The sequence below is a fragment of the Geobacillus sp. WSUCF-018B genome, assembly GCF_002809985.1.
Classification (GTDB): Bacteria; Bacillota; Bacilli; order Bacillales; family Anoxybacillaceae; genus Geobacillus; species Geobacillus thermophilus.
Window position 1 is genome coordinate 1 of record NZ_PIJF01000004.1, and the last position, 54,982, is coordinate 54,982.

Annotated in this window: 61 protein-coding genes and 1 riboswitch (1 of these 62 cut by a window edge); of the genes, 15 read left to right on the forward strand and 46 right to left on the reverse strand. The window is 54.1% G+C overall.

Annotated features, from left to right (window positions below):
- Window positions 1–125: 125 nt before the first annotated feature.
- The 4 genes from CV944_RS02110 to gcvT form a co-directional block, all read right to left on the reverse strand.
- On the reverse strand, window positions 126–1,316 hold the full coding sequence (locus CV944_RS02110; RefSeq protein WP_033010239.1) for an ROK family transcriptional regulator: 1,191 nt from the start codon (window positions 1,314–1,316) through the stop codon (window positions 126–128).
- Between the two features lie 182 nt (window positions 1,317–1,498).
- Window positions 1,499–2,965: an aminomethyl-transferring glycine dehydrogenase subunit GcvPB gene (gcvPB, locus tag CV944_RS02115; protein WP_033010187.1), complete on the reverse strand. Its 1,467-nt coding sequence runs from the start codon at window positions 2,963–2,965 to the stop codon at window positions 1,499–1,501.
- Window positions 2,958–4,304, reverse strand: coding sequence for an aminomethyl-transferring glycine dehydrogenase subunit GcvPA (gene gcvPA, locus CV944_RS02120; RefSeq protein WP_033010188.1), 1,347 nt, complete (start codon window positions 4,302–4,304; stop codon window positions 2,958–2,960). The genes gcvPB and gcvPA overlap by 8 nt, the downstream gene beginning before the upstream one ends.
- 17 nt (window positions 4,305–4,321) lie before the next feature.
- On the reverse strand, window positions 4,322–5,419 hold the full coding sequence (gene gcvT, locus CV944_RS02125) for a glycine cleavage system aminomethyltransferase GcvT (protein WP_033010240.1): 1,098 nt from the start codon (window positions 5,417–5,419) through the stop codon (window positions 4,322–4,324).
- Between the two features lie 189 nt (window positions 5,420–5,608).
- Window positions 5,609–5,697, reverse strand: a riboswitch (glycine riboswitch).
- Window positions 5,698–5,915: 218 nt separating this feature from the next.
- Between gcvT and CV944_RS02130 the strand changes: the two genes are divergently transcribed.
- Window positions 5,916–7,580: a DEAD/DEAH box helicase gene (locus CV944_RS02130; RefSeq protein WP_033010189.1), complete on the forward strand. Its 1,665-nt coding sequence runs from the start codon at window positions 5,916–5,918 to the stop codon at window positions 7,578–7,580.
- Window positions 7,567–8,361: a YqhG family protein gene (locus CV944_RS02135; RefSeq protein ID WP_063329790.1), complete on the forward strand. Its 795-nt coding sequence runs from the start codon at window positions 7,567–7,569 to the stop codon at window positions 8,359–8,361. Before CV944_RS02130 ends, CV944_RS02135 begins: the two co-directional genes overlap by 14 nt.
- A 96-nt stretch (window positions 8,362–8,457) precedes the next feature.
- On the opposite strand, the gene CV944_RS02140 is transcribed toward CV944_RS02135, so the two are convergent.
- From CV944_RS02140 to comGA, 8 genes are all read right to left on the reverse strand, one after another.
- A complete protein-coding gene (locus CV944_RS02140; RefSeq protein ID WP_044743170.1) occupies window positions 8,458–8,637 on the reverse strand; it encodes a YqzE family protein in 180 nt (59 codons plus the stop codon).
- 139 nt (window positions 8,638–8,776) lie between these two features.
- Window positions 8,777–9,166, reverse strand: a complete 390-nt coding sequence (gene comGG / locus CV944_RS02145; RefSeq protein WP_044743169.1) for a competence type IV pilus minor pilin ComGG — start codon at window positions 9,164–9,166, stop codon at window positions 8,777–8,779.
- Window positions 9,167–9,274: 108 nt separating this feature from the next.
- A complete protein-coding gene (gene comGF / locus CV944_RS02150) occupies window positions 9,275–9,676 on the reverse strand; it encodes a competence type IV pilus minor pilin ComGF (protein WP_230581369.1) in 402 nt (133 codons plus the stop codon).
- A gap of 23 nt (window positions 9,677–9,699) precedes the next feature.
- Window positions 9,700–10,026: a hypothetical protein gene (locus tag CV944_RS02155; RefSeq protein WP_047818694.1), complete on the reverse strand. Its 327-nt coding sequence runs from the start codon at window positions 10,024–10,026 to the stop codon at window positions 9,700–9,702.
- The gene (comGD, locus tag CV944_RS02160; protein WP_232721966.1) at window positions 10,010–10,453 is read right to left on the reverse strand and encodes a competence type IV pilus minor pilin ComGD; all 444 of its coding nucleotides are present in this window, start codon (window positions 10,451–10,453) and stop codon (window positions 10,010–10,012) included. The genes CV944_RS02155 and comGD overlap by 17 nt, the downstream gene beginning before the upstream one ends.
- The gene (gene comGC / locus CV944_RS02165) at window positions 10,437–10,733 is read right to left on the reverse strand and encodes a competence type IV pilus major pilin ComGC (protein ID WP_100659103.1); all 297 of its coding nucleotides are present in this window, start codon (window positions 10,731–10,733) and stop codon (window positions 10,437–10,439) included. Before comGC ends, comGD begins: the two co-directional genes overlap by 17 nt.
- Before the next feature lie 41 nt (window positions 10,734–10,774).
- On the reverse strand, window positions 10,775–11,803 hold the full coding sequence (comGB, locus tag CV944_RS02170; RefSeq protein WP_033016395.1) for a competence type IV pilus assembly protein ComGB: 1,029 nt from the start codon (window positions 11,801–11,803) through the stop codon (window positions 10,775–10,777).
- Window positions 11,800–12,873 carry a competence type IV pilus ATPase ComGA gene (comGA, locus tag CV944_RS02175; RefSeq protein WP_011231917.1) on the reverse strand — a complete coding sequence of 358 codons (1,074 nt, stop codon included), beginning with the start codon at window positions 12,871–12,873 and terminating at the stop codon, window positions 11,800–11,802. Before comGA ends, comGB begins: the two co-directional genes overlap by 4 nt.
- Before the next feature lie 192 nt (window positions 12,874–13,065).
- On the opposite strand from comGA, the gene CV944_RS02180 reads away from it, so the two are divergent.
- On the forward strand, window positions 13,066–13,764 hold the full coding sequence (locus tag CV944_RS02180; protein ID WP_063329883.1) for a helix-turn-helix transcriptional regulator: 699 nt from the start codon (window positions 13,066–13,068) through the stop codon (window positions 13,762–13,764).
- Window positions 13,765–13,911: 147 nt separating this feature from the next.
- Window positions 13,912–14,154 carry a DUF2626 domain-containing protein gene (locus CV944_RS02185; protein WP_033010198.1) on the forward strand — a complete coding sequence of 81 codons (243 nt, stop codon included), beginning with the start codon at window positions 13,912–13,914 and terminating at the stop codon, window positions 14,152–14,154.
- Between the two features lie 34 nt (window positions 14,155–14,188).
- Here the strand turns inward: CV944_RS02185 and CV944_RS02190 are convergent, their stop codons facing one another.
- Both CV944_RS02190 and CV944_RS02195 read right to left on the reverse strand, forming a co-directional pair.
- On the reverse strand, window positions 14,189–15,316 hold the full coding sequence (locus CV944_RS02190) for a class I SAM-dependent methyltransferase (RefSeq protein WP_100659074.1): 1,128 nt from the start codon (window positions 15,314–15,316) through the stop codon (window positions 14,189–14,191).
- Between the two features lie 240 nt (window positions 15,317–15,556).
- Window positions 15,557–16,189, reverse strand: coding sequence for an MBL fold metallo-hydrolase (locus CV944_RS02195; RefSeq protein WP_049625174.1), 633 nt, complete (start codon window positions 16,187–16,189; stop codon window positions 15,557–15,559).
- Window positions 16,190–16,367: 178 nt separating this feature from the next.
- Here CV944_RS02195 and CV944_RS02200 point away from each other — a divergent pair, with 178 nt between their 5' ends.
- Window positions 16,368–16,544, forward strand: a complete 177-nt coding sequence (locus CV944_RS02200) for a DUF2759 domain-containing protein (protein ID WP_033010201.1) — start codon at window positions 16,368–16,370, stop codon at window positions 16,542–16,544.
- Between the two features lie 101 nt (window positions 16,545–16,645).
- On the opposite strand, the gene CV944_RS02205 is transcribed toward CV944_RS02200, so the two are convergent.
- From CV944_RS02205 to CV944_RS02220, 4 genes are all read right to left on the reverse strand, one after another.
- Window positions 16,646–17,809 (reverse strand): M14 family metallopeptidase, encoded by a 1,164-nt coding sequence (locus tag CV944_RS02205; RefSeq protein WP_100659075.1) that lies wholly within the window; start codon window positions 17,807–17,809, stop codon window positions 16,646–16,648.
- A gap of 101 nt (window positions 17,810–17,910) precedes the next feature.
- Window positions 17,911–18,864 carry an ROK family glucokinase gene (locus tag CV944_RS02210; RefSeq protein WP_033010241.1) on the reverse strand — a complete coding sequence of 318 codons (954 nt, stop codon included), beginning with the start codon at window positions 18,862–18,864 and terminating at the stop codon, window positions 17,911–17,913.
- A 10-nt stretch (window positions 18,865–18,874) separates the two neighbouring features.
- Window positions 18,875–19,087, reverse strand: coding sequence for a YqgQ family protein (locus tag CV944_RS02215; RefSeq protein ID WP_033010242.1), 213 nt, complete (start codon window positions 19,085–19,087; stop codon window positions 18,875–18,877).
- 96 nt (window positions 19,088–19,183) lie between these two features.
- Entirely contained in the window at window positions 19,184–20,647 is a 1,464-nt protein-coding gene (locus tag CV944_RS02220; RefSeq protein ID WP_033010203.1) for a spore germination protein, read from the reverse strand.
- Between the two features lie 125 nt (window positions 20,648–20,772).
- Between CV944_RS02220 and CV944_RS02225 the strand changes: the two genes are divergently transcribed.
- Entirely contained in the window at window positions 20,773–21,642 is an 870-nt protein-coding gene (locus CV944_RS02225) for a hypothetical protein (protein ID WP_063330778.1), read from the forward strand.
- Here the strand turns inward: CV944_RS02225 and CV944_RS02230 are convergent.
- The 5 genes from CV944_RS02230 to rpmG all read right to left on the reverse strand — a co-directional run bounded on the left by CV944_RS02230 (window position 21,639) and on the right by rpmG (window position 24,812).
- The gene (locus CV944_RS02230) at window positions 21,639–22,811 is read right to left on the reverse strand and encodes a rhomboid family intramembrane serine protease (RefSeq protein ID WP_198518477.1); all 1,173 of its coding nucleotides are present in this window, start codon (window positions 22,809–22,811) and stop codon (window positions 21,639–21,641) included. The two genes, CV944_RS02225 and CV944_RS02230, sit on opposite strands and share 4 nt — an antisense overlap.
- Window positions 22,812–23,015: 204 nt before the next feature.
- Entirely contained in the window at window positions 23,016–23,192 is a 177-nt protein-coding gene (locus CV944_RS17405; RefSeq protein WP_167438915.1) for a hypothetical protein, read from the reverse strand.
- Window positions 23,193–23,268: 76 nt separating this feature from the next.
- Complete coding sequence (locus tag CV944_RS02235; RefSeq protein WP_044743159.1) at window positions 23,269–24,045, reverse strand: DUF92 domain-containing protein; 777 nt, start codon at window positions 24,043–24,045, stop codon at window positions 23,269–23,271.
- Complete coding sequence (locus tag CV944_RS02240; protein ID WP_033010210.1) at window positions 24,035–24,604, reverse strand: 5-formyltetrahydrofolate cyclo-ligase; 570 nt, start codon at window positions 24,602–24,604, stop codon at window positions 24,035–24,037. The genes CV944_RS02235 and CV944_RS02240 overlap by 11 nt, the downstream gene beginning before the upstream one ends.
- A 58-nt stretch (window positions 24,605–24,662) precedes the next feature.
- The gene (gene rpmG, locus CV944_RS02245) at window positions 24,663–24,812 is read right to left on the reverse strand and encodes a 50S ribosomal protein L33 (protein WP_011231931.1); all 150 of its coding nucleotides are present in this window, start codon (window positions 24,810–24,812) and stop codon (window positions 24,663–24,665) included.
- Between the two features lie 166 nt (window positions 24,813–24,978).
- Between rpmG and CV944_RS02250 the strand changes: the two genes are divergently transcribed.
- Window positions 24,979–25,320 (forward strand): hypothetical protein, encoded by a 342-nt coding sequence (locus CV944_RS02250; RefSeq protein ID WP_063330781.1) that lies wholly within the window; start codon window positions 24,979–24,981, stop codon window positions 25,318–25,320.
- Window positions 25,317–25,751: an MltG/YceG/YrrL family protein gene (locus CV944_RS02255; protein ID WP_100663797.1), complete on the forward strand. Its 435-nt coding sequence runs from the start codon at window positions 25,317–25,319 to the stop codon at window positions 25,749–25,751. Before CV944_RS02250 ends, CV944_RS02255 begins: the two co-directional genes overlap by 4 nt.
- 52 nt (window positions 25,752–25,803) lie before the next feature.
- On the opposite strand, the gene phoU is transcribed toward CV944_RS02255, so the two are convergent.
- From phoU to CV944_RS02295, 8 genes are all read right to left on the reverse strand, one after another.
- Window positions 25,804–26,457, reverse strand: coding sequence for a phosphate signaling complex protein PhoU (phoU, locus tag CV944_RS02260; protein WP_063330783.1), 654 nt, complete (start codon window positions 26,455–26,457; stop codon window positions 25,804–25,806).
- 23 nt (window positions 26,458–26,480) lie between these two features.
- The gene (pstB, locus tag CV944_RS02265; RefSeq protein WP_044743156.1) at window positions 26,481–27,323 is read right to left on the reverse strand and encodes a phosphate ABC transporter ATP-binding protein PstB; all 843 of its coding nucleotides are present in this window, start codon (window positions 27,321–27,323) and stop codon (window positions 26,481–26,483) included.
- Between the two features lie 39 nt (window positions 27,324–27,362).
- Window positions 27,363–28,244: a phosphate ABC transporter permease PstA gene (gene pstA / locus CV944_RS02270; protein WP_198518478.1), complete on the reverse strand. Its 882-nt coding sequence runs from the start codon at window positions 28,242–28,244 to the stop codon at window positions 27,363–27,365.
- 5 nt (window positions 28,245–28,249) lie between these two features.
- Complete coding sequence (gene pstC, locus CV944_RS02275) at window positions 28,250–29,203, reverse strand: phosphate ABC transporter permease subunit PstC (RefSeq protein WP_063165266.1); 954 nt, start codon at window positions 29,201–29,203, stop codon at window positions 28,250–28,252.
- Between the two features lie 85 nt (window positions 29,204–29,288).
- Window positions 29,289–30,254, reverse strand: a complete 966-nt coding sequence (locus CV944_RS02280) for a PstS family phosphate ABC transporter substrate-binding protein (RefSeq protein ID WP_063165265.1) — start codon at window positions 30,252–30,254, stop codon at window positions 29,289–29,291.
- 298 nt (window positions 30,255–30,552) lie between these two features.
- The gene (locus CV944_RS02285; protein ID WP_100659077.1) at window positions 30,553–32,649 is read right to left on the reverse strand and encodes a peptidoglycan D,D-transpeptidase FtsI family protein; all 2,097 of its coding nucleotides are present in this window, start codon (window positions 32,647–32,649) and stop codon (window positions 30,553–30,555) included.
- A 72-nt stretch (window positions 32,650–32,721) separates the two neighbouring features.
- Window positions 32,722–34,014: an MFS transporter gene (locus tag CV944_RS02290; RefSeq protein ID WP_100659078.1), complete on the reverse strand. Its 1,293-nt coding sequence runs from the start codon at window positions 34,012–34,014 to the stop codon at window positions 32,722–32,724.
- 140 nt (window positions 34,015–34,154) lie between these two features.
- A complete protein-coding gene (locus CV944_RS02295) occupies window positions 34,155–34,769 on the reverse strand; it encodes a superoxide dismutase (protein WP_047818706.1) in 615 nt (204 codons plus the stop codon).
- A gap of 187 nt (window positions 34,770–34,956) precedes the next feature.
- On the opposite strand from CV944_RS02295, the gene CV944_RS02305 reads away from it, so the two are divergent.
- A complete protein-coding gene (locus CV944_RS02305; protein WP_100659080.1) occupies window positions 34,957–35,733 on the forward strand; it encodes a DUF1189 domain-containing protein in 777 nt (258 codons plus the stop codon).
- Between the two features lie 26 nt (window positions 35,734–35,759).
- On the opposite strand, the gene CV944_RS02310 is transcribed toward CV944_RS02305, so the two are convergent.
- The gene (locus CV944_RS02310; RefSeq protein ID WP_050497521.1) at window positions 35,760–37,433 is read right to left on the reverse strand and encodes a methyl-accepting chemotaxis protein; all 1,674 of its coding nucleotides are present in this window, start codon (window positions 37,431–37,433) and stop codon (window positions 35,760–35,762) included.
- Between the two features lie 132 nt (window positions 37,434–37,565).
- On the opposite strand from CV944_RS02310, the gene CV944_RS02315 reads away from it, so the two are divergent.
- Both CV944_RS02315 and ispG read left to right on the forward strand, forming a co-directional pair.
- Window positions 37,566–37,877 carry a LysM peptidoglycan-binding domain-containing protein gene (locus CV944_RS02315; protein WP_033010227.1) on the forward strand — a complete coding sequence of 104 codons (312 nt, stop codon included), beginning with the start codon at window positions 37,566–37,568 and terminating at the stop codon, window positions 37,875–37,877.
- A gap of 83 nt (window positions 37,878–37,960) precedes the next feature.
- Window positions 37,961–39,085, forward strand: coding sequence for a flavodoxin-dependent (E)-4-hydroxy-3-methylbut-2-enyl-diphosphate synthase (gene ispG / locus CV944_RS02320; protein WP_100659081.1), 1,125 nt, complete (start codon window positions 37,961–37,963; stop codon window positions 39,083–39,085).
- 67 nt (window positions 39,086–39,152) lie between these two features.
- Here ispG and CV944_RS02325 read toward each other — a convergent pair whose 3' ends face one another.
- Window positions 39,153–39,500 (reverse strand): hypothetical protein, encoded by a 348-nt coding sequence (locus CV944_RS02325; RefSeq protein ID WP_033010230.1) that lies wholly within the window; start codon window positions 39,498–39,500, stop codon window positions 39,153–39,155.
- Between the two features lie 97 nt (window positions 39,501–39,597).
- Between CV944_RS02325 and CV944_RS02330 the strand changes: the two genes are divergently transcribed.
- Entirely contained in the window at window positions 39,598–40,164 is a 567-nt protein-coding gene (locus CV944_RS02330; protein WP_033010231.1) for a nucleotidase, read from the forward strand.
- A 17-nt stretch (window positions 40,165–40,181) separates the two neighbouring features.
- On the opposite strand, the gene CV944_RS02335 is transcribed toward CV944_RS02330, so the two are convergent.
- The 4 genes from CV944_RS02335 to CV944_RS02350 all read right to left on the reverse strand — a co-directional run bounded on the left by CV944_RS02335 (window position 40,182) and on the right by CV944_RS02350 (window position 43,204).
- Window positions 40,182–40,607: a Fur family transcriptional regulator gene (locus tag CV944_RS02335; protein WP_033010232.1), complete on the reverse strand. Its 426-nt coding sequence runs from the start codon at window positions 40,605–40,607 to the stop codon at window positions 40,182–40,184.
- Entirely contained in the window at window positions 40,604–41,446 is an 843-nt protein-coding gene (locus CV944_RS02340) for a metal ABC transporter permease (RefSeq protein ID WP_063330789.1), read from the reverse strand. The genes CV944_RS02335 and CV944_RS02340 overlap by 4 nt, the downstream gene beginning before the upstream one ends.
- A gap of 38 nt (window positions 41,447–41,484) precedes the next feature.
- Window positions 41,485–42,240, reverse strand: coding sequence for a metal ABC transporter ATP-binding protein (locus CV944_RS02345; protein WP_033010234.1), 756 nt, complete (start codon window positions 42,238–42,240; stop codon window positions 41,485–41,487).
- Window positions 42,241–42,322: 82 nt separating this feature from the next.
- Window positions 42,323–43,204 carry a YitT family protein gene (locus CV944_RS02350; RefSeq protein ID WP_094238977.1) on the reverse strand — a complete coding sequence of 294 codons (882 nt, stop codon included), beginning with the start codon at window positions 43,202–43,204 and terminating at the stop codon, window positions 42,323–42,325.
- A gap of 98 nt (window positions 43,205–43,302) precedes the next feature.
- Between CV944_RS02350 and CV944_RS02355 the strand changes: the two genes are divergently transcribed.
- Entirely contained in the window at window positions 43,303–43,563 is a 261-nt protein-coding gene (locus CV944_RS02355) for a DUF2624 domain-containing protein (RefSeq protein ID WP_047818712.1), read from the forward strand.
- Window positions 43,564–43,584: 21 nt separating this feature from the next.
- Here the strand turns inward: CV944_RS02355 and CV944_RS02360 are convergent, their stop codons facing one another.
- Window positions 43,585–44,484: a deoxyribonuclease IV gene (locus CV944_RS02360; RefSeq protein ID WP_063330790.1), complete on the reverse strand. Its 900-nt coding sequence runs from the start codon at window positions 44,482–44,484 to the stop codon at window positions 43,585–43,587.
- 37 nt (window positions 44,485–44,521) lie between these two features.
- Window positions 44,522–45,832 (reverse strand): DEAD/DEAH box helicase, encoded by a 1,311-nt coding sequence (locus CV944_RS02365; protein WP_050367557.1) that lies wholly within the window; start codon window positions 45,830–45,832, stop codon window positions 44,522–44,524.
- 184 nt (window positions 45,833–46,016) lie between these two features.
- Here CV944_RS02365 and vrrA point away from each other — a divergent pair, with 184 nt between their 5' ends.
- Window positions 46,017–46,556: a VrrA/YqfQ family protein gene (gene vrrA, locus CV944_RS02370; RefSeq protein WP_100659101.1), complete on the forward strand. Its 540-nt coding sequence runs from the start codon at window positions 46,017–46,019 to the stop codon at window positions 46,554–46,556.
- Between the two features lie 123 nt (window positions 46,557–46,679).
- Window positions 46,680–47,630 carry a 4-hydroxy-3-methylbut-2-enyl diphosphate reductase gene (locus tag CV944_RS02375; protein ID WP_044743145.1) on the forward strand — a complete coding sequence of 317 codons (951 nt, stop codon included), beginning with the start codon at window positions 46,680–46,682 and terminating at the stop codon, window positions 47,628–47,630.
- A 79-nt stretch (window positions 47,631–47,709) separates the two neighbouring features.
- On the opposite strand, the gene CV944_RS02380 is transcribed toward CV944_RS02375, so the two are convergent.
- From CV944_RS02380 to CV944_RS02410, 7 genes are all read right to left on the reverse strand, one after another.
- Complete coding sequence (locus tag CV944_RS02380; protein WP_033007938.1) at window positions 47,710–48,831, reverse strand: Nif3-like dinuclear metal center hexameric protein; 1,122 nt, start codon at window positions 48,829–48,831, stop codon at window positions 47,710–47,712.
- The gene (locus CV944_RS02385) at window positions 48,828–49,532 is read right to left on the reverse strand and encodes a tRNA (adenine(22)-N(1))-methyltransferase (RefSeq protein ID WP_100659082.1); all 705 of its coding nucleotides are present in this window, start codon (window positions 49,530–49,532) and stop codon (window positions 48,828–48,830) included. Before CV944_RS02385 ends, CV944_RS02380 begins: the two co-directional genes overlap by 4 nt.
- Window positions 49,533–49,676: 144 nt before the next feature.
- The gene (cccA, locus tag CV944_RS02390) at window positions 49,677–50,039 is read right to left on the reverse strand and encodes a cytochrome c550 (RefSeq protein WP_100659083.1); all 363 of its coding nucleotides are present in this window, start codon (window positions 50,037–50,039) and stop codon (window positions 49,677–49,679) included.
- Between the two features lie 108 nt (window positions 50,040–50,147).
- A complete protein-coding gene (locus CV944_RS02395) occupies window positions 50,148–50,663 on the reverse strand; it encodes a hypothetical protein (RefSeq protein WP_100659084.1) in 516 nt (171 codons plus the stop codon).
- Window positions 50,664–50,736: 73 nt separating this feature from the next.
- Complete coding sequence (gene rpoD, locus CV944_RS02400) at window positions 50,737–51,867, reverse strand: RNA polymerase sigma factor RpoD (protein ID WP_033007929.1); 1,131 nt, start codon at window positions 51,865–51,867, stop codon at window positions 50,737–50,739.
- Window positions 51,868–51,901: 34 nt separating this feature from the next.
- Entirely contained in the window at window positions 51,902–53,698 is a 1,797-nt protein-coding gene (gene dnaG / locus CV944_RS02405; RefSeq protein WP_033007926.1) for a DNA primase, read from the reverse strand.
- 533 nt (window positions 53,699–54,231) lie between these two features.
- Window positions 54,232–54,982, reverse strand: partial view of a pyruvate, water dikinase regulatory protein gene (locus CV944_RS02410; protein WP_033009661.1) — the 3' portion only. 50 nt of this gene lie beyond the right edge of the window; the window shows 751 of its 801 coding nt (coding positions 51–801); its start codon lies off the right edge, out of view — the gene reads right to left on this strand; it ends in the stop codon at window positions 54,232–54,234.

A 54,982-nucleotide genomic window follows, 5' to 3' on the forward strand; every position in this document is an offset into this window, starting at 1 on the left:
CTTCACAGACCCATATATGGGTCTGTGAAGCGGCGTTGTTCGGTCGCCTGACAGTCGATAAAAGCTGCAAATGGTAAATCTTCAAATTGCATCTATATAGGCAGGCGCCTTTGCTGTTGCGGCCGTCAAGGAGCCGTCTCAAATTCCGGCGGCAGGACGACCGCCTCAAGCACCGAAGCAGCCGCACCGATGGCGCAGCTTTTCTCTTTCAGCTTCGAGGCGATGATGGACGGCTCGCTTTCTTTTTTGACGAGAATGCGCTCCCTCACCTCTTTGCGCGCTGCATCAAGCACGAAATCACCGGCCTGAGCAAGCGGGCCGCCGATAATGACCGCCTCCGGGTTGTACGCATAAATCACCTGCAGCAGCCCGATGCCGAGATAGCGGCCCGTTTCTTCCAAAATGCGCGCCAGCTGGGCATCGTTTTCGGCCGCCAGCGCCATCGCGGCGATGGAAAAGCGGTCGTCCAGCCACTCCAAACGGCCTTCTTCGGCCAAACGGCGTTCAATATATTTTTGTGAAGCGTACATTTCCCAGCAGCCGGTATTGCCGCAAGTACAGCGGACGCCGTTGACATCGATCGTATGATGGCCGATCTCGCCCGCCAGCCCGTTCACCCCGCGATACAGCTGATGATGAAGGACGACGCCGGCGCCGATGCCGATGCCGGCGCTAATATACACAAAATGGGCAAACTCCTTGCCGGCGCCGAACCATTTTTCGCCAAGCGCCGCCAGTTTCGCCTCGTTTTCCACAATAACCGGATATTGCGGCCATCGCTTTTGCAAGGCCGATGCCAACGCCACATCGCCCCAACGCAAGTTCGGCGCAAAAATCACCGTCCCGCTTTCCGTATGGACAACGCCCGGCACCCCGATGCCGATTCCCATTACGCCGTACGGTGTCGCCGGCGCCCGGCGGACCGCGGCTTCAACCAATTCGGCCATCTCGCCGACAATCGCCTCCTGCCCTTCGGACGGGCGGAACGAACGCCGCTGCTCCCATATGATTTCAGCATTTAAGTTCGTCACCACGGCGTACAAATAGTTAACGCCGAGCTCGACGCCGACAAGCGAACCGGCGTCGGCATTAAAGCGGAGCATGAGCGGCCGGCGTCCGCCTGTGGAGACGCCGATGCCGCTTTCATGGACAAAATGCTCGGCGATCAGCTCATCGACGAGCGCTGAAACCGTCGCTTTATTCAGTCCGGTCGTTTTCGCAATATCGGCGCGTGAAATCGGGTGTTGGTCGCGGATCAATTTCAGGACGAGCTGTTTATTCATTTTTTTGACAAGAGTGATGTTCCCTGTCCTCACGTTTTCGGTCATCCTTTTCGTCATGACTTTTAGTATGCACCGCGAATGATGGATCAGCCATTGCTATTAGTTTATATAATAAACTAACTCGACTTTTCTGTCAATGCCGCCATAGCAATGCAGCTGTCCCCAAACGAAACGGCCCGCCCACTGTCGGGCGAGCCGTTTGTCGGTATCACGGATCAGTTTGTCGGCTTTTGATAGCGCAAAATCGGCTTGCGCGCTGCGGTCGTTTCATCAAGCCGCTTGACGACCGTCGTATGCGGCGCTTCTTGAACGATTTCCGGAGTTTCTTCCGCTTCCTTGGCAATTTGAATCATCGCATCGATGAACGCATCGAGCGTCTCTTTCGACTCCGTCTCGGTCGGCTCAATCATCATGCACTCTTCGACGATGAGCGGGAAGTAAATGGTCGGCGGATGGAAGCCGAAATCAAGCAGCCGTTTCGCGATGTCAAGCGTTCTGACGCCAAGTTTCTTTTGCCGCTTGCCGGATAAGACAAACTCATGCTTGCAATGGCGGTCATACGGCAAATCGTAATACTCGGCAAGACGGCGCATCATATAGTTGGCGTTTAAAACGGCGTATTCGCTCACCGCTTTCAAACCGTCCGGCCCCATCGAGCGGATGTACGTGTACGCCCGGACGTTGATGCCGAAATTGCCGTAAAACGGCTTGACGCGGCCGATTGACTGTGGACGGTCGTAGTCAAGGTAGCAACGGCCGTTTTCCCCTTTGGCGATGACCGGTTTCGGCAAAAACGGCACAAGGTCAGCTTTCACCCCGACCGGGCCCGATCCTGGCCCTCCGCCGCCGTGCGGGCCGGTGAACGTTTTATGCAAGTTCAAATGGACGACGTCAAAGCCCATATCGCCGGGGCGCGCCTTGCCGAGGATGGCGTTTAAGTTCGCGCCGTCATAGTACAGCTTGCCGCCCGCTGCATGGACGATTTCCGCCATTTCGACGATTTGCTCTTCAAACAGCCCGAGCGTGTTCGGGTTCGTGAGCATGAGCGCCGCTGTGTCAGGGCCGACGACGCGCCGCAAATCCTCCAAATCAACAAGGCCGGCGGCAGTCGATTTGACCGTCACTGTCTCAAACCCCGCAACGGTTGCCGACGCCGGATTCGTACCGTGCGCCGAATCCGGGACGATTACCTTCGTCCGGTTGAAATCGCCGTTGGCCTCATGGTAAGCGCGGATCATCATGAGCCCGGTCCACTCGCCATGGGCGCCGGCGGCCGGCTGCAAGGTGACCGCATCCATGCCCGTGATTTCTTTTAAATGCTCCTGCAAGTCGTACATCAACTCAAGCGCCCCTTGCACCGTTTCTTCCGGCTGCAGCGGGTGGATGTGGGCAAACCCGGCGAGACGGGCGACGTTTTCATTGATTTTCGGATTGTATTTCATCGTGCACGATCCAAGCGGGTAAAACCCGGAATCAACGCCGTGGTTTCGCTTGGAAAGCGCCGTGTAATGGCGCATCAAATCGAGCTCCGATACTTCCGGCAGCTCCGGTTCTTCAGAACGCAAATAATCGGGCGGCACAAGCTCGCTGACATCGACAGCCGGAACATCGAGCGCCGGCAGGCTGTAGGCGATCCGTCCCGGCTTGCTTCGTTCGAAAATAAGCGGTTGATCGTTATGCATGGCAATCCCCCAATTCATTGACGAACCGATCGATTTCTTCTTTCGTGCGCAGTTCGGTGACAGCAACAAGCATATGATTGGAAAGTTCCGGATAATCACCGCCAAGGTCGTAGCCGCCGATGATCCCCTTTTCGAGCAGGCGGGCGTTCACCTCAGAAACCGGACGGTTGAGCCGGATGACGAATTCATTGAAAAATGGACCGGCAAACGGCGACACAACCCCGTGCTGTTCGAATGCCTGTTTCGCATAATGCGCCTTTTGCATGTTCATCGTCGCCATCTCTTTTACGCCCCGTTTTCCGAGCGCCGAGAGCGCCACCGAGGCGGCGAGGGCATTCAGCGCCTGGTTCGAGCAAATATTGGATGTCGCTTTATCGCGGCGGATATGCTGCTCGCGCGCCTGCAGCGTCAACACAAACCCGCGGCGCCCGTCTTCATCTTTCGTTTGCCCGACGAGCCGGCCTGGAATTTTCCGCATCAGCGGCGCTTTGACAGCGAAATACCCGCAATGTGGGCCGCCGAACTGCATCGGGATGCCAAACGGCTGCATATCGCCGACGACGATGTCCGCCCCCAATGCGCCGGGCGGGGTCAAAATGCCAAGGGCAAGCGGATTGCTCGCGACAATGAACAGGCTTTTCTTTTCATGGACGAGCGGCTCCATCGCCTTGAGCGGCTCGATTTGCCCGAAGAAGTTCGGGTATTGGACGACCACACACGCCACGTCATCCCCCATTTCCGCTTCAAGCGCTTGAAGATCGGTAACACCGCCGTCGTACGCAATTTCTTTTACCTCTAATCTCTGCCCTTTCGCATACGTGCGCACGACATCGCGGTATTGCGGGTGAACGGCCGCGGAAATAAGCACTTTCGTCCGCTTCGTATGAGCGGCAGCAAGCAGCACCGCTTCCGCGAGCGCCGTGCCGCCGTCGTACATCGACGAATTGGCGACATCCATGCCTGTCAGCTCGCATACCATCGTTTGGAACTCAAAAATGGCTTGCAGTTCGCCTTGGGAAATCTCCGGCTGGTACGGCGTATACGCCGTATAAAATTCGGAGCGCGACAGGACGTGGTCGACCACGGCCGGAATATAGTGGTCATACACGCCCGCTCCTAAAAAGGAAACATATTGCTTGGCGTTGGCGTTTTTGTCCGCTAACGCGCTTAACTCTTTCCATAGCTCCGGCTCCGACTTCGCCGGTTTCACGTTCAACTCGCCTCGAAAACGCACTTGTTCTGGAATGTCGGCGAACAGCTCATCAATGGATGCAACGCCGATCGTTCGCAACATTTCCTGCTTGTCTTCTTCCGTCATCGGCAAATAACGATGGAGCACCGTATTTTCCTCCTTGCTTATGACTTCGTCCGCTTGTAAAACGGGATCGGTACAATCTTCGCCTTCAAGCGCTTGCCGCGAATGTCCACCTCCACGACCTGACCGGCTGCGGCAACATCCGCTGTCACGAGCGCCAACCCGATGTTTTTCTTCAGCGTCGGCGACTGCGTGCCGGTCGTAATGAATCCGACTTCAGCGCTCCCGGCAAATACCCGGTAGCCATGGCGCGGAATGCCGCGGTCCATCATCTCGATGCCGACAAGCCGCCGCGGCGGTCCGGCTTCTTTTTGCCGCTTTAACGCGGCCTGGCCGATAAACGGCGATTCTTTTTCCGTTTTGACGGCAAACCCGAGCCCGGCTTCAAGCGGGGAGATCGTTTCGGACAATTCTTGGCCGTAAAGCGGCAGACACGCCTCAAACCGGAGCGTATCGCGCGCTCCCAGTCCGCATGGGAGGACGCCGTCTTCGGCCCCGGCTGTTAAAATGGCCTCCCATAACGTGATGGCATCCTCTGCCTGGCAATAGATCTCGAACCCGTCTTCGCCCGTATAGCCGGTGCGCGAGACGAGCGCCTTTACGCCGGCCACTTCCACATTGTCTTGGAACGAAAACGGACGCATCGCCGGCAAATCCAGATTGGTTAATTTTTGCAGCACGCGTTCGGCCGCTGGTCCTTGCAGAGCAAGCTGCGCCGTTTGCGCTGAAACGTTGTCAAGCTCGACATCCGCATCGATGTGCTCATTCAGCCAGGCAAAATCTTTTTCCGTATTGGCGGCGTTGACGACAAGCAAATAGTCGCTCTCTCCTTTTTGATAAATAAGCAAATCATCGACCGTGCCGCCATCTTCGTTGCACATGAGCGTGTATTGCGCCCGCCCTGGACGAAGCTTGGCGACATCGTTCGTCATCAGTTTTTGCAAAAAGGCAAGGCTTCCGCGGCCGCGGACCGCAATTTCCCCCATGTGGGAGACGTCAAACAGTCCGGCGCGCGTCCTTACCGCTTCATGCTCTTCCTTGATGCTTGAAAACTGCACCGGCATTTCCCAGCCGCCAAATTCGACTGTTTTGGCGTTGTAACGGGCGTATACCGGAAATAGCGGCGTGCGCTTTAACAAGGCGATTCCCTCCCTCATCGAAATGCATGACGCAAAAAAGGACAGACTCCCCCCTTTGCGAAAAAAGAGAGGCTCTGTCCTGGCACCTGAAAGTTTCCCGTCGGCCGCTTGCCTGCGCCTTGGCGGCAGCGAGGTCCCGACGGTTTCCCCTTGGGTGGCCCGCCGATAGGCAGGCGCTCTCCAGAGCTGCGTCAAGCAAGAGTCTTTTTGCCTGAGAGATTCGCGTTTCCGCTTGCTCCTTCGGCGCTACATTCCGTAGTCTCTCCCCTTGCCGTCATCCGCCGATCAATAAAATTTTCCAAAGCGGGCATACTAAGAAACGCCCTTGACCGCCATTCATGCGAATGTTCTAAATTTATACTACCATTAACCACTCAAAAAGGGCAATAGGAAATGATCGAACTTTTATAGAAATTATCCGTCAAAATGTTCTTGTTTTGTCTAACAAAGAGGATTTTTACGGAATAAACATTCGTCACAAGGGAAGGGGATGGACATGAACATTGCGATCGAAATGGACGAGACGTGGAAAAAGGAATTTCTTGAGCGCATTGAAAAAGACGGGCCGTGGGCAAGCTGGGAAATGTATGAGCTGGCGTTAGAGGCGGCCCATCATTTAAGCGTGCCGGAATTTGACGGCCTGCAGGCGCCTAAGCACTTGCCGCATTTGACGATCCTCCCGCACCAGCTCGAAGTGGCGCGCCGCGTCGTTGAAGAGATGAACGGCAAAGCGATTTTGGCCGATGAAGTCGGACTTGGCAAAACGATTGAAGCCGGGCTCGTCCTAAAAGAGTATATGATTCGCGGCCTTGTGAAAAAAGCGCTCATTCTCGTTCCCGCCTCCCTTGTTTCACAATGGGTGAAAGAATTGAACGAAAAGTTTTTCATCCCGGCCGTCCAGCAAAAAAAGAGCTACGTCTGGGAACAGTGCGACATTGTGGTTTCTTCGATCGATACAGCGAAAAAGGAGCCGCACCGCTCCATCATTTACGAACAGCCATACGATATGATCATCATCGACGAGGCGCACAAACTGAAAAACAACAAAACGAAAAACTACGAGTTTGTGCAAAATTTAAAAAAGAAGTTTTGTTTGTTGCTGACGGCGACGCCGATTCAAAACCGGATTGAGGAAATCTTCAACCTCGTCTCACTTTTGAAGCCCGGCCATTTAGGCAACGCCGAGCAGTTTGCCAAAACATACGGCAAAACAAGGGCGGTGCAGGCGAACGAGCATTTAAAAGCGCTCGTCAACAAAGTAATGATCCGCAACCGCCGCGCCGATACACCGATCGAATGGTCGAAGCGCCATGTCGAGCCGGTGTTGATCGAGTTTACGGATGAAGAGCGCGAACTGTACGAAGCAGTGAGGGCGCTCCGCCATGAGCCGTTCGCCGGTTCGTTTTCGCTCATCACGCTGCTTCGCGAGGCGTGCAGCAGCCGTGAAGCGCTGTTTTTAACCATAAAAAATATGATGGAGAAATGCGAAGGAGCCATTCCTGAAGCGCTTGAGCAGGTGCTGGAAAAAATCAACGCCGTCACGACGAATTCAAAGGCGGAAAAAGCGCTTGAACTGATCCGCTCCATTAACGATAAGGTGATTATTTTTACGGAATACCGGGCGACACAGCTGTATTTGCAATGGTTTTTAAAACAGCACGGCATTTCATCCGTCCCGTTTCGCGGCGGCTTCCGGCGCGGCAAAAAAGACTGGATGCAGGAACTGTTTAAACACCACGCCCAAGTGTTCATCGCCACCGAAGCGGGCGGCGAGGGCATCAACTTGCAATTTTGCCGCTATGTCATCAACTACGACTTGCCGTGGAACCCGATGCGCCTTGAGCAGCGGATCGGCCGCGTCCATCGCCTCGGGCAGACAGATGACGTTTACATTTACAACTTCGCCGTCAAACAGACGGTCGAAGAGCATATTTTAACGCTTCTCTATGAGAAAATCCGCTTGTTCGAGCGGGTAGTCGGCGAGCTGGACGACATTTTGGCGAAAATGAACCTCGCCAACTTGGAACGCTACTTCGAAGACGCCTTCGTTCATTCACGGAGCGAAGGGGAGATGAAAATCAAAATGGAAAACATCGTCGCGATGATCGAGCTGGCGGAGCAGCTCGGAAAGGAAGGAGGCAAACGGCATGCAGCAACATGAAATCCGTCGTTTTGTGGAGCGTTATTTTGCCGCCAACGGGTGCACGTTGTTAGAAGCGAATGACGACTATATGACGGTCCAGCTGACGCCAGAAATGGATAAAGAGCTGATGAACCGGCCGTTTTACTGGCATTACATCGAACGGACGGGCGGCGTCCCGCAGCCGATGCAGCTCACGCTGATTACCCGCCCGAGCGAACGGACGGAAAAGCTGAAAGGCGACCGGCTTCATTTCGGGGCGCCGCGGCTGCACCAGCTGTTCCGCTCGGCGCAAAAACGCGGCAGCTTCATTCGTTTGTACGAAGAGCCGGACGCCCCGCTCGCCAGCCATGCCGCCCTTCATCCATGGCTTGGGATGAACGTTGTCATTTCCTACGAATGCGACCGAAAAAAAGATGCCATCGTCTCCCTTGGCCTTCATCTCATTAGCGGAACGATCGTCGAGTCGTTCCACGAGCGGCTCCGCGCGCGCCGACTGACGCCGAAAATCCCGGACTATTGTTTTACAATTTCGCCGCTCATTAAGCCGCCAAGCGGCATCGCCCGCCTCGAGCAATATATCCGCGGCCGCATTGCCGCCGACGATCATGCATGGGCCGAGGAAGCGCGCCGGCGCTGGGCCGACGATTTAGCTTTGCTTGATGAGTTTTACAAAGAGACGGAAGAAAAGCCGGAGTGTTATTATATCGAGAAAGAAGCGCTTGAAAAACAGTACAAGCCGCGCATCACCGTTTCCGTCATTAACGGCGGGCTGTTTTACTTGCTGCCTCGCACATCGTGAGCTGCCGTGCGAAAAGCCTGCAGCCTGAGCCCGGCGCGGATTCCGCCATCCCTCCCCATCAAAAACGCCCGCCGGCTGCAAGCCAGCGGGCGCCCATTACGGGCGGCGCCGAAACAACAAACGGAGTGAAAGCGGCACGATGCCGAACAAGCGGTAAGAGAGCGGCGGCCGCTCTTGTTTGCGCGCGCTCCGCCGCCGCGCCCGCTCCTCTTTTGGCATATCCATATACGTGACGAACCGCTGGGTGACAAATTTGACATAGTCGTTGACTGCCATCGAAGCCCCCCTTTTTTCTTTTAGTTTTTCCTCATCTTTCCTTTTTTAACCGTTTTCCGAAAGAAGTCCCCTCCTCAAGAAACGTAAATGGCACAGCCCGATGAGTAGGCGGGAGATGAATTTCGGCCGGCGGAGCAGTTCACCCGTTTTGCTCCGTCCATTCCGTAATATCGAGCGATGGAAGGGCAACGGTGAAGGCGACCGTCCGCTGCAGTCCGGCCGCCGAGCGAACCGTCAAGAAAACCCGGACGCTCGCCTCCGTTTCCTTTTGCCACCGGCAGACCGCCTCCCCGCGCGGATACGTCCACTTTCCTTCCTGTTTCGTTGTCACAGCAGCCGTTGCTGCAATTTGTTCCTTTACATCAAACACCGCCATTTGCACGAGCTCGTCCGCCTCGGCTGCCTGCCGGACGGCGTGCGCCGCCTGCTGCTCCGCCTCGTATAAAAGTGCGGCATTCGTCATAAAAAACGCTAGCAGCAACGCGACGACCGCGACAAGCGGGAAAATCACCCCATCTTGGCGGCCCATTTGTCCTCACCCCTTGCGTCTTTTCCTCCTTGCCGACACCGCGCAAAGCATGAGGCCATAAAGCCTCAATGATGCGCTCGCCTCGTTCCAGGCTTAGCGCCGCCTTGCCTAAAACATCCGCGCCACAAACGCGTCGCACACCTTGCCGTCATCGGCTGTCACTTGCAAAAACAAGCCATGGGCGCCGATGCGATAGGACACCGCCCGCACATGGCGGAGCGCCGTCTCGTAGCCTGCTCCGTTCACTTGACGAATCAGTTCCGCTTTTGGTGCAACCAACGAGAAACTGACGGTCTCGCCATTCCATTTGTGTAAGTACAGCACACGGCCATCCGTCGACCATTTTTTCGCTTCATTCAACTCGATTTGCAGCTGCTGCAAAAACAGCCTCCATTCCAAGCGCGCAAACCCGTCGCTCGGCTCTGCGGCGAGCGGGCGGACAGCAAGCAGCGCCGGGATGACCGCGGCCACCGCTAAAGCAACAGCCAAGGCCATCAATGCCTCAAGCAATGCAAACCCGCCTTCCTTACTTCCTATCGCTTGCTGTACCCGCACTGCTCCTTTTCGCGGCCGGCATAATCGTTCCAACGCACACATACTTTCCACATCCGCCCTCCTTCCTCATACGCCCGAAGCCGAAACACCGTCCGCCCAATCGATGCCTTCGTTTCACCAACAAGTGGCTCCTCATACAGCGCAATGGCCAGCAGCCGCTGCGCTTGTTCTTCAAGAGCGAGGTTGTTCCGTTCAAGCTCCATTTGCATCAACATAGGCAGAAAAACGGCGGCCGCCGTCCATAACAGCGCCAACGCGAACAACGCTTCCATGAGCAAAAATCCGCGGCTACATTTTTTGCACATAAAACCGCCCCTTCCCGAGCAAAAACGTCACCTTGTAGCTGCCCCGGCCGCTTTTCACCCAAACAGTTCCCGCTTGCTCGATATTGCCATTATCGGTAAAGATGAGCGGATTACGGAGCGTGCTGAGCTGAAACCGCCAAGGCGCAGGAAGCGAGCGGACGACGACCGTCCGGCCGCTTCCTCCTTCGACCGCCCTATACTCACCGCGTCCATTGCTGAAAAAGACGGACACCTTCCTCCGATGGGCGATGGCGTGCTGCTGCGCGCTGTACAAGTCGGCGCGCAGCACGGCCAGCATATGCGCTTCCTCCTGCTGGCGCACCGCCCCGCCGAACGCCGGAACAGCCAACACCGACAGCAAAAGGACGACCGATAAAACGACCAGCATCTCAAGCAGCGTAAACCCGCCGTTACGAGCCACTTTCACTCACATCGCCGTTCGCGCTGATTTGGATGGCATGACCGTTCGGACATTTGTCCGACTTGATATAGCGGCCAGCGAGCAATTCCTGCACCGTCGGAATTTTGTTATGTTCCATCTCGTATGCCTTCACTTGCGCCTGCACGGTGTTCAGAAACGCTTCGCACCCTTTTTCGTTAATCATGCTGTTATGTTTCGCAATGTTCGGAATCGCAATGAACAGCAGCACGGAAATGACCATCAGGACGATCAACATTTCAATGAGCGTAAACCCTTTTTGGTTCACAACTATTCCTCCTCGCTCGACAAATGTAGTTATCGCTTGTTTTACAAGCTGTTCAACATCGAAAACATTGGCAGCAAAATGGCCAAATACATGCCGACAATCAGCGCCCCGACAACCGACAGCAAAAGCGGCTGCACGAGCTTCAGCGCAGCCTCGGCCCGTTTTTCGATCATCTGCAGCAAAAACTCGCTGTAATGTTCAAGTTCTTTGCCAAGCTCGCCGTTCGACTGGCCGTGGCGGATGACAAGCGCCAGCTCTTGTTCGTAATAGCGGGCGGCGCCGATTAATCTGTCAAGCGCCATCCCTTTCATCAACCCGTGGCGAAGGCGCCGGCCTTCCATTTGCAAAAATGGCCAGGACGACGGCTCGCTGAACACGCCGAGCGCATCATAAACCGACAACCCGGCCTGCAGCAAGCGCCCGAGCTGTCGGGCAGTCAGGCAGGTGAGGAACAGTCTCAGAAACGAAGCAAGCCCTGGAATTCGCAAGGCGAATTGAAGTTTTCGGGAGACCGGCCAGCGGCGGAAATAAGCGGTGTAAAACAGCCCGGAGAACACCGCCAAGACGGCGATGGCCGCCATCGCCATAGGGGCATGGGCGACCACCGCAAGCAGCCAAGCGGTGTGCCCGCGTTGTGGAGAAAACGCCGCCGCCGCCCGTTCAAACTGCGGCAGCAGCCACCATTCCATCAAGACGAGCATGATGATGAGCAAAGAAAGAAGGAACAGCGGATAGCGGCTGAAGCGGTGAAGCTGCTCGTAGAAGCGCGCTTTTTGCGCCAGCGCTTCCCCTGTCTCTGCCATGCCGCGCGGTAAATCGCCATGCCGTTCGGCAAAAAAGAGAAGGTTAACCGCCATGCGGTCGACCGACAGCGCTTCGACAGCCGCAAACAGCGGCAGCCCGGCGCGCAGCTGCTGCAGACAGCGTTCCACTTCCATCCGGCGGTGTGTGGGAGCCTGAATGGCCAAAAACTCAAGCGCTTGCCCAAGGGGGTAACCGCGCTCGAGCAACCGGCCGAGCCGAGTGAAAAACAACGCCTGTTCAGCGAGCGGCCACATTTTGCGTTTCATCTTTCTCCCCCTCCGACGAGCTCAAGCATGCGAACGGGCAGGTAGCCGAGCGCAATCCCCTTGCGGATCAAGCGCGCCAGCGTCATATAAGAGCGCTTTGGCTTCCCTCTCCCATTGGAGAGGGAACGAATCACGTCCTCCAGCGCTGAACCGCAAAGCAACTCATAAACAGCCGTGCGCCGGCGTCGTCCAAGACGGCCGCACGATGGATGGCAATCGTCGCCGCACAGCGGGCAGCACAGCTCGACAAGCCGCTGGGCAGAGACGGCAAGCAGCGTCTCGGCCAAATCGCCGAGCGGAATGCCGAATTCATGCAGCCGGTAGACGGCGCCGACTGCATCGGCGGCGTGCATCGTCGAGACGACCAAATGGCCGCTCAACGCTGAACGGATGGCAATGGCCGCCGTATCATGATCGCGGATCTCGCCGACCATCAACACATCCGGGTCATGGCGCAGCGCCGCTTTTAACCCGGCGGCGTATGTGATGCCTGCTTTTTCATTGATTTGCACTTGCAACAATCGTTCGTTCTGTTTTTCGATCGGATCTTCAAGCGTGATGATGTTGCGTTGCCTTTCAGCTTGGCAAAGATCAAGAAGGGTGTAGAGGGTCGTCGTTTTTCCCGACCCCGTCGGGCCGGTCAACAGCACAAGCCCTTGCGGATGCTGCATGAAGGAAAATAATCGTGCGGTGGAGCGGAAGAATAAAGATAGTTCGCGAAGCGGCAGCGAGAAGCGCTGCGGCAGAAGCCGAATGACGAGGCTTTCATCGTAGAGCGTCGGCAATGTCGATAAACGCAAATACACCGTTTCCCCAAACTCAGCCACTTCCATGGCGCCGCTTTGCGGACGGCGTCGTTCCCCGATGTCCATGCCGGCTAAAAATTTAAAGTGGGCGATGAGACGTTCCGCCGTTTCCTTCGAAAGCACGCCAACGTCGACAAGCATGCCATCAAGCCGAAGACGAACAGCGGCATCGCGGCGGCGCGGAACGAGGTGAAGATCCGAGGCGCGGCGTTGCACCGCTTCGGCGAGAAGGCGGTTTGCCGTTTGTTCGATCTCGTTCAGCACATATTCCCTCCTTTCGACAGACTGCTTTGTATTTCGACGAGCATGAGTCGTTATCCTGCTTTTGGCGCAGCTTTTTTGTGAAATTTTTTTGAATGTCAGTCCACTCACTGCCAATAGTGACAAAAATCATTCCTCGCTTTGGACGATTTCATTATAATAACCATACCAATGATTCATTTAGGAGGGAAACCAATGGAACAAACGCTGAAAATCACAAGCGTATTGTCTGACCCGACAAGATTTCATATTTATGAATATATGGCAAAAGTGCATCGCGAAGTTTCTGTTCAAGAAATCGCAGAAAAATTTCATATCCATCCAAACGTTGCCCGCTTGCATTTAACGAAGCTTGAAGACGTTCGCATGGTCGTATCGGATACGCAAAAAACGGGAAAAGGCGGACGGCCGAGCCGGCTGTACCGGCTGTCTGACGAAGTCGTCGGTTTGTATTTTCCGTTCCGTGACTACCAGCTTCTCGCCCGCATCGCCATTCAGACGATGGCTCAACTCGGCGCGGTCGGGCAGGAAGCGCTTCGCGAAACAGGAAAACAGTTTGGCTATGAACTCGTCGCCAAACGCCTGCCGCATAACGGTTCAACGGGCGCGCTTGCCCTCGAGGAAAAGATCCGCATCATGGAAGAAGCAGCGGAAGCGGCCGGATTTCTGCCGCAATTTCGCTATGAGGAAGACAAAGGCGTGCTTTGCCTCGACATTTTCAACTGTCCGTTCAAAGAAATCGCCGCACAGCAGCCTGATGTCGTTTGCAGCCTGCATCATGCCTTTTTAGAAGGAATGGTGGAAGCGTTGTTTGCCGATGCGAAAGTAGCGGAAACAGAAAATATGATGAACGGCAGCCGCCGCTGCGCTTACCGCATCGCCATTCGCCCGTGACGGCGGCCCCTTTTTCGTTTTACACGGGCGGTGCGATCCGCCCGCTTTTTTTCTTTCACCTTGTCCGAAAGCGTTATTTACATTCACAATCATTGTACATTATAATAAGTAAAGACCAATGGATTGCTCAAAAAGGAGGGATACATAATGGATCGCATGTTCCGCGTCTTGGCTTTTTGGACTGGCATTTTTGCCGTCATGTTTTATCTTGGCCATATGCATACGACATCGCTCATCTTCTTTGGCCAAACCGTGTTTTTCCTTTTCGTCGGCTTTTTGAAACTGACCGAGCGAATGTACATTTACATTTTCGGGGCGTATTTGACGATTTTCTTTGCCGCTTTTACATACTGGACGACGTTCATGATGGTGCCCGGCATGGGCGAATGAAAACAGGCAGAGCCCGTTCTCTGCCTGTTTGTCTTTATGGCAAAAATTCCGGCGCCGCCCAAATGTCCGGGATGGGAAGCTTCACGCCTTTTTGTCCGATGAGCACATCGAAAAAACGGCTGATGCCGTCATCGGCGACCAACGCGCGAAGCATCCGGTCTTCCCGGCTCGGCGGGGCAAACAACTCCGCGCTTTTGGAAACTGCCCATTCGTCCAAGAGACCGGCAGCAAGCAAAAACCGATCTTGGCGGAGAAACGCCACCTCCTCCCACCCGGTCTGCTGGGCGTACAAGCGGATGGCATCCCATTGTACATGGGCCGTCAAATCCATCTCCCCTGGACGGTGAAGCGGGTCGGGGACGAGCCGATGGCGGAAATAACCCCGCAAGCTGCCGTGCCGCCGCGCCGGCGCCCGCAGCTGTTCGTCCGTATAACCATAATCAATCGTCACCATCACCGCCTGGCGAAACTGCGGCCCGATGTCAAGCCAAAATGATCGTGCCGCGAGCGGCACTTCCAAGCGCTGCCCTTCGGCAAGCGAGAGGCCGCGCTCAGCCAAGTAGCGAGCAATATCCAAATTGCAAAGCGGCTCCTTTTCCTCGACGAGCCGACCGTCACGGGCGGCGACGAAACATTCATAAAGAATCCCTTGTTCCTTTGCAATCACATGAACCGGGAGTGCGTCAAAAAATTCATTGCTGAATACGATCCCAGAAAACGGCCCACGCTCGGCGAGCCAGCGGGAGACGTTGTCATATTGCTCCACTTTATCGGCAGCCGCGCGAAGCGTTTCCCGCTGCCTTTGACGGTGGAACAGGCTTTGATCGATGATCGTATACGACAACTCACGGTATGTATCAGGGCTTTTTTTCTCCCATTCTTCCAATATCGCCAGCGCCAAACGTCCATCCCCGCCCCCCCACTCGCAAATCGCCGGCGGCAGGCCGCCCCGCTCGACAATCCGAATGAAAAACGAAGCAAGCGCTTTTCCGAATACGGCAGCGAACGAGCTGTTCGTAATGAAATCTCCCTTCCTGCCGATTTTCGTCCGCTCGCGCATATAATAGCCCGCCTGTGCGTCATAAAGCGCCATGTTCATATAATCGGCGTATGACACCCGCCCTCCCGGCGCCGCGGCAATTTGTTCGTACAGTTGTCCCATGATGGTTTCCTTCCTTAAATTTTTTATTTTTACTATTGACATAGTGAAAACAATGGTATATGGTTATAGTAGTAGCTTAACTATATCCCCTCCCATTATTATGGATAGAACATCCCCCAAAAACCCTTCTTGGCGCGGCTGAGAGGGGTTTTTTTATTTTGCAGGCTTCACAGGCAGACGCCTGTCTGCCTGTTTCCATGTCCTCTCCGGAAGCTCTGCCGTGCGGCGGCTGCCGGGAAATCAAGAAAACCCGTGCAAAAATGGATTGGTGTCCATTTCCATGCCGATCGTCGTCTCCGGTCCATGCCCGGACAAAACCAACGTCTCTTCAGGCAGCGTCAACAGCTTGCGGTGAATGCTTGCCAACAGCTGCTGGTGGTTGCCGCCCGGCAAATCGGTGCGCCCGATGCTGCCGGCAAACAGCGCATCGCCTGAAAATACGAGCTGCGCGGCTTCACAGTAATACGAGACGCTGCCCGGCGAATGGCCAGGCGTTTCCCGCACGTCAAACACAAACGGACCGATCGTCAACGTCGTCCGCCCTGTAAGGCATGTCGGCTCGCAACGGACAACGACCGGACCGCCGAAATAAAGTGAACCGTTGAGCGCCGGATCTTGCAGCCATGATTTTTCGTTTTCATGCACATACACGGGAATATCCCAGCGGGCGAGCACATCAGAAATGCCGCCGATATGGTCAAAATGGGCATGCGTCAGCAAAATCGCCAGCGGGGTCAATTTCTTTTCTTCAATTCGGCGCACGATCGTTGCTCCTTCCGCTCCAGGGTCAATGATGACACATGCACCGTCCGCGGCCGACAACAAGTAGGCGTTCGCCTGAATCGGGCCGACAGGAATGCGCGTCCATTCCATCACCGTCTCCTCCTTATCGTTGGCATGGTCAGCGTTATCCTTATTTTACCGTTTTTCTCCCGCCGATGAAAGAGAAACATGCAAATGCGGAACAGACCTCGACAAAAGAAAAAAAAAAGATTACAATGAAAAAGAATGAGCTCGCTTGTACATACTGTTTCACAAGGGGGTAAAACGGATGGGTACAGTCATTATTTTTGCGCTCGTGACGTTGCTCGCCCTTTACGGCATGCTCCGCACGCTGCGCGAGAAAAATGTGCTCGGATTTTTATTTGGGCTTGGCACAGCGGCGGTTTTCGGCTGGTTTACAGTGATGACGATTTTGCACCACGGCATTCCGACAGGCACACACTGAAAACGCAAGAGGCGGACGGAGCCTCTTGCGTTTTTTCACGCCTTTCAGAGCATTGCGATGCAATTGGCAGCCCATGCGGCATTTCTCCGCAAACGCCGCCTTCAAGCCATTTCGAGCGCAGCCAAAAACAAACCGAGGCTGTCGCGGTATATTTGCGCAAATTGCGAAAGCGGCAGCGGGTTGACCCCTTCTCCGAGTTCGACCGTATAGCCTCTGCGCCGCCATGTCTGAATGAACCAGTCGCGGTAGCCGGCGTGGCTGTCAATATAGCGAATCGCTTGGTATCCGCTCGCTTCGGCCATCGCCTTGACGGCCGCCTCCGCTTCTGGCGGCTCCAATCCTTCGTACCCCCAATAAATCTCCTTTCCTTGTGTATGAAACGCAACAACCATTGCAAAATCCCCTTCTTCAGCCAGCGCTGCCATCGCTTTCGCCTCCGGCTCGGTGAGTGGGGCGAAGCCGGGAAAATCACGCGGCGCCGGTCCCTTTGGCGGTTTGCGCGCCTGTTCAATTTCCCAGCGGGCCGGAAACTGGTTGTTTAAGTCGATGCCACGAATGTTCGCTTTCCACTGGGAAAAATCAGCGGCCCCACCGTTAATGCGGATGGCTTCACTCCGGTGCGGCTCCTTCTCGGGAGGACCGTTCAACACAAGATTGACGCCATCGGGATTGACCATCGGCACGACGGAAAGAGTCGTTTTATGGTAATACTCGAGAACCCGGCGGCCGGCCAACATGTCGTCATTGACAAGCGCCCGCACATAGTCATCGATGAGCGCCATTAATACTGCCGTTGTAATCCATTCGTTGGCATGGAACGATCCGTTCATATGGACGCGCACCGGGCCGCGGCCGATTTGCAGCTCAACAAGCGGCAAACCGAGCACGCTGTATCCGATCGTCCGCTGGCGCACAAACGGGTAATGGCGGACGATCGCGTCAATATCCTCCGTCAAAGCGGCAAAATCGTACGGCCGGACGCTGCGAACGACAGGAGCGGCGATCCGCATAGGCAGCGGCGCTGTTCCGTCAATGACCGCCATCGCCCCCGACATCCGCCGCAACGCCTCGATCGGCAGCGATAGACTGCGGGAGAGTGTTTCCCATGACTCGATGACGCCATATCCCGGAATAGCGACTGTCTGTCCGGGACGCAGCCTTCCTTTGTCGACATGTGGATTGGCGTCTACAATCAACTCCGTCGGCACTGAAAACCATTGCCCGTATTTTTCAAGCGTATCGCCAGGCCATGCTTGGACGCGCATGCGCCATCTCCCCTTCCCTTTCTTCTACCTTCAACATATGCGGCAGGCGCCAAAAAATGAAAACAACGGCTTGCTCCCTTGCTGGAGCAAGCCGTTGCGGTTTAGGCGCCGATGAGCGATTTCGCCAACCAGGCGCCGCCGATGACTCCGGCGTCATTGCCGAGCGTTGCCAGCACGATCTCCGCTCCGGCGGCGACACGCGGAAAAGCATAGCGGCGGAAATGGGCGGCGACATGCTCAACGAGCAGTGCCCCCGCTTTCGAGACACCGCCGCCGATCACAATTTTCTCCGGATTGGTTACATTGGCCGCATTCGCCAACGCCAAACCGAGATAGCGCGTCACCTCCTCAACAACCTCAAGCGCGAGCGCATCCCCCGTTTTGGCGGCGTCAAACACAGCTTTGGCGGTGACATCGCCGCCGCGGAGCGCGCTCGGACGCTCGCTGGCAGCCAGCTTTTCGCCGGCAATCCGCACAATGCCGGTCGCCGACGCAATCGTTTCCAAACAGCCCGTTTTGCCGCAGTTGCACGGCGCGCCGCCGTCTGCAACCATCGTCATATGGCCAATTTCTCCACCGGCGCCGTTCGTCCCGCGCACGATGGCCCCGTTGGCGATTACGCCGCCGCCAACGCCGGTGCCGAGCGTCACAAACAGCAAATGGCGCGCCCCTCCCCCGGCCCCTTTCCACATTTCGCCGAGGGCGGCGATATTCGCGTCATTGTCGACGGCCACCGGCAGCCCTGTCTCTTCTTCGAGCTGTCGTTTTAAGGGGTAGTGTTTCCATCCTAGATTGACCGCTTCATACAGCATTCCTGTTTCTTCCTGAACCGGCCCGGGGGCGCCGATTCCGATGGCGAGCAGCTGTTCTTTCGTTCCGCCAAGCCGGGCGAGCGTTTCATCCAACGACCGGGCGATATGGGCGACGATCCGTTCGCCGCGGTTGGACGTGTCTGTTGGGATTTCCCATTTGTGTACAATGATTCCGTCTTCTGTAATAAACGCCATCTTCGTCGTCGTGCCGCCAAGATCGATGCCTGCCAACCATTGTTCCATTGCCATTCCCTCATCCTTTTCTCATTCGTTTTTCCCGCTCGATTTGCGCTTCCTGCCGCAAAACAAATAACGCAGCCTGCAATTGTTTGACATCGATGAGCTGAGACTCGTACAGCTCTTTCACTTCCTCCTCCATCAGCTCCAAATCGGCGAGCCGGTCGCCGACATAAATGATCGTGCCAAACTGTTTGAGCAGCTGTTGCACATCGTATACTGTCTTCATCGTCATTGATTCTCCTTTTCTCCCTTTTTAATGTATCGGCAAATATCCGCAGCCGTCAAGACAAAAAAGCAGGCGCCGGGAAATAGAGCGCCTGCGTCAACGGTCAGGGTCGCGCGGATGAAGAATGGCCGGCCGCCGGTTTTTCAGCGGCATCGGCGAGCGGATGAGCACATCGCGCATCGCCCGATAAGAAAACGGAATAAACGGCCATAAATACGGGATGCCAAACGACGACATCCGGGCCAAGGAGATGATCCAAACAGTAAGGCCGAGCACATAGCCGTACAGGCCGAACAGGCCGGACAAGATCAGCAAAGCAATGCGGACGAGCCGGTTCGCCAAGCTCATCTCATAGCTTGGCGTCGCAAACGTGCCGATGGCGGCAACCGAGAAATATAAAATCACTTCGTTGGAAAAGAGGCCGACCTCCACGGCAATGCCGCCGATCATAAGCGCCGCCACCAAACCGAGCGCTGTCGCCAGCGAGGACGGCGTATGAATGGCGGCCATTCGCAGCATATCCATGCCGATTTCGATCATCAAAATTTGGGCAAAAAGCGGAATATCGCCTAATTTCGCCTTTCCTAAAAACTGCAGCGGCCCCGGCAGCAGTTCCGGCTCCGTCATCAATAAATACCAAAGCGGCAACAAAAACACCGACGCCCAGACAGCCAAAAAGCGAACGAGCCGCAAATACGCCCCGACGATCGGCTTGTTCCGGTATTCTTCGGCATGCTGCAAATGATGCCAAAACGTTGCCGGGGTGATCATGACGCTTGGCGACCCGTCAACGATGACGAGCACATGCCCTTCGTACAAATGGGCGGCCGCCGTATCAGGACGCTCCGTATAACGAACGACCGGGTACGGGTTCCAATGCCGCCCGGAAATAAACTCTTCAACCGTCTTTTCCGCCATCACGAGCCCGTCCGTATCGATGGCGGAAATCGACTGCCGGACGCGGCGGACAAGTTCCGGGTCGGCAATTTCTTCAATATAGCAAATGCAAATGTCCGTTTTCGAGCGGCGCGCCACCTGTACATATTCCATCCGCAGCGACGGGTCGCGGACGCGGCGGCGGATGAGAGCCGTATTAAAGATGATCGTTTCCACAAACCCGTCGCGCGCCCCGCGCACTACCCGCTCAGTGTCCGGCTCCTGCGGGCCGCGCACTGGATAGGTGCGGGCGTCAATTAAAAGGATGCGATCCACGCCATCAACGACGAGCGCCGTCGGTCCGGCAAGCACGGCGGCGACCGCCTCCTCGAGATCGTTCGTTTGCCCGATTTCTACATAAGGAAGATGCCTTTTTAACAGTTTTTCGAGCGGATCAGCGTCCAGTTCACCCTCGTCTAGATGGGACAAATTTCTCATTAAATAATGCAAAATATCGTCTTTCACAAACCCGTCAATCATAAACAATGCCATCGCCCGGCCGCCATACTCGACGTCGAGGCGGATGACATCAAAGCTTTTGCCGACCCCAAGCCGCTCGGCTAAGTAAGCCGCATTGTCTTGGAGACGGCATGAAGCTGGCCGTTTCGGCACACGTTTGTCCATCGCCATCCCCCTGCATCTCGTGTCACTGTATACTCCCCATCATAGACAACCAGCAGGAAATTCATACATAAATGTCCCTTTCTATGCATATATTGGTGGAAACTTGTCCGCTCAGGGAGGATGCCATGAGACGATGGTTGTTGGCCGCCGTAGGAGCAGCGTTTTTTCTCGCCGCTATAGCTGCGCTGTTTTCGTGGTGGGAGCGTCAGCGCACCGAGGAAACGATTAAATTTTTCCCGCTTGACCGCGAGGCGGTGTTCACCGAAGCGAAAACCACTCTTGCGCTTGCAACAAACAAAGAGCGCGGGCGCTATTCGCTGCGTTGGTCCACTGTCTCCACGCTGAACCGCCGCGCCTATTTGCGGCAAGACGTTTCATTGCTGTTTGCTGACGGCCGATTGGTTGATGTATTGTCCCGATGGGAGACGAACACCGGAACGATCGCCATGGAAAAAACAGCAATTATGCATGACAGCCGTTTTTTCCAAGCCATTTCGTTCCATCATGGTGAACTGCACAGGGGCGAAACGATCACAAGCAGCCAAACGATGTCAAGCGCGTATTTGTATGTCATCGACTCGCCATACCATCCGCTCGCATCATTCCGCCGGCCGAAAACGGGCGCCGAGCGCGAATGGCAGCGCGTCTTGAACAAGGCAACGAACGAATTTCTCCGCCATAAGGCGGACGAGCTGCTTTCCCATTTTTCGCTATCGAAAGAAGACTACTACGCCCTTTATTTGCCGGAGCTTGTCGCTTATACGGAACAACCGCTGCCCGGCTTGTCGATGACAAAAACACAGACGATCATCGGCCGCCTATGGGAGGGGATCTATAAGTCGTACGTTCTCGGCATAAAAAAAGAGGATGGCTCCATCCTCTCGCCGATCGGCAGCACGGTGCCCCTTATTTTGATCCGGAAAGATTACGGTCAAATCCTTGTTTTGCTTGAAGCGAAAAATGGAGACAAAGTCATGCTCATCCAAGTTCCTTAGCGGAAACCAAGCCATAAGCCGGACGCTGCCAATAACAACGCGGCGGCCAATGCGCCGGCCTGCCGCCCCGAAGCGGTCTGCTTCGGCAAATGGACAGCACCCGCTGCCAGAAAGCCGCCGACAAGCCCGCCGATATGGCCGGCGTTGTCAATGCCGGGAACAAGCAGGCCAAACAGCAGGTTGACGACGATTAAGCTGATTACGTTCATGCCCATCGTCCGAAAAAATAGATGCCGGTAAACCGTCCCAAAATAAAGAAGCGCCCCAAACAATCCGAAAATGGCGCCGGACGCCCCGGCCGAAATCGATGGAGTGAACAAAAAGCTCGACAGCGTTCCGAAAAAACCAGCCGTTGCATAAATGATCAAAAAGCGAAGCGAACCGTACAACCGCTCTGTCGTCGTCCCTAAATAATACAGCGCAAACGTGTTCGTCAACAAATGCAAAAACCCGATATGCAAAAACATCGGCGTCAAAAATCGCCACCATTCCCCCGCCTCAATGAGCGGATTGAATTTGGCGCCATACCGGATCAAGACGTTGGGGTCCGTGCTGCCACCGCTCCACTCGAGAACAAAAAACATAGCGACTTGCACGATCATCAGCAGCCGAGTGAACACCGGCCTGCCGTATTCAAAAATGCGCCGCTCTTCCTCCCGTTGGCGGCGCCATTCCGTCAGCACTTGATGTTTGAAACGCTCGGCGGCGGCGAACGGGTCTTCCTCTTCCGCAGATGGAGCCGGGCGGAGCGCCGCCCCGGTCATCTCCTCGAGCCGCGGCAGCATGTCATTGATGTTGCCGCTATGAATGAGAAGCGTATGAAACGCGCCATCGCCCGTCCCTAAAAGCGGCAGCGGTTCGTCAATGAGAAACTCCCAGTCATCAACCGGCGGATACGCCATGATGTATACGTTGACAACCTGGCCTCCTCTGCCGGTTGCCCGTCCGTCCATCCGCCGAATGAATTGCCACGTATATTCCATATCAAGACGCAGCGACCGACTCCAGTCGAAATCGGCGCGGACGAGGCGGATGAGTGTCGGCCGCCGCCAGCGGGCCGATTCGAGCCATACTTCATCCCCGCGTTCGGCCATCCGCGCGATGCGGTAACCGCCGCGAAGCAAAAGATGAACAAGCTGCCAAAACAATACATCCATCGTTCCAACCATGTTCTCCTCTCCCTTTCTCCGGCAGGCCGAACCCGGCGGACAGCAAAGCTCCGGCTGTCTGGATGATCCAGCGCAATCCAGAGGGAGGCTGTGCCGTTCCCGCCCCAGGCGCGCTTTTTCCACCCGCCCGCTTTGAAATCGACGATAAGGGTGGCCAGCTTCCCGTTCGCGGCATCATAAAACGGCCAGCCGGCCACCGCCTCTCTAGCGCAACATTTGCGACACAACCGCGTTGCGCACCGCCGGAATGTTGAGCGCAAAGCGAACAAGCTGCTTTCGCAGCGGCGGAATGCGCAACGCCCAGTCAGCCATTCGGTAACGATAACGATAGGCGAGCCATCCGGCTGCGACCGCCAACAGCGAGTACGACCATTTGTTCATTGGTGTTCCCCCTTCATCATATGACATGCTCGTTATTCTTTTTTCCCTTTTTCCCCTTAATTATGAAGCAGACGGCCTAACGCCCCAGCACAAGGGCGGCGGCAAGCACCGCACCGGCAGCCGACAAGACGTTGACGGCATCGTTGTCAAGCCAGCGCCATCCTTTCACCTGAACGGTCATCCGCCCGCAATGCTGTTTTCGCTCGGTGGCGATCCCGCATACCGGACAGCGGTAAACGGTCTGCCAGGCGGCGCCAAGCCATGTATCCAGCCAGCTGCCAAACCAGCCGAACAGTGCAAGGGGGAGCCACGGTGCAGCGGGAAGGAGCAACGCGCCGCTGGCGGCGATGAACAGCGCCCCAGCAAGGGAAGCGGCCGTGCCAAGGAGCGTCACCGCTCCGGAAGTGCCGGCCTCGACCGACTGAAAACTCGGCCATGTCCGCGGCGGACGCCGGCTCAAGGCACCGATTTCCGACGCCCATGTATCGGCGTTCGCCGCCGCGACCGCGACGACGAACAGCTCGTTCCAAACCGGGTCAGGGAGCAGCGCCGCCAGCAGTCCGAGCGCAGCCGGCACTCCACCGTTGGCCAGCACTTGGACCGCATCGCGCCGCCCCCCTTTTGCCACCTTTTCGGCGAGTTTCTCCTTTTTCCGCCTCCCGATATGGCTGAAAAAGCTGGAGCTGGCAAAAAATAATCCCAGCAACCATAGCCCGCTCCATGAAAAACCATACCCAACCAAGGCGCCGACAACAACGGTCGCCGCCGCTCCCGAGGCGGACAGCAAGCGCAGCAGCCACCCGCCGCCGGCTGCGATGGCGGATGCAGCAATATACGCCCATTCACCGCTCACAGCGAATGACCCCTTTATCGGTAATAATGAACTCTACCGGCACGTCATGTTCTTCTGCTGGGATGTCGTCCACCACTTGAAACGAATAGGCAAGCGCCGCCGTCACTGCCGCCGCCCCCGGCAAGTACCGGTCATAATACCCGCCGCCGTAGCCGATCCGAAAGCCATTTTTGGCAAAACACACTCCTGGAACAATAATGAGATCAAACTCCTCGCGATCCATCGCCGTCGTTTGTTCCTCGATCGGCTCAAGCAGCCCGGCATACGCCTCTTCAAGCTGGGCAAACGACACGATCCGCCGAAACGTCATCGTTTTCGCCGCTGGGTCGCATTTTGGCACGCCGACTTTTTTTCCTTCCCTCCAAGCTTGTTCAATGATCGGCGCCGTATCCACTTCCGTCTCCCGCGCCACCGTGATGGCGATCGCCCGGGCTTGTTTCCACGGCGTCCATTGATATAAATAACCGGCAATTTGCCGGTCGCAAACTCGTTTTTCAGGCGCCGGAAGCTGCCGAAGCCGGCTGAGCATATGACGGCGCAGTTCCCGTTTGCGGTCCATCGTCGCTCCCCTCTCTGTCCGAAAGATAAAAAAGCAGCAGGAATGGCGTTCCTACTGCTTACTTCGTTTCGCGGTGCAACGTAACTTTGCGGTCCCGCGGGCAATATTTTTTCAGTTCAAGACGTTCCGGGTTGTTGCGTTTATTTTTGGACGTAATATAGTTGCGTTCGCCGCATTCTGTGCATGCCAGTGTAATGTTCACACGCATCCTTTTTCCCTCCAAACGTGCTTTATATAATCAGACCTTTCTATGATAGCATTTTTCTGCGACGATTTCCACCTCTAAATTTCATTTCCCTCCATTTTATCTTTTTCCACAAGACCGGCCACAAATAGAATACGATATGATATAGTGAAAAGAGGAGGGATTCATGATGGTAGAATACATGATCATCGCCTTGGCGGCCTTATCGATTCTTTTGCTTGTCCTTTCCTTTTTCGCCAAAGACGAATGGAAGCCGCTCGAAGAACAAATTGACCAGCTGGCTGTCTCGTTGGCGCAAGAAACGTATCAAATGAAAAAACGGCTGCAAGTCATCGAGGAGGAACTGCTCATCCCTGAGCGCCGGCGCCCGCCCCGCCGCGGTCCTTTTTCCGACACCGAGCGGCGCATCTTCTTTTTGCATAAACAAGGATTTCCGCTCGAAGAGATTGCGCAAGAGACCGGTTTGACGGTTGCCGAGGTCGAGCGGATCGTGAGGAGATTGCTGCGATGAAGAAACGGACGATGCGCGCCTTTGCTCTCGGCCTGCTTGTTGCCACGTCATTCATCGGTGTCTCGTATTATCATTCCGCCCCCGATGCGCCGACGGAAGCGGAAGTGCAGGCGTTTCTCGAACAACGCGGGCTTGTTGCCATTGCGAAAAGCGAATACGATCAACTTCGCCGCGACCGGCAAACGTCGGCTGAACAGCCGGCTGCGCAACCGGCGAAAACAGTATACATATACCGCCTTGTCATCCAAACAGGCGACACTCCGGAAACGTTCGCCAAAGAGCTTGAGGCTGCCGGCATTATTCAAAGCGCTCGCACGTTTCGCGAGTACTTGCAGCAGCACGGGCTGACGCGCTCGATCCGCCCCGGCGCCTATAACGTGCGAAGCGATATGGATTATGCGGCAATCAGCCGCTTGATTGCTAAACCATAACGGAAAGAAGGAGGCAAATGATGAAAAGACTGCCTCCTTCTTTGTATTTGCATCAATCATTCAAATCATAATGCTTCCCTTTGACGAGATAAAGGAGATGCTCGGCGATGTTGGTCGCATGATCCGCCGTCCGTTCAATATACCGGGCGACGAGAGCCAGCACGTTCATTTGCGCCAGCGCCTCTTTATCTGTTTTCTCCATCTCAAGCAGCGCTCTCATCATCTCCCCGTACCGCTCGTCAACCTGACGATCCATATCGGCAATTTGTGCAGCCAGCGATGCATCTTCCCGATCGTACGCCGTCATAGCCGCCGATACCATGTCTGCCGCCAATTGGTGCATCGACACTAGTGGGCGGATGTCGATGACGAACGGCTCGCCGCCGATGCGGATGCACGCCTTGGCGACATTAACGGCAAAATCGGCGATCCGCTCGATATCGCCCGCGATTTTGATCGCGGCGATGATGCGGCGCAAGTCGGTCGCGACCGGCTGCTGTTTCGCAATGAGCCACAACGCAAAGTCGTTCACTTCTTCTTCGAGCTTGTCAATCGAGCCGTCTCCGTCAATGACGGCCATCGCCAAATGTTTGTTTTGTGTTTGAAACGCGTCAATCGCCTGTTGCAATGCCACTTCTGTTAACCGCCCCATCTCAACCAGCTTGTTGTGCAGCGCTCGCAAGTCATCAGCAAACGTTTCACGCATTTCAGGCTTTCCTCCCTTGTTTTTTATCCGAAACGGCCGGTAATGTAGTCTTCTGTACGCTGGTCGGCCGGATTGGAAAACAGCTTGTTCGTCTCTGCGTATTCAATCACTTCTCCGTTCAAGAAAAACGCTGTTTTGTCCGAAATGCGGGCCGCTTGCTGCATGTTATGGGTCACGATAATGATGCTGTATTGTTTTTTCAATTCTTGAATAAGTTCCTCGATTTTCAACGTGGAAATCGGATCGAGCGCCGACGTCGGTTCATCCATTAAAATAACGTCCGGCTCAATCGCCAAACAGCGGGCGATGCACAATCGCTGCTGCTGTCCGCCTGATAACCCGTAGGCATGATCGTGCAGCCGATCTTTTACCTCATCCCAAAGCGCCGCCCCTCGCAAACTTTTTTCGACAATTTCGTCGAGCACTTTTTTATTGCGGATGCCATGAATGCGGGGACCGTACGCAATATTGTCGTAAATCGATTTCGGGAACGGGTTCGGCTTTTGAAACACCATGCCGACTTGTGTCCGCAATTGTTCAACCGGATAGGAAGGGTCAAAAATGTTGCGCCCGCGGTAGACGAGCTGGCCGGCAATGCGGACGTTCGGCACGAGCTCGACCATTCGGTTCAACGTTTTAATATAGGTCGATTTTCCACATCCTGACGGCCCGATAATTGCCGTCACCTCATTTTCATAAATTGTTAAATGAATGTGCTTCAGCGCATGATGTTCACCATACCATAAGTTTAAATCTGTTGTCTCGTACACAACGCCTTTTGTTGCAACATCTTCGACCGCCGGCGTTGCCGCAGACGGTTCGACCAACGGTGAGAGTTTTGTTTTCTTTGTTTTTGTTGCCATCATCTGATTGGTCTCCTTTCGCTCTTCCCCGAAATTTTTGCGTTAAAACCGCTTTTGAAACTTGTTGCGAATCAACACCGCGACCGAATTCATCAAAATTAAAAAGACGAGCAGGACGATAATCCCGGCAGCCGCTACATGCTGAAACTCCTCTTGCGGCCGTCCTGTCCAGTTGTAAATTTGCAGCGGCATAACGGTAAACGTATCGAACACGCCGCTCGGCAAGTAGGCGATAAACGTTGGAATGCCGAGCACCACGAGCGGAGCGGTCTCCCCGACGGCGCGGGAGAGCGCCAAGATCGCCCCCGTTAACATCCCCGGCAGCGCCGCCGGCAGCACAACCCGGCAAACCGTTTGCCATTTCGTCGCCCCCATGGCATACGACGCTTCTCGCAACTGCTGAGGAACGGCACGAATCGCTTCTTGGGCCGCGACGACGATCACCGGAAGAACGAGCAAGCTCATGGTCAATCCAGCTGCAAGCACGCTGCGCCCGAGCCCGAGCTCACGGACGAAAATCGTCAACCCGAGCAAGCCAAACACGATCGACGGTACACCGGCCAGATTGGAAATATTCGTTTGAATAAAAGCGGTGAAACGGTTTTTGCGCGCGTATTCTTCCAAATAAATGGCCGTCCCGACCCCCAAAACAAACGAAACCGGTGCGACGATTGCCATCAGCCAGAGGGAGCCGACCAATCCGGATTTGATCCCAGCCTCTTCCGGCCGGCGCGAAGGAAAGCTGTTTAAAAAGTCGCCATCCAGCCAGCCGATCGCCTGCATAATAACACGGGATAATAACAGCATAAGAGCAATCAGTCCAAAAACGGTCGCAAAAAAGAAGATGGCTTGCAGGATGGTGTTTTGCGCCAGCCTTCCTTTCATTCGCTTCCAAACGAGCGGTTTGTCCATTTTGTTTTCCATCGTTTTCAATACTCCTCCCTAAACCGGCGGGAAATGTATTGCGCCAATATATTCATAAGCAATGTAAAAACAAACAGCGTCATCCCGACAGCATAAATGCTGTAGTAAATCGTCGTCCCGTAACCGGCGTCGCCCGTTGTCACTTGGACGATATAGGCAGTTAATGTTTGAATCGATTTCGTCACATCAAATGTAAATTCCGGCGATGATCCGCCAGCCACCGCGACGATCATCGTTTCACCAACCGCCCGGGAAATGCCTAAAATAAATGAAGCGATCACTCCAGAAGCAGCGGCGGGAAGCACGACCTTAAGCGCCACTTCAAGCTTTGTGGCGCCAAGGGCAAGAGCGCCTTCGCGAATCGAGTTCGGCACCGCGCTCATCGCGTCTTCTGACAGCGAGGCGATCATCGGAATGATCATAATCCCCATCACGAGCCCCGGGCTGAGCGCATTAAAAATCTCTAAATCCGGAATAACCTTTTGCAATAACGGCGTCACGATCGTCAACGCAAAAAATCCGTAAACGATCGTCGGAATGCCGGCAAGCACTTCGAGCGCCGGCTTGATGATTCGGCGCGTCCGCTCCGACGCATACTCGCTCAAATAAATAGCCGAAGCGAGTCCAACCGGAACAGCCAAAAGCATAGCGATACCGGTCGTCAGCAGCGTGCCGGTCACAAGCGGAGCGACGCCGAACGATCCATGCTCCTCATTCCACGGAAGCCACTCTTTGCTCGTGACAAACTCAACAATCGATACACGGCGGAAAAATTCGATCGTCTCAAAAAGAAGAGTAAACAAAATGCCGAGCGTTACGAGCACGGAGAGCGCCGCCAATGTAAAGAGAAACTTCGGCGCGAGCTTTTCCATCCTTTTCGGCCAATGTTGCCGCGTTTGGTTTTCGGCAATCATCTCCCGCACCGATAACTGCTGTTCTTTCTTCGTTGGAATCCCCATAAAACGAAAACTCCTTTCCGACATATTCCAGCCGCAGTCACAAGTCTAGGCCGACGGACATCCCTTGTCGCCGGCCTGACGAAACCTATTTCAATCCTTTCAACGTTTCAAGCTGTTCTTTATACTTTTCCTCCGGCAGGCGGACGTAACCAACTTCTTCCGCCAAGTCCCCGGCTGTTTCCATCAAGAATTCCATGTAGTCATACACTTGCGGTTTTTCTTTCAGCGATTTGACGTTCACATACGTAAACAGCGGACGCGAAAGCGGAGTGTATTTTCCTGTTTCAATCGTCTCGTTCGTCGGCTCGACCGGACCGTTGCCACCATCGATCGGAACCACTTTCAGCTTATCTTTATTTTCCAAGTAATACGCATAGCCGAAGTAGCCGATCGCGTATTGATCTCCTTCAACCCCACGAACGAGAATATTGTCGTCTTCCGCAAGTTGAGCCGTTTTGACCAGTTCTTTTCCTTCCAAAATCACTTCATCAAAGTAGTCATACGTCCCGGAATCATGACCCGGCGAGAAAAACTTAATTTCCTCATCCGGCCATCCTGGGCGGATGTCCGACCATTTTTTCACCGTGCCATCTTCCGTCCACATTTTTTTCAGCTCATCGACCGTCAAGTAGTCAACCCAGTCGTTTTCTTTGTTGACAACGACAGAAAGGCCATCATAAGCGAGTTGAAATTCTTGGAATTCAATGCCGTTGGCAGCGGCCGCTTGTTTCTCTTCCTCTTTGATCGGACGGGAAGCGTTCGAAAAATCCGTTTCCCCTTTCGTGAACTTTTCAAATCCACCGCCCGTTCCCGACATACCGACGGACACTTTCACGTTCGGCTGTTCAGCCATGTATTCTTCAGCGGCTGCCTCCGCAATCGGATAGACGGTCGAGGAGCCATCCATGATCACTTCGCCCGACAGTTCGTTCGCTGCGGACTCACCGTTGGCGTCATTTTCCTCTGCTCCGTTGCCTCCGCCACAGGCAGCAGCGATTACCATCACCCCGCTGAGCACCCCGGATAACATGAGCCGTTTCCACTTGTTCATCGTTTTTCCCCCTGCCCATTTCGTTTTCTCCTTACATGTCCTATCATAAATGGCGGCTATTAACGAGGTTTAAACGGAATGTTAAGATTGTGTAAACATTCCGACCGCGTTACTGTCCGGCTCGGACAAATGGTACCTAATTAAATCTTTATCTTTTGTATGAAAAATAGGAATGAAATTGACCGCACGCACAAGTTAAATAGCGAATTGGATGTATTTATTATTCGCTTATTCACCTTTGTTTTATTCAATAAAAAGGCTGATTCAACAGGGAAACCGCCTGTCGAATCAGCCCAGTTTATTGTTGCTCATTTGTTTCTGAAGCCGCCTTCTCTCCATTGGCCCTCTTTACTTTCAATTCAAAATACGCATCTAAAATGCGGCGGCCGATGCGGTTGTTAATGCCATCACTTTCCCCTTGCGTCGCCCACGGGACGACGACCGCAAACGATACTTGCGGATCGTTATACGGCGCATAGCCGACAAGCGTCAAATTGTAGGTCGAGTCATTGCGGCGGCTTTTGATCGGCCCGTCGTAAAACGCTTCAGCCGTCCCTGTTTTCCCGGCCGGCTTGTACGGAGCGCCGGCGAAATACGCATACGCCGTTCCGCCCGGCTCTTGCATGACGCGGCGGAACCCTTCCTGCACGCGCTCAATGTATTCCGTCTTCATATCGACGCGGTTTAACACGATCGGCTCGAACCGTTTGATGACGCGGCTAGGTTCTTTTCCGTCAATGGACGGCTCACGAATTTCTTTGACGAGTTGCGGCTTCATCCGATAGCCGCCGTTGGCGATCGTCGAGACGTATTGCGCCAGCTGCATCGGCGTATACATATCGTACTGGCCGATCGCCAAGTCAAGCAGAAATCCTGGCAGTTTGCTTTGCCCTTGAAAACCGCTCAATTCGTTCGGCAAGTCGAGGCCGGTTTTCACACCCAATCCGAATTGGCTGAAATAATGGCGCATCGTCGTAAACGCGGCCGGATTGATGTCAAGGGGCTGATGCGGACGATACACACCGCCCCCGATGGCGATCGCTGTTTTAAACATATAGACGTTCGACGACTGCTTGAGCGCCGTCAGCTCGTTGATCGTCCCCATCGTTTTCCATGATTTTTTTTCAGGAGTTCGGTAGATATAAAGCGGCTCATCCTTAATATACGTATTCGGATGGAGCACGCCCGTTTGAAAGCCGGTGAGAACGGTCGCGCCTTTTACCGCCGATCCCATCGCATAAGCAGACGTAATGTTGCCGATGGCAAAGTCGACAAACTCGCCATCGCGAAGCAGTTTTCCAGCCATCGCCAACACTTCGCCCGTCTTCGGGTTCATCATGACGACAAACGCCCGGTCCAAGAGCGGCGATCGGCCTTTGCGCTTCGTCGCCAGAATCTCCTGCTGAATGATCTCTTCGACTTTTTGCTGCAATTCAGCATCGATGGTCAACACGAGATCTTTGCCGCGCTCGCCTGGATACACTTGCTCAACCGAGATGACATTGCCCGATTTGTCAACAACGTTTTTCACTTTTGCCTTTTTGCCGTGCAGCACTTCTTCATACTGCATCTCCAAATAGCTTTTGCCGACGCGGTCATTGCGGCTGTAGTCGCGGGCTAAAAAGTAATCGAGCCGTTCGCGCGGGACGCCTTCGTCTTCTTCCGTCACACTGCCGAGCACGGAGCGGAATGTGTTGTCATACACGTATTTCCGGTCCCAGTCAACGGTCGTATTGACGCCGGGCAGCTCGCCCAAATGCTCACTGACGACCGCATATTCGCGGTCGGTCACTCCTTTGCTTTTGACCGTCTGTGGCGTCAAGGCGTAGCCGCTCTCCATCTCATGTTTAATGGCGATCACTTCAAGCTCTGCTTTCGAAATTTGCGCCAAATCTTGCTTGGTGATGCGATCGAGCGTCCACTCGTACACTTTTTTGTCGATCTCTTTTTGCGTCAATCCTTGATCAGCGAGCTTTTTCCGTTCTTGTTCGCTCACCTTCCGTTTCGCTTCTTTCGGATGCGTTAAAATCCAATAATCTTTCATATCGCGCTCCGTCACTTTTTTCTCAGCATCGGGAATGTCGATGTATTGGGCAAGTTTCCTTGCTATGTCCAATATTTCTTCCGGCTGTGTCGTTTTGGAGCGCGTGTACGTAATCGCCTTTTGCGGTGTGTTGTCGACGATCACGCGGCCGAATCGATCGTAAATTTTGCCGCGCGGCACCGGCGTGCTGACGATTTCATCCTGCGTTCGCTCCACTTCGCGGCGGTAGTCCTCTCCGTACACAATTTGCACGACGCCCAAGCGCAAAATAAGCACTGAAAACAACAAAAAGACAAAGAAAAACAAAATGTTTAACCGAATCGGCACTTGTGCCCGTTTCTTCCGTTTCATCCCCCGGCCCTCCTTTCCCCCCTATTGTAAAAGAAAAAGAAGGGGTTGGCTAGGGAAAAACATGGGCGACTTTTATGCTGTCGGGCCGCCCCGTTCATTGGCCAGCTTCGGCCGAAGCAAAAGCCGCCCTTGCCGCTCCCGCTCCGGATGGCCATCAGTCAAGCGGATGCGGCGGACGAACCAGTAAATCACTAGATGTCCAGCCCCGCATACAAACATGAGCATACGAATGCCCATCTTTTCCCCAAACAGTGTCACCGCCGCCAAAAAGGCTAAAATCGATGCCATCCGCCCGGCGTTTAAAAACAGCTCGCGGACGACGATATATTCGACGCGCGCTTCCGCTGATTTCCAGCTTTTCCCGATCACGTCAAACGTCAACGATGAGTACGGAACAAGCAAAATCGGATAAGCGATGGCAATCGTGACGGCATAAAGAAGAAGGCGCGGGTACGAAGGATGAAAGACGATGAGAAAAATGGCTGCATACAGCAAAAGACCGCCCAACAAAATGGCTTTCATCCGGTATTCCCGCTTCATCAACCGGGAGACGACGTAATAAGCGATAAACGATGTGAAGGAATTGACCAATCCGTACTTGCCAAGCGCCCATTCGCTATGGGAGCTGACGTAGACAAGCACGGAAATGACAAAAACGAACGAGCCTTCACGCAGTCCTTGAAAAAAATGGGCGTTCGTAATGAGCCGCCAGTTCCGGTTTTCATTCCGTTCCTTTAAAATGCGGAAAAATAAATATTTCCCCGCTGCCGGACGGCGCTTAAGGAAAAAGCTGAGCAGCACAGCGACAAGAAACAAACCGAGCGACAACGAAAACGTCACCGTGTACCCCTTTGCCCCGGCCAGCGACGAAATGATGTAGCCGGCGGCAATCGGCCCGATCATACCGGCTGATGAGGTCAACACCCCGAAAAAACCGTTAAAAAAGTCGCGCGTCTCCGGTTCGGTAATTTCAAATGTCAGCACGTTAAAAGCGAGCCAGTAAAAACCGTAGCCGACGCCGAGCAGCGCGCCGAGAACGAGCAAATATTGATGGGCGCGGGAGCCGACCAGCAAAACCGTGACAAAAAAAACGGCTAAACATGACACGCCAAGCCGTAAAATCAAAATGCGGTCGATCTGTTTCGCCAGACGGCCGGCAACGATAAACGTCAGCGGCTGCATCGTGACGACCGCCAAGTTGTACAATGCCAAATCGCGAAAATCGCCGGTCTGTTTCCACAAATAAATGTTGACAAACGTGTTCGACAGGGAAACACCGAGCGCATAAAATCCTCCAATGCAAAGCAGCAGCAGTAAATCACGGCCTACTTGTTCTTGGCCGGTCAATTTTTCGAAAAATGCCATTGCGAACTCCCCTTTTCGTCTATCCGGTAGTGTGGCCATTTCCGCTGCCTCTATGCACCCGGCGCAACGAAAACCGCTCCCTTTGCCTGCCCCCTTCGTCGAAAAAAAGCGGAGCGTTTTGTTTCGCCCCGCTTTGTTGATTACTTCGCTTTCGCTTCGCTGTACCGTTTCGCCACTTCGTCCCAGTTGACAATGTTCCAGAATGCGGCAATGTATTCCGGACGGCGGTTTTGGTATTTCAAGTAGTACGCATGCTCCCAAACGTCCAAGCCGAGAATCGGCGTTTTGCCTTCCATGATCGGCGAGTCTTGGTTCGGCGTGCTTGTGATTTCCAGCTCGCCGTTGTTCACGACAAGCCATGCCCAGCCAGAACCGAAACGGCCGGCCGCTGCTTTCGAAAACTCGTCTTTGAACGCGGTGAAGCTGCCGAATTTTTTGTTGATGGCGTCAGCCAGCTCACCCGTCGGCTCGCCGCCGCCATTTGGCGACAAAATCGTCCAGAAAAGCGAGTGGTTCGCATGGCCGCCGCCGTTGTTGCGCACCGCCGTGCGGATGCTTTCCGGAAGGGCTTCCAAATTGCTGAGCAGTTCTTCGAGCGATTTGTTTTGCAAATCCGGATGCCCTTCAAGCGCCGCATTCAAATTTGTAACGTATGTGTTATGGTGCTTCGTGTGGTGAATGTTCATCGTTTCTTTGTCGATGTGCGGCTCCAGGGCATCATACGGATACGGCAATGCTGGCAATTCAAATGGCATCTAAATCTCCTCCTTCTTTTGCATTATGTAAGCGGACGCTGCACGTCCGTTCAAAATCAGCTTACCAAAATTGCCACAATGTTTCAATGAATTTGCCTGTCCACCAATGAACAGGAAACGATCACAGTTGAATTCGCCTGTTCCAGCATATACAATGGAAATGGAGAAAAAGAAAGGTGTGGCCATGATGAATGTATTCGTCCAACTATGGAAAAGCCTATATTCCCCCAAAGACATCGCCCGTTTTCGATTTCAAGGAATTGGAAAAACAATTGGCTATTTGTTTTTGCTGACGCTTTTATCCGTTCTCCCAACTTTTTACTATGCTTCAACGTCGCTAGCTGAGAGCATTCGCACGACAAGCGCTTTGTTGCGTAACGACCTCCCGCCCTTTTCGATTGAAAACGGCGAGCTTCGCTCAGCGGCGGCTGAACCGATTCATATTGACCAAGGTGGATTTACGATCGTTTTTGACAGCACGGGTAAGGTGACGAGACGGGAAGTAGAACGGTTGCCGAATGCCATCGCCTTGTTGAAACATGAGGCTGTGCTCGTCGCCGGCTATCAGGCGCAGCACTACAGCTATGCCATGTTTCCAGACGTAACCATCACTGATGAGGACGTGCGCGTGTTTATTGCCAGCTTGCAGTCGCTTCTCCCGGTTCTTATTCCGCTTTTCGGGCTTGTTTTATATGTGCTCGCTTGCGCGGGGAAATTCGTCAGCGTTTGCTTACTCGCTTTCTTTGGCCTCATGTTTGCCGGCATGTTAGACAAAAAGCTTCGCTACCGTCATACATGGATCATGTCGGCTTATGCGATTACGCTGTCGACGGTCTTTTTTGCTTTAATGGAAACAGTCCAAACGATCGTGCCGTATAGCACCTTTATCCATTGGTTCGTTTCGCTCGCCGTTCTCTTTTTGGCGGTGAAGGAAGTTCCTGCCTCAGCCCAGCGAAACAGCTAGCCGCCAAGGAGTTCCTTGGCGGCTTTTTATCCGGCCGTTTCAAACTGTTTCACGCTTTGCCTCAACGTTTGGCCGAGCTCAATAAGCTCAAGCCCGATTCGATACATCGCCTTCATATCTGTTGTTTGTGTGTGGGAAGAATGAAGCATCTGTTCAGCGCTTGCCAATGTTTGTTGGGCCGTTGATACGAACGAAATGGTTGCCTGTTCCATCGGAGGAACCGAATTTGCCAACTCTCCCATATGTCGTTTCATACCCTCGATCTTCTCTGTCACAACTGCAATCTCCCTTAGCAATTCCTCGAAGGAACATTTCGAGCGGTACGCTGTCTGCATATACGTAGAAAAACGTTCGGAAACGAGCATGCCTTGCTTCGTTGTCGCGATGATGACATCGACCATCTCTTCCGTTGTTTTCGCAATCGACTCAACCGCTTTTCCTGATTGCTCCGCTAACCGCCTTATTTCTTTCGCCACGACAGCAAACCCTTTTCCAGCTTCTCCTGCTCTCGCCGCTTCAATCGTTGCGTTCAAAGAAAGATATTTCGTTTGCTCAGCGATCGTGCGAATCACTTGCACGATGTTGGCAACGGACGATGAGTAGCTCTCAACCTTTTTGACGGCGCCGGCCATTTGGGCAATTTCCTGCTCGAGTGCCTGAATGGACTGCGTCAGTTGCTTAATTTGTCTTCCCCCTTCCAAAGCAGCCGTATTCATATGTTGGGAGCTTTCTTGGATCATCTCCATCTGGTCAGTGACTTGCACCATATCCTCTTTCATTCGCTGAAAGAAGGTAATCGTTGCGTCTGAAGAAGATGCCGTTTCCGCAGCACCGCTTTTCACCATTCCGACTGCTTCCATTAATTCCTGATTACTCTCCACTGTCTTTTTAGATACTGTTTTTAATTGCTCGCCTTTATCCGAAAGCTGTTCTGTTGTAACCGATATGCGATAAATCATCTCCCGCATATTGCGAACCATCTGTTGGAAACTGGCGGACAACGATTGAATTTCCCGGGTGCGGGAAATGATGGACAGGTCGCTGCTCAAATCTCCATTCGCCACCTTTTTCATCGCTCGCTGAAGGCTGACGATAGGTGCTATCACCGTTCGGACAAACGCGATGATGACCAATGAGGCCGCACATGCGCTGATCAATGTTGCCGCCAAAATAAAAACAGCCATTTGGCGCACAGCCGTCATGTATGAACTTGTAGGCACAGCAATAACATAGATTCCTTTTAATTCCTGTATATTCCGGTAAACAAGTGTATAATCTTTTCCATTTATAACGGCATAGGAAATCCCATTTCTTTTCTTTTTCATATGTTCGGTGAGCGTCTCCGGAAGCAAAAGCTGTGAGCGCCGGCTTATGTAGAATGGGCGAACCGTTTCAGCAACGAGAAAAAATTCAGCCGGCATCCCATCTTGCATCAATTCGGCTTGTTGCTTGCGGACGCCCTCGTTCACACGCTCCATAAACTGTTCTTGATCCCCTATGTACATAAATAAAAGGTTTTGCACCAGTTCATACATCATATCCGTTTCCCGCTCAAGGCGTTGCTCAATCGCTTGCATTGTCTCCTTTTTGGCTTTCGCATACGATACTGCGCCAACCAGTCCAACTGAGATGGCTACAATGCCGACAAATAAAATGATTAACTGGTTTTGCAACTTCATCTCTCTTCGTGTTTTTTTCATGCTCGTCCCCCTCCTTCTCCCATTATGTCGGCCAACTATTAAGCCCGTGTAAATACTTTGTAATTTTTTTGAATTGTTCTCATATTTCACGCGGACAAGCATACATTTCATAAAAAAAGCGGTGGAGGAATCATGAAAAAGTGGCTGCTTGTTTGTGTCGCCATCCTTGTCGGCTGCATCGCCTACCGGGATTTGACAACCGGAACGCTTCCGACGTCATCGAACCCGCTGATCGTCGACGAGACGATCGGCAGCCTTGCTTACAAAACGATTAAAATTAAAGCCGGAGACACCCTTTTGTCCATTGCCGAGCGTGAACAGCAAGGGCCGCTTCCCGTTTCAATCGACACGTTGATCCGCGACTTTGAGAAGCTGAATCCCGGCACAAAGGCGAACGCTCTTCAAATTGGAAAAGTATATAAAATCCCAGTATATAAAAAATAAGCGTAGTGTATTTCTTGCTAACGTGTTGTCACTACTGATAAACTTAGGGCAGGACAGCATTTGGTTTAAAGGAGCGAATGTTCGTGGGTGACATAATCCATCGTTCAAAAACGCGGCCCGTCCGCGTCGGTCCGCTGACGATCGGCGGCAGCAATGAAGTAACGATTCAAAGCATGACGACGACGAAAACGCACGATGTCGAGGCGACGGTGGCGCAAATCCGCCGGCTTGAGGAGGCGGGCTGTCAAATCGTCCGCGTCGCCTGCCCGGACGAGCGGGCGGCTGAGGCCATACCGGAAATAAAAAAGCGAATCAACATCCCGCTTGTCGCCGACATCCACTTTGACTATAAATTGGCGCTGAAAGCGATCGAAGGCGGCGTCGATAAAATCCGCATCAATCCAGGCAACATCGGGCGCCGCGAAAAAGTCGAAGCGGTCGTGAAAGCGGCGAAAGAGCGCGGCGTGCCGATCCGCATCGGCGTCAACGCCGGATCGCTGGAAAAACGCATTTTAGAAAAATACGGATATCCAACAGCCGACGGCATGGTCGAGAGCGCCTTATACCATATCCGCATCTTGGAAGAACTCGATTTTCACGACATTATCGTTTCGTTGAAAGCGTCCGATGTGCGCCTCGCCATTGAAGCGTACGAAAAAGCGGCGCGCACGTTCGACTACCCGCTCCATGTCGGCATCACCGAAGCGGGAACGCTTTTCTCCGGCACGATCAAAAGCGCGGTTGGACTCGGCGCCATTTTAAGCAAAGGGATCGGCAACACGATCCGCGTTTCGTTAAGCGCCGACCCGGTTGAAGAGGTAAAAGTGGCGCGCGAAATTTTAAAAACGTTCGGGCTCGCCTCCAATGCGGCGACGCTCATTTCCTGCCCGACGTGCGGGCGGATTGAGATCGATTTGATCAGCATCGCCAATGAAATCGAGGACTATATCGCCAAAATTAAGGCGCCGATCAAAGTCGCCGTGCTCGGTTGCGCGGTCAACGGCCCGGGCGAAGCGCGCGAGGCGGATATCGGCATCGCCGGCGCCCGCGGCGAAGGCTTGTTGTTCCGCCACGGCAAAATTGTCCGCAAAGTACCGGAAGAACAAATGGTAGAAGAGCTGAAAAAGGAAATCGACAAGCTGGCGGAAGAATATTTTGCGAAACAAAAGGAAAAAGAAGCCTCCCTGAAAAGCGGCGCCCCGGAATAAACGGGGCGCGCCAACGGGCGGACGCCGAAAATAGGGCGTCCCCGCCTTGGGGACACCCTCGCTTTTTTTACGTATAAAACGGCATAATAAACAGGCGGACGAGAATGGCGATGACGCCAATCCCGATGGCCCAAGCCCCAAGCGTTTCCGCCCCGCGCCGGCGTGCAATAAAACCGACGATGATGCCGGCGGCTCCTAACAAAATCGGCCAAATAAACAAGGCGATGATCGACAACGCCAGGGCGAGCCATCCAAGCCCGGCGCCGCCTGCGCGTTCTTCATCCCGCTCGTCGCGGCGGCGAATCGGTTCAGCGACTTCCGCCGCTGTTTCTTCCATGAAAGTGCGTTCTGGTTCCTCTTTTCCGATCGATTGCACGTAACTTCCATTATACGTGCGCTCGCGGTCATCTGCCATATGCTTCCCTCGCTTTCCTAAAGTAAGGAGCATTCTTAGTATGAGAAACCGGTGTCATTTTATCAGTGTGAATATTTTCTAAAAGGGGGATGCGACGATGAAACACCGGCTCGGGATCGACATTGACGGCACGGTGACGTGTCCGAGCACATTTATTCCGTATTTAAACGAGGCATTTGGCAAACCACTCACATTAGGCGACATTACACAATATAATTTGGCGCCGCTGTACGGGACAACGGAGGAAGAAATGGACCGGTGGCTTGCGGAAAATGAGGCGGGCATTTACGAACGTGCGCCGCTGGCTCGCTACGCGCTTGAGGTGATTGACAGCTGGAAAGACAAATACGAGCTGTATTACATCAGCGCCCGCGGCCGCCATTTGTACGAGCTCACCGAACGCTGGTTTCAACGGCACGGCATCCATTACCACCATATTGAGCTGATCGGGTCCCACGATAAAATCGCCGCCGTCCGCCAATACAGGCTGGCCGCCTTTTTTGAAGATAAATACGATAACGCTTGTGAGATCGCAGAAGCATGCGGCATCCCGGTCATTTTGTTTGACACGCCATACAACCAAGGCCCGCTTCCTGACAATGTCATCCGCGTCCGGCATTGGCTCGAGGCCAAGCGTGAAGTCGAGCTGCGCTTGGCGCCATAAGAAAAACATCTCCCGTCTTATATCGGGAGATGTTTTTGGCATTGCGGACATGTTCCGTAAATTTCAAATTTATGGTCGGCGATTTCGTAGCCGTCGAGCTGCGTGGCCAGCCTTTCCATTGGACATATATCGATTTCTTTTGTTTTCCCGCACTCGGTGCAAATGAAATGATGGTGATGGCGGCGGGCGTCACAGGCGAACCGAAACCGTTTCTCTCCTGACAACTCGGTCATCTCCAAAATGCCGAGCGCAGCAAAGAGCGACAAATTGCGGTACACCGTGTCAACGCTTAAGCCCGGATAAGCGGGACGAAGCGCCTCAAGCACTTCTTTTGCCGTCAAATATTTGTCGCGGCCGGCAAACAGCTCGAGCATTTGTTTCCGTTTTTCCGTATATTTAAACCCTTTTTCCTTCATTAACTGCAACGCTTCGCCGACGTTCATCGCGACCGCCCCCTTCTCCATTTTTTCCATCCTAATACGAGAAGCAAAATGGCCACGGCCATCATGACAATCGTTCCGCCCGGCGCCCAATCGAGTTCGTATGCCACCAGCAAGCCGACGATGACGGAAAGCTCCCCGAAGAAAACGGAATATGCGATGGCTTGTTTAAAGCTTTTGGCGATGCGGATGCTCGCGGCCACCGGCAGCGTCATGAGCGAAGAAACGAGCAGCACGCCAACGATGCGCATCGACGCCGCGATGACGAGAGCGACAAGCACGATAAACAAAAAATGAATGAGCTTGGCGCGGACGCCGGAAACGCGGGCATATTCCTCATCAAACGAGAGAAGAAACAATTCCTTGTAAAAAGCGAAAATGACGGCGGCAGCAACAATCGCGACGCCGAGCGCCGTTCCGACATCAGAGCGGCTGACAGCGCTCACGCTGCCGAACAAGTACGAAAACAAATCAGTTGTAAATCCGTTGGCCGCTGAAATCAAAATCACACTTAAGCCGATGCCGGCCGATAAAATGATCGGAATGGCAAGCTCCTCATAATGCCGGTACACAGCACGCAGCTTTTCGATAAACAGCGAGCCGATGACGGAAAAGCCCATGCCGATGTACAGCGGGTTCCATCCGGCTGCCGCCGGCACGGACTTCCCGAGCAGCAGCCCGGCGGCAATGCCGGCAAGCGTGACATGGCTCAACGCATCCGCGATGAGCGAGAGCCGCCGAACAACGATAAACACGCCAAGCAGCGGCGCGGCAAATCCGGTCAATACCCCGGCCCAGAAGGCGTTGCGCAAAAACTCGTACTGCCATAAGGCTTCCCACACGTGTCATTCCTCCAACGTCAATCGTTTATATGGCCCCTCTAGTGCTCGTGGGAGAGAACGTGAAGCGGATGCCCGTAAAACTGCGAAATGGCTTCGTCGCCAAGCTGTTCAAACTCCTCCGCTTTTCCATGGAAATAGAGGCGTCTGTTCAAACAGGCGATATGGGTGACCCGCTCCGTAATCGTCCCGATGTCGTGCGTCACTAAGATAAGCGTCAAACCGCGGCGGTTCAAATCGCCAAGCAGCTCATAAAACTCGTGCACATGGCGGGCATCCACGCCGACCGTCGGCTCGTCTAAAATGAGCAAATCCGGTTGGCTCGCCAACGCCCGGGCGATAAACACCCGCTGCTGCTGGCCGCCGGACAGCTCGCCGATATTGCGCTTCGCCAACTCGCTCAGCCCAACAGCCTCAAGCGCCGCCGTGACCGCCCGCCGGTCTTCTTTCGTCAACAGGCGGAACAAGCCGCGTTTCGCCGTCAATCCGCTCGCCGCCACTTCCTCAACCGTCGCCGGAAAGCTGCGGTTGAAGCTGTTCGCTTTTTGCGACACGAAACCGATTCGATGCCATTCGCGAAACGATTCAATCGGCTCGCCGAACAAAAAAATGCGGCCGCTGTTCGGTTTTAACAAGCCGAGCACACATTTGAGCAGCGTCGATTTTCCCGAGCCGTTCGGGCCGACCAATCCTAAAAATGCTCCTTTCGGCACCGTTAAACTAACATGCTCAAGCACGTTCTCGTTTTCATAGCGGAACGACACATCCTCAATTTGCAAAACAAGCCCACTCTCCATGGCGGTTCTCCCTTGCTAATTCAGAATCATTCTGATTTGCTTCACTATGCAAGTATACCCCGCCATCCGCGTTTTGTAAACCTCAATGAATCGCTGATTTAAAGCGGGCGCCGCGCACTTCATGCGTCGGCATAATGGTGATGAACGCATCCGGGTCGATTTCATTGACGATCGATTTTAGTTTTGTCACTTCCAAGCGCGTGACGACCGCATAAATAATTTCTTTTTCTTCATCGGTGTAGCCGCCTTTGCCGATCAATTTCGTCGTTCCGCGGCCGAGGCGGTGCAAAATGGCGTCCGAAATCTCCGCATAATAATCAGTGACAATAAAAGCGGCCCGCGTCTCATCAAGCCCTTCGATGACTGCGTCGATCGTCTTGGAAGCAATATAGTACGTCATGACCGAATACATCGCCGCCTCGACCCCGAGCACAAACGCCGCCCAGCCGAAAATAAAGACGTTGACAAACATGACGAACTCCCCGACGGAAAACGGGATTTTTTTCGTCAACAAAATTCCTAAAATTTCCGTCCCATCGAGCGACCCACCATGGCGAATGACCAACCCGACGCCAAGCCCAAGCGCCAAACCGCCAAACACCGTTGCCAAAATCGGCTCGGCCGTCAGCGGGGAAAAATGATGAAATGCCCGTTCAGCGGCTCCGAGAATGACGACGCCTAAAATCGTCGACAACATAAACGTTTTGCCGATGTGCTTGTAGCCGAAATACATAAACGGGGCGTTTAAGAGGATGACAAGCGTGGCAAAATTGAGCAGCCGCCATTCATCTGGGATCAAGTAATCGAGGATGAGCGAAACACCGATAATGCCGCCATCGATCATTTTATTCGGAACAAGCAGCCGCTCGATCGCGAAGGCAGCCAATGCCGCGCCGATGGCGATCATGACCACCCGGTACAACACATGGTTCAACGGTTCCTTTTTATGCTGTTTTGCCGCCAAATTACCACCCTTTCTCCCTTTGCTTTCATTTCCATTATATCATACACCCCTTTTCTGTTCACGCCATATGATGGAAGAGAACGAAGGAGGCGGTGGCAATGAATTTTTATCAACAGCTTGTCAAGCAAAAGTTGAAAACGATCACCCCAGAGGAATTGGCGGCCTACAGCCGGGACTACGGCCTGCCGATTACCGTCAGCCAGGCGAAAAAAATTCTCCATCTGGCCCGGACGAATGATATCAACGTTTTCGATCCGCAAGAACGGAAAAAATGGGTGCGCGAGCTGGCGAAAATCACCTCGCCGGAGATCGCCAAAAAAGCGAACGAACTGTTTTTGCAATTTGTGCAAAAAAAGTAAAAAAGGGCGGAACGCCCTTTTTTATTGCTCGTCAGCTGCAATTTTCTCAAGCAATCGATCATCAAAGGTCTTTGCCCGCAGCATCGCAATTTCATGCTTGTACGGTGGTTTTTTGTTGTTTTTCTCCTCACCGACATACGGCGTTTCTAAAATTTTTGGAATATCCTCCAGTTGTGGATGATGGACGATATAATTGAGCGCAGCAAACCCGATATGGCCGAACCCGATGTTTTCATGGCGGTCTTTTCGGCTGCCGCGCGGGTTTTTGCTGTCGTTGATGTGCAGTACTTTCAGCCGCCCGAGACCGATGATCCGGTCAAACTCCTCAAGGACGCCGTCAAAATCGTTGACGATGTCATAGCCGGCGTCATGCGTATGGCATGTATCAAAGCAAACGGACAGCTTATCATTATAGGCGACGCCGTCGATAATGTACGCGAGCTCCTCAAACGTCCGCCCGCATTCCGATCCTTTGCCGGCCATCGTCTCAAGCGCGATTTGCACGGTCTGCCCGCGCGTCAACACTTCATTCAGCCCGCGGATGATTTGCCGGAGCCCCGCCTCCGCCCCGGCGCCGACATGAGCACCCGGGTGCAGCACAAGCTGGCTCGCCCCTATCGCTTCTGTCCGCTCGATTTCAGCGCGCAAAAAATCAACGCCAAGCGCAAACGTATCAAGGTTGACCGTGTTCCCGATGTTGATGATGTACGGGGCGTGAACGACGATCTCCTCAATGCCGTGCGCCGCCATATGTTTTCGCCCGGCTTCGATATTGAGTTCCTCGATCGCCTTGCGCCTTGTGTTTTGCGGCGCCCCCGTGTAAATCATAAACGTATTCGCGCCGTAGGAAACGGCTTCCTCACTGGCGGCGAGCAGCATGTTTTTGCCGCTCATCGACACGTGTGAACCGATTTTTAGCATCCTCTTCTCTCCCTTTTCGTTTCATTCCGGGCCAAGACTACAATTGTTTGAAACGGCCAAGCCGCTTTTTCTTCTTTTCGAGCTCGGCGCGCAGCTTTTTCTTATAGCCCGGCTTCACTTTCTTCGCCTTTTTCAGCTTGGCGATCACCGGCGCGAGTTCGTCTTTCTTTTCGCCCGCCCGCTTGCTCCGCCGGTTCCATGGCGGGAGCTCTTTCCATTCGCCGCGCACAAGATCGCGGTGGACGAACGAAATGCCCATTTTCTCCAGGCGGGCGATCGCATCCTGGTCGGACGGCTCGTAAATCGTCGCCGCAATGCCGTTGTAGCCGGCGCGCGCCGTCCTTCCAGCGCGGTGGATGTAAAACTGTAAATCATCCGGCAGTTCGTAGTTGACAACATGGCTGACTCCTTCGATGTCGATGCCGCGCGCCGCCAAATCGGTGGCGACCACGTATTGAAACTCGAGATCGCGGATTTGGTTCATCACTTTTTTTCGTTCGCGCGGCGTCAAATCGCCGTGCAGCACGCCGACTTTCAGCCCTTGTTCCGCAAGAAGGTCGGCGACTTCATCCGCCATCTTTCTCGTGTTGACGAACACGATGGCCAAATACGGGTTGTAGCTGACAAGCACATCATGAAGCAGCCTAGCCTTCTCGCGCCCACGCAGCGGAATGAGCACATGCTCGATGTTTTCGTTTGCCGCCTGTCTCGGCTTGACCTGGACGAATGTTGGATTTTCCATATATTTTTTCAAAAACGGCTTCAGCTTTTCCGGAATGGTCGCCGAAAACACAAGCATTTGCAACTCTTTCGGCATGCGGGCGGCGATTTGGTCCACATCGACGAGAAAGCCCATATCCAGCATCAAATCGGCCTCATCAACAACAAGAGTGCGCGCCGTATGCACATCAAGCGCCTGCTCGCGGATGAAATCGTTGATGCGCCCCGGCGTGCCGATGACGATGTGCGGCTGCACCGTCAATTTCTCGAGCGCTTTTTGCTTATCCGTCCCGCCGATGAAACAGCGGGCGATGATCATGTGGTCTTTCGGGCAAAATTTTGTAATCTTCAATGTCTCATGATAAATTTGCGTCGCCAGCTCGCGCGTCGGCGCCGTGATGACAGCCTGCACTTCCGCACGCTCCGGATCGATCTTTTCGATGATCGGCAACAAATAGGCATGCGTTTTCCCTGTCCCGGTTTGCGACTGGCCGACCATGCTTTCGCCGCGCAACGCCCCCGGAATGATGCGTTCTTGAATTTCCGTCGGTTTATAAAAACGAAGCGCCTTAATGGCTTCGATGACAAACGGTTGAAACGAAAAACGGGCAAACTGCGTCTCCGTCATTCCACCACAACTCCCTTCTGCCTGAGCCGCTCCATTCGCTTCACCATTATAGCGAATGTCGGAGGTCGGCCGCAACTAAAGACCACGGCAGCGGGAAAAACCTTTCCCGCCTCGCCCGCATATTGTATGAACGAGGACGATTGTTCATCCGCACAGTGGAAAGGAGGCAACTGTCATGAGTGCCATGAGATACAGCCGGCCCCCGATGATGCCTTCTCCATTCATCGGTGCCCCGCCCGCCCCGTTCGCCCGCATGCCGGCCCCGTTCCCTCGCCCCGGCGGCGCAGGCGGCCTGCTAGCCCGTTTATTTTCCCGCGGGCAGCCGCCAACGGCGGTCCCATCTCCATGGGGGATGCCGCTATTGCAAAACACAGCCGCCAACGCCGCCACAACAGCCAACACAGGCAGCGGGTTTATCGGCATGTTAAACAACGTGCAAAAAATGCTCGGCATCGCACAAAACGTCATGCCAATGGTGCAGCAGTACGGGCCGCTCATCCGCAATCTTCCGGCGATGATCCGCATTTTTCGTGAGTTGAAACCAGCTGATAAAAAAGAGGAGAACCCCACCCAACCGGAGCGCGCACCGGCTGAAGAGGAGAAACGAAAATCAGGAGGGCAGGCGGCCAAGAAACGCCCCGTTCCGCGGCCAAAGCGCGAAGAGCTAGCAGAAAAGCGCACGCCAGCCGCACCCAAACCATCAACCCCCAAGCTGTATATATAGCCATTTTCCGCCCCAGCGCTGCTTGTTGCCGTTTGGGGCGATTATTCTTTGTCTTCCCTTCCGCTCTCCGATATAATGAAAGGTGAACAACCGCCGCACGGTCGGCGGCAGGGAGGGAAAACGATGGAAGTCATTAAAATCACCCCGCGCGGATATTGCTACGGGGTTGTCGATGCGATGGTGATCGCCCGCAATGCGGCTTTGGATCCGTCATTGCCAAGGCCCATTTATATTCTTGGAATGATCGTCCATAACAAACACGTCACCGATGCGTTTGCCGAAGAAGGCATTATTACACTCGATGGAGAAAACCGGCTTGAGATTTTGGAAAAAATCGACCGCGGCACGGTCATTTTCACCGCCCACGGCGTATCGCCGGAAGTGAAAAAGCGGGCGCTCGAAAAAGGGCTGGTCACGATCGATGCAACGTGCCCGGATGTGACGAAAACACACCGCTTGATCGAACAAAAGCTCGCGGATGGCTATGACATCATTTACATCGGCAAAAAAGGGCACCCGGAGCCGGAAGGAGCGGTCGGCATCAATCCGGAGCGCATTCACCTTGTGGAAACGGTCGACGATGTCGAACGGCTCGCGTTGGAAAACAAGCGCCTTATGGTGACGAACCAAACGACAATGAGCCAGTGGGACGTCGCCGATATTATGGCGAAAGTGAAGGAAAAGTACCCGCACGTGGAAATGCATAAAGAAATTTGCCTCGCGACCCAGCTCCGGCAAGAAGCGGTCGCCGAACAGGCAAAGGACGCCGACGTGACGATCGTTGTCGGCGACCCGCGCAGCAACAACTCCAATCGCCTCGCCCAAGTGTCGGAAGAAATTGCCGGCACGAAAGCGTACCGCGTCGCGGATGTCACGGAAATCGACATCAATTGGATAAAAAATGCCAAAAAAGTCGCCGTCACCGCCGGCGCTTCGACCCCAACGCCGATCACCAAGGAAGTGATCGACTTCCTCGAGCAATTTGACCCGAACGACCCGGCGACATGGCAGCGGGAGCGGAAAGTGCCGCTGCACAAAATTTTGCCAAAAGTAAAAGCAAAGAAAGACGAGTAACAGCTCGCCCCGTTTATAAACAAAGGCTGTCCCGCAGTCGGCAAAACCGCCTGGTGGAACAGCCTTTTTCGCTTGCCGCTTAGATGAACTGAAACGGATCCGTATGAACGCTGGAGGCGATCACGTCCGTTTCCCACTGCCGCTTCCGGAGCTCTGCCATTAAATAGCGGGCTAATCCTTGCTTCATCACTTTTTCAACATTATGGCCCGGGTCGACAAGGCGCAAGCCGAGCGCCTGGGCGTCATGGGCCGTATGGTAGTACACATCGCCGGTCACGTACACGTCCGCTCCAGCCGAGGCGGCAGCAGCGACAAACTTGTTCCCGTCCCCGCCCAGTACGGCGACGGTTTGCACAAGGTCATCGAGCCGGCCGACGACGCGCACGGCCGGGACGGAAAATGCGGTTTTCACTTGTTCGGCGAAGGCGCGCAGCGTCACCGGCTGCGGCAGCCTCCCGATGCGGCCAAGCCCAAAGCGGCGCCCCTCGTTGTCAAGCGGATAAAGATCATAGGCCACTTCTTCATACGGATGGGCAGCCAGCATCGCTTGAATGACATTCCGTTCCAAGGAAGCAGGAACGATCGTCTCAATGCGCACTTCCTCCACTTCTTCGAGCTTCCCTTGTTCCCCGATAAACGGCTGCGCTCCTTCTTCCGGCAAAAACGTTCCGATGCCGTGGCTGTTGAACGTGCAATGGCTGTAGCGTCCGATATGGCCGGCGCCGGCATCGCCTAACGCCGCCCGCACCGCCTCGGCATGACTCGCCGGCACGTAGACAACGAGCTTTTTCAACGGTTCTGTATATGTTGGCACGAGCACCGCCGTCTCGCTTAAACCAAGCGCCTCGGCGAGCCAATCATTGACCCCGCCAAATGCGACGTCTAAATTCGTGTGGGCGGCATACACAGCGATGTCGTGCTTGATGCACGCCGCGATCGTCCGCCCGTGCCCGTCGTCCGTCAACAGCTGCTTAAGCGGGCGGTAGAGCGGCGGATGATGGGCGATAATCAAATCGACTCGTTGATTGATGGCTTCGGCGACGACGTCTTCCAGCACGTCGAGGGCGATCATCACTTTCCGGACCGGCTTGTTCAACGTCCCGATTTGCAGGCCGATCCGGTCCCCTTCCATGGCGAGCTGTTTCGGGGCAAGCCGTTCCACAAGCTGAATAACTTCATGACCGTACGGAACCCGGCTCATCGCAACGCCTCCTCTACCAATTGGACTTTTTTCTCCAGTTCGCGCATTTTCACCCTAGCCGCCTCGCTTTCCCCTTTCTCCGCCAAATCGGCGATAATCCGTTTCCAATGCAGAAGCTCGCGCTGCCATTTTTCGCGGAACACCTCGCTGTTTTCCCGGCGCAAAAACGGCCCAAGGAGCAATTCCGCCTCCAGATGGCGGTACGGCCGCCGGGCGTCGCCGCGCTCGGCGACAAGCACTTCGTAAATTTGCCCATCTTCCTTCAGTATGCGTTCGGCAATCAACTCCCACCCATGATCGAAGAGCCAGCGGCGGATCAGTTCAGCGCCAATGTTCGGCTGCAAAATGAGCCGTTGGACACCGACGAGCTTTTCTTTCCCCTCATCCAAAATGCGGGTGATAAGGGAGCCGCCCATGCCGGCGATCGTGATGCAATCCACTTCCCCCGGAGCGATGACAGCCAATCCGTCTCCTTTGCGCACCGAAATGCGGTCGGAAAGCCCCGTCTTTTCCACTTGTTGCTGCGCGGAGCGAATCGGGCCGTCAGCGACCTCGCCGGCAATGGCTTTTGACACATACCCGTGCAGGCAGGCATAGCAAGGCAAATACGCATGATCCGACCCAATGTCAGCGAGCACGGCTCCTTTCGGAATGAAGGAAGCGACCGTTGCCAACCGCTTTGATAGGCGAAACTCGTTCATGGCTCCTTTGGTGCAGCCCGCCTTCCTTCCACCGCTGGGCGAAGGCGGCCGCTCCTTCCTCCTTTCCTGTTCTCAAGGTCGCGCGCCTCTATTGTACTAAACAAAACATCCCTCTGCCAAAAGCAAAGGGATGTTCACCATCCATTATTTTAAACCGGCGAGCCATTTCGTCATCGCGTCGATGTTGTCAGCCGGCACAAGCCCACCCGGCATGCCGCCGCGGCCGTTTTGCAGGACATCTTTGATTTGGTCCGCCGATAACCGTTCGCCAACTCCTTTTAATGCCGGACCCATGCCGCCTTCATAATTTTGTCCGTGACAGCTGACGCACGTTTGTTGGTAAAACTGCTCCGGATTAAATTCAGCAGCCTGCTCCGTTTTTTCGCCGCCTTTTTTCTCTTTGGCCATTTCCTTCGCATCGCCTAGTCCTTTAAACGACAAGACGAACGTCAGCACAATCCCGAATGCCATAATGATGAAAAACGGGATGAGCGGATTGCGGTTCATCTCTTTTACCTCCCTTATGTATGATAAAGAACGATGCAAACAATTTTATTTTACTGTAAATAGCGGACAAGGAAAAGCCCTAAGTTTCCAAAACAAAAACAACCGGCTTCATCGCCACCAAACAACCACCGCCATAAGCGCCCCACCGACAACGGCAGAAAGAAAAAAGTAACGGAGGCGAAACAGGCGGCCAATGGCAAGCCAAATGGCACAGTTCGCCAGCACAGTCACCGTAAGCGCACCGGTTTGGCCAGGAAAGTAATGGCTGCTGACAGCAACCGTCTCCACAAGCAACAGCCACGCGCTGCCGATCAGCGGAAAATGAAGGAGCTGCCGCTCTTTCCGCCATCGCCAAACGAGCAAGAGGCACGCGGCCAAAAAAAGGGACAAAAGGAGTGTTTGCAAAACGAATGACAATTCAGTAAAATAAATGACAAGAGCAGCGGCTGGAAGCAATAAACAGAGACCAGCGGCGAGCGAGCTGCGCCACCGTCGTCCGTGCGAACGGGCGTCTCCTTCCGTGTACAACGCGAGCAAATAGTCGCAATAATGTTCCGGCAGAAGGCGCGAACGTTTCCAATATTCGATTTCTTGGATGATCGTTTCCCGTCGTTGCCGATTCATAGATAGACCACCTTTCCCATAAAGAAAGAAAAAATAGTTTACTTCCGAAGAAGTAAACTATCGAACAAACCGGTTACTCTAAAAAGTCTTTCAGCCGTTTGCTGCGGCTTGGATGACGCAGCTTGCGCAACGCTTTGGCTTCAATTTGACGGATGCGTTCGCGCGTCACGCCGAACACTTTGCCGACTTCTTCGAGCGTCCGCGTCCGTCCGTCGTCAAGCCCGAAGCGGAGACGCAGCACATTTTCCTCGCGATCCGTCAGCGTATCAAGCACATCTTCGAGCTGCTCTTTCAACAGCTCGTAAGCAGCGTGCTCGGATGGCGATGTCGCGTCTTGGTCTTCGATGAAATCGCCAAGATGCGAGTCATCTTCCTCGCCGATCGGCGTCTCGAGCGACACCGGTTCTTGGGCGATTTTCAAAATTTCCCGCACTTTTTCCGGTGTCAAATCCATTTCCTCGGCGATTTCTTCCGGCGTTGGTTCGCGCCCGAGGTCTTGGAGCAGCTGCCGTTGGACGCGGATCAGTTTATTGATCGTTTCGACCATATGCACCGGGATGCGGATCGTCCGCGCTTGATCGGCGATCGCCCTTGTGATGGCTTGGCGGATCCACCACGTCGCGTACGTGCTGAACTTGTAGCCCTTGCGGTAATCAAACTTTTCAACCGCCTTGATCAGCCCCATGTTCCCTTCCTGGATCAAATCGAGGAAAAGCATGCCGCGGCCGACATACCGTTTGGCAATGCTGACGACGAGGCGGAGGTTGGCTTCCGTCAGCCGGCGCTTCGCCTCTTCATCGCCTTGCTCGATCCGCTTCGCCAGCTCAATTTCTTCTTCCGCTGATAAAAGGGGGACACGGCCGATTTCTTTTAAGTACATGCGCACCGGGTCATTGATTTTCACGCCGGGAGGAACGGATAAGTCATTTAAGTCGAATTCCTCCTCCTTGGCCAGCTCATCGATGTCCGGATCGGCTTCCAAATCGGATTCGCTGATGACTTCAATGCCTTGGTCAGCCAAGTATTCATAATATTCGTCCATTTGGTCGGAGTCCAAATCAAAGCCGGAAAGCCGCTCGGCAATTTCTTCGTATGTGAGGATGCCGCGCTTCTTGCCGAGCTCAGCGAGCTGCTCTTTCACCTGCTCCAGCGTTTCGCCGGCAGCCGCCTCGGCCTGCTTTGATTGGGCTGGTTTTTCGGCCATTTCATTACCTCCTTTAAAAACTCATACCACCATATTATGAGGAAGATAACATTTTTTTCATTTCAATCATTTCTTTGGCGATGCGGGCAGCTGTCAAAAAGTCCTTTCTTCGCTCCGCTTCCGTTTTTTCTTGTTCTTTTTCCTTTAGCATTAACCATTTCGGGCGATTCAACACATGCCTGATATAATCCTCGAGCTCCTGTTCGGAAACGTCATCTGCGATCAATAAAAGCGACAGCTCGCTCGCGAGCGGCTGCAACTCGCCGGGGATTCTTGAGATGAGCGCGCCCGGGTCGGCTTCATGCCCTTCTTCGTAAAAGGCGTAAATATAAGCGGCTAACGCCCGATGCTCCTCGATGTTAAACCGGCCGCCAATCCGCTCTTGAACGATCAGCGCCACATCGCGGCTTCTCATCATATGAGCAAGCAGCAGCCGTTCCGCATTTTGAAAAGCCGGCAGCAGCTTTTTCGCCAGCATCGGCCGCGCGGTTTCCCCATCGGGCGCCTCCCGCGGCTTTGTCCTCTCGCGCTGGCTGCGGGACAGCTGCTCATGAAGAGCGGAAAGCGACAACGAAAACTCATCCGCAAGCTGGCGCAAATAATAATCTTGTTCCACCGGGCTCGACAGCTTGCTGATTTCTCGGAGCGCTTCCTCGATATAACGGAGCCGGTCGCCTTCTTCCTGCAAATTTTTTCCGCGCCGCAAATACGCCATTTTAAACGCCACGAGCGGCCGGGCGGCAGCCACTTCTCCAGCAAACCGTTCACCGCCATAAACACGTATATATTCATCCGGGTCAAGACCGTTCGGAAGGGATGCCACCTTGACGCGGCATCCCAATGCGCTCAGCTGCTCAGCAGCGCGCCAAGCGGCTTCGATCCCGGCGCCGTCGCCGTCATAACAAATCGTTATAGTGTCCGCATGGCGGCGCAAAATGCGCGCCTGCTCCTCGGTCAGCGACGTCCCCATCGTCGCAATGGCATAATCGATGCCGGCCTGCGCTGCGGAAATGACATCGGCAAACCCTTCGACAAGCAGCGCCTCCTGCCGCTTGCGGATCGGCACCCGCGCCGCATGAAAGTGGTATAGAATCGCCCCTTTGCGGAAAACGGGCGTTTCTGGGCTGTTGACATATTTCGGATGCCCTTCGCCGAGCAGGCGGCCGGAAAACCCCACCGTTTCGCCGCGGTGGTCGTGGATCGGAAACATAATGCGGTTCCGGAACCGGTCGACGTATCGCCCGTCCTCTTTTTTCGTCAACAACCCCGCCTTTTCCATCATCGGAAGAGAAAAGGAATGGCTCTCCAGCAACTTGGCCGCCGCATCGGGTGCATCCGGGGCATAGCCGATTTCAAACCGGTCGATCGTTTCTTTTGTCCATCCGCGCGCCTGCAAGTAATCAAGCGCGGCTTGTCCTTCTTTTGTATGAACAAGCAAATGATGGTAAAATCGTTTCAGCAAGGCATGCGCTTCCGTCATCGCCTTCGCCTCGTCCGTCTGACCGTCATCGCGCCCGCGAACATCCAGCTCATAGACGGACAAATCGACGCCTGCCTTGGCCGCAAGCCGTTTGGCCGCTTCCACAAACGGAATGCCCTCGATGTCCATTAAAAACGTGAAGGCATTCCCTCCTGCTCCGCAACCGAAGCAGTGGAAAATTTGCTTTTCCGGAGAAACGGAAAACGACGGCGTCTTTTCCCCATGAAAGGGGCATAAGCCAAAATAGTTGCGGCCCTGCCGTTTCAGCTGGACGTATTCGCCGATGACATCCACAATATCGACGCCGCGGCGAATGGCTTCAATCGTTTCTTCGGGAATGCGATGTCCCATACGAACAACCCCGTATCATAATTTAATTTATTCTCGGCTGTCAGCCGATTTCCCTTTTACTTTCGACAAATTTTTTCAATTCCTCCGTTTTGCCTTCCCCCTTGCCCGCAACAGCCGGCCCTCCCAATCCGTCCGCCGCCTCCGTAAAGCAAACGGCGTCAAGCTGGCGAAAGGGCGCTTCGATATATTATATTTCAAGGCCAAAGGGAACATTTCATTTTTTTTGACTTTGTTGCAGCGGACAACCTGGCCCCTAAAGCAAGGGAAGGCTTCACACCCCCTATTATTCTACATCATCCCCAAAAATCCTTCTTTTTTTTCGGGCGCCCGGCGGTTTTTGTCGAAAACTTTTCCCTTGTTTTCCTTGACAAACAGCTATAAATAGTTTACTCGCCTTATGCCCGCTCTAAACCTATGCAGGGTCATTTTTCCCACAATTTTTTATTATAATATAACTCAGGGACGTATGCCATAAAAAAGCGCACGATTACCGGCAGGAAATCGTGCGGACAAAACAGGCGGATCCAACGTTCTTAACACTTCAACTTTTTCATAATGATGCTTGCCGTTTCTTCCACAGCTTTGTTCGTTACATCGATGACATCGCAGCCGATTTTTTTTACGACTTCGTCAAAATAAGCCAGCTCTTCTTTAATGCGATCCATGTTCGCATAGATGGCTTGGTCGTTCAAGCCGAGCGATTTCAAACGCTCGCGGCGGATCGACAGCAGCTTGTCCGGGCTGATTTTCAAACCGAAGCATTTGCCTGGCCCGACTTGAAACAGCTGCTCGGGCGGCTCGACTTCCGGAACGATCGGTACGTTTGCCACCTTCAGCCGCTTATGCGCCAAGTATTGCGACAGCGGCGTTTTCGATGTGCGCGATACGCCGATCAACACAATATCAGCGCGCAAAATGCCGCGTGGGTCGCGGCCGTCGTCGTATTTGACGGCGAATTCGATCGCTTCGATTTTTTTGAAGTAATCTTCGTCGAGCACGCGCACCTGGCCCGGCTCATACCTTGGCGTCAGCTGGAACAAGCCGCTCATTTTTTCGATGAGCGGGCCGATGATATCGTAAGCGACCACCCCTTCGCGCGCCGCCTCGGCAAGCAAAAATTCGCGCATTTCCGGAACAACGAGCGTAAAGGCAATAATGGCTTGGTTCATTTTGGCCAACGCGACCACTTCGGCTAACGTCGTTTTATCCTCTACGTATGGAACGCGCTTGATTTGAACCGGCGAGGCGTAAAACTGGCTGGCCGCCGCCTTGACGACAAGCTCA

Excerpts from the sequence above, each read along its gene's own strand:
- gcvPB (WP_033010187.1), bottom strand. The coding sequence starts at position 2,965 with ATGCATAACGATCAACCGCTTATTTTCGAACGAAGCAAGCCGGGACGG.
- CV944_RS02130 (WP_033010189.1), top strand. The coding sequence starts at position 5,916 with ATGAACATTGCGATCGAAATGGACGAGACGTGGAAAAAGGAATTTCTT.
- CV944_RS02135 (WP_063329790.1), top strand. The coding sequence starts at position 7,567 with ATGCAGCAACATGAAATCCGTCGTTTTGTGGAGCGTTATTTTGCCGCC.
- CV944_RS02140 (WP_044743170.1), bottom strand. The coding sequence starts at position 8,637 with ATGGCAGTCAACGACTATGTCAAATTTGTCACCCAGCGGTTCGTCACG.
- comGG (WP_044743169.1), bottom strand. The coding sequence starts at position 9,166 with ATGGGCCGCCAAGATGGGGTGATTTTCCCGCTTGTCGCGGTCGTCGCG.
- CV944_RS02155 (WP_047818694.1), bottom strand. The coding sequence starts at position 10,026 with ATGTGCAAAAAATGTAGCCGCGGATTTTTGCTCATGGAAGCGTTGTTC.
- comGB (WP_033016395.1), bottom strand. The coding sequence starts at position 11,803 with ATGAAACGCAAAATGTGGCCGCTCGCTGAACAGGCGTTGTTTTTCACT.
- CV944_RS02180 (WP_063329883.1), top strand. The coding sequence starts at position 13,066 with ATGGAACAAACGCTGAAAATCACAAGCGTATTGTCTGACCCGACAAGA.
- CV944_RS02185 (WP_033010198.1), top strand. The coding sequence starts at position 13,912 with ATGGATCGCATGTTCCGCGTCTTGGCTTTTTGGACTGGCATTTTTGCC.
- CV944_RS02190 (WP_100659074.1), bottom strand. The coding sequence starts at position 15,316 with ATGGGACAACTGTACGAACAAATTGCCGCGGCGCCGGGAGGGCGGGTG.
- CV944_RS02195 (WP_049625174.1), bottom strand. The coding sequence starts at position 16,189 with ATGGAATGGACGCGCATTCCTGTCGGCCCGATTCAGGCGAACGCCTAC.
- CV944_RS02200 (WP_033010201.1), top strand. The coding sequence starts at position 16,368 with ATGGGTACAGTCATTATTTTTGCGCTCGTGACGTTGCTCGCCCTTTAC.
- CV944_RS02205 (WP_100659075.1), bottom strand. The coding sequence starts at position 17,809 with ATGCGCGTCCAAGCATGGCCTGGCGATACGCTTGAAAAATACGGGCAA.
- CV944_RS02210 (WP_033010241.1), bottom strand. The coding sequence starts at position 18,864 with ATGGAACAATGGTTGGCAGGCATCGATCTTGGCGGCACGACGACGAAG.
- CV944_RS02215 (WP_033010242.1), bottom strand. The coding sequence starts at position 19,087 with ATGAAGACAGTATACGATGTGCAACAGCTGCTCAAACAGTTTGGCACG.
- CV944_RS02220 (WP_033010203.1), bottom strand. The coding sequence starts at position 20,647 with ATGGACAAACGTGTGCCGAAACGGCCAGCTTCATGCCGTCTCCAAGAC.
- CV944_RS02225 (WP_063330778.1), top strand. The coding sequence starts at position 20,773 with ATGAGACGATGGTTGTTGGCCGCCGTAGGAGCAGCGTTTTTTCTCGCC.
- CV944_RS02230 (WP_198518477.1), bottom strand. The coding sequence starts at position 22,811 with ATGGTTGGAACGATGGATGTATTGTTTTGGCAGCTTGTTCATCTTTTG.
- CV944_RS17405 (WP_167438915.1), bottom strand. The coding sequence starts at position 23,192 with ATGAACAAATGGTCGTACTCGCTGTTGGCGGTCGCAGCCGGATGGCTC.
- CV944_RS02240 (WP_033010210.1), bottom strand. The coding sequence starts at position 24,604 with ATGGACCGCAAACGGGAACTGCGCCGTCATATGCTCAGCCGGCTTCGG.
- rpmG (WP_011231931.1), bottom strand. The coding sequence starts at position 24,812 with ATGCGTGTGAACATTACACTGGCATGCACAGAATGCGGCGAACGCAAC.
- CV944_RS02250 (WP_063330781.1), top strand. The coding sequence starts at position 24,979 with ATGGTAGAATACATGATCATCGCCTTGGCGGCCTTATCGATTCTTTTG.
- CV944_RS02255 (WP_100663797.1), top strand. The coding sequence starts at position 25,317 with ATGAAGAAACGGACGATGCGCGCCTTTGCTCTCGGCCTGCTTGTTGCC.
- phoU (WP_063330783.1), bottom strand. The coding sequence starts at position 26,457 with ATGCGTGAAACGTTTGCTGATGACTTGCGAGCGCTGCACAACAAGCTG.
- pstB (WP_044743156.1), bottom strand. The coding sequence starts at position 27,323 with ATGATGGCAACAAAAACAAAGAAAACAAAACTCTCACCGTTGGTCGAA.
- pstA (WP_198518478.1), bottom strand. The coding sequence starts at position 28,244 with ATGGAAAACAAAATGGACAAACCGCTCGTTTGGAAGCGAATGAAAGGA.
- pstC (WP_063165266.1), bottom strand. The coding sequence starts at position 29,203 with ATGGGGATTCCAACGAAGAAAGAACAGCAGTTATCGGTGCGGGAGATG.
- CV944_RS02280 (WP_063165265.1), bottom strand. The coding sequence starts at position 30,254 with ATGAACAAGTGGAAACGGCTCATGTTATCCGGGGTGCTCAGCGGGGTG.
- CV944_RS02285 (WP_100659077.1), bottom strand. The coding sequence starts at position 32,649 with ATGAAACGGAAGAAACGGGCACAAGTGCCGATTCGGTTAAACATTTTG.
- CV944_RS02290 (WP_100659078.1), bottom strand. The coding sequence starts at position 34,014 with ATGGCATTTTTCGAAAAATTGACCGGCCAAGAACAAGTAGGCCGTGAT.
- CV944_RS02295 (WP_047818706.1), bottom strand. The coding sequence starts at position 34,769 with ATGCCATTTGAATTGCCAGCATTGCCGTATCCGTATGATGCCCTGGAG.
- CV944_RS02305 (WP_100659080.1), top strand. The coding sequence starts at position 34,957 with ATGAATGTATTCGTCCAACTATGGAAAAGCCTATATTCCCCCAAAGAC.
- CV944_RS02310 (WP_050497521.1), bottom strand. The coding sequence starts at position 37,433 with ATGAAAAAAACACGAAGAGAGATGAAGTTGCAAAACCAGTTAATCATT.
- CV944_RS02315 (WP_033010227.1), top strand. The coding sequence starts at position 37,566 with ATGAAAAAGTGGCTGCTTGTTTGTGTCGCCATCCTTGTCGGCTGCATC.
- CV944_RS02325 (WP_033010230.1), bottom strand. The coding sequence starts at position 39,500 with ATGGCAGATGACCGCGAGCGCACGTATAATGGAAGTTACGTGCAATCG.
- CV944_RS02330 (WP_033010231.1), top strand. The coding sequence starts at position 39,598 with ATGAAACACCGGCTCGGGATCGACATTGACGGCACGGTGACGTGTCCG.
- CV944_RS02335 (WP_033010232.1), bottom strand. The coding sequence starts at position 40,607 with ATGAACGTCGGCGAAGCGTTGCAGTTAATGAAGGAAAAAGGGTTTAAA.
- CV944_RS02345 (WP_033010234.1), bottom strand. The coding sequence starts at position 42,240 with ATGGAGAGTGGGCTTGTTTTGCAAATTGAGGATGTGTCGTTCCGCTAT.
- CV944_RS02355 (WP_047818712.1), top strand. The coding sequence starts at position 43,303 with ATGAATTTTTATCAACAGCTTGTCAAGCAAAAGTTGAAAACGATCACC.
- CV944_RS02360 (WP_063330790.1), bottom strand. The coding sequence starts at position 44,484 with ATGCTAAAAATCGGTTCACACGTGTCGATGAGCGGCAAAAACATGCTG.
- CV944_RS02365 (WP_050367557.1), bottom strand. The coding sequence starts at position 45,832 with ATGACGGAGACGCAGTTTGCCCGTTTTTCGTTTCAACCGTTTGTCATC.
- vrrA (WP_100659101.1), top strand. The coding sequence starts at position 46,017 with ATGAGATACAGCCGGCCCCCGATGATGCCTTCTCCATTCATCGGTGCC.
- CV944_RS02375 (WP_044743145.1), top strand. The coding sequence starts at position 46,680 with ATGGAAGTCATTAAAATCACCCCGCGCGGATATTGCTACGGGGTTGTC.
- CV944_RS02380 (WP_033007938.1), bottom strand. The coding sequence starts at position 48,831 with ATGAGCCGGGTTCCGTACGGTCATGAAGTTATTCAGCTTGTGGAACGG.
- CV944_RS02385 (WP_100659082.1), bottom strand. The coding sequence starts at position 49,532 with ATGAACGAGTTTCGCCTATCAAAGCGGTTGGCAACGGTCGCTTCCTTC.
- cccA (WP_100659083.1), bottom strand. The coding sequence starts at position 50,039 with ATGAACCGCAATCCGCTCATCCCGTTTTTCATCATTATGGCATTCGGG.
- CV944_RS02395 (WP_100659084.1), bottom strand. The coding sequence starts at position 50,663 with ATGAATCGGCAACGACGGGAAACGATCATCCAAGAAATCGAATATTGG.
- rpoD (WP_033007929.1), bottom strand. The coding sequence starts at position 51,867 with ATGGCCGAAAAACCAGCCCAATCAAAGCAGGCCGAGGCGGCTGCCGGC.
- dnaG (WP_033007926.1), bottom strand. The coding sequence starts at position 53,698 with ATGGGACATCGCATTCCCGAAGAAACGATTGAAGCCATTCGCCGCGGC.